Source organism: Geodermatophilus sp. SYSU D01186, assembly GCF_054050215.1.
Map to the genome: position 1 here is coordinate 1 of NZ_JBJGYW010000027.1, position 55,890 is coordinate 55,890.

56 protein-coding genes and 1 tRNA gene (1 of these 57 only partly in view) are annotated in these 55,890 nt (G+C 74.6%); 29 read left to right on the forward strand and 28 right to left on the reverse strand.

Annotated elements, in window-relative coordinates; translation table 11 throughout:
- Positions 1-58: 58 nt before the first annotated feature.
- The 4 genes from ACI784_RS18380 to ACI784_RS18395 are packed head-to-tail and all read right to left on the reverse strand — an operon-like array spanning position 59 to position 3,029.
- On the reverse strand, positions 59-814 hold the full coding sequence (locus ACI784_RS18380; protein ID WP_456924675.1) for an SCO1664 family protein: 756 nt from the start codon (positions 812-814) through the stop codon (positions 59-61).
- A 19-nt stretch (positions 815-833) separates the two neighbouring features.
- The gene (locus tag ACI784_RS18385) at positions 834-1,385 is read right to left on the reverse strand and encodes a DUF3090 family protein (RefSeq protein WP_456924676.1); all 552 of its coding nucleotides are present in this window, start codon (positions 1,383-1,385) and stop codon (positions 834-836) included.
- 51 nt (positions 1,386-1,436) lie between these two features.
- Positions 1,437-2,138, reverse strand: a complete 702-nt coding sequence (locus tag ACI784_RS18390) for a histidine phosphatase family protein (protein WP_457014439.1) — start codon at positions 2,136-2,138, stop codon at positions 1,437-1,439.
- A 57-nt stretch (positions 2,139-2,195) separates the two neighbouring features.
- Positions 2,196-3,029 carry an undecaprenyl-diphosphate phosphatase gene (locus ACI784_RS18395; RefSeq protein WP_457014440.1) on the reverse strand — a complete coding sequence of 278 codons (834 nt, stop codon included), beginning with the start codon at positions 3,027-3,029 and terminating at the stop codon, positions 2,196-2,198.
- Between the two features lie 202 nt (positions 3,030-3,231).
- Here ACI784_RS18395 and ACI784_RS18400 point away from each other — a divergent pair, with 202 nt between their 5' ends.
- Together ACI784_RS18400 and ACI784_RS18405 are read left to right on the forward strand one after the other, a co-directional pair.
- A complete protein-coding gene (locus ACI784_RS18400; RefSeq protein WP_457014441.1) occupies positions 3,232-4,203 on the forward strand; it encodes an aldo/keto reductase in 972 nt (323 codons plus the stop codon).
- On the forward strand, positions 4,200-6,146 hold the full coding sequence (locus tag ACI784_RS18405) for an AAA family ATPase (RefSeq protein WP_457014442.1): 1,947 nt from the start codon (positions 4,200-4,202) through the stop codon (positions 6,144-6,146). The genes ACI784_RS18400 and ACI784_RS18405 overlap by 4 nt, the downstream gene beginning before the upstream one ends.
- Before the next feature lie 58 nt (positions 6,147-6,204).
- On the opposite strand, the gene ACI784_RS18410 is transcribed toward ACI784_RS18405, so the two are convergent.
- Positions 6,205-6,987 (reverse strand): DUF2470 domain-containing protein, encoded by a 783-nt coding sequence (locus ACI784_RS18410; RefSeq protein ID WP_457014443.1) that lies wholly within the window; start codon positions 6,985-6,987, stop codon positions 6,205-6,207.
- Between the two features lie 206 nt (positions 6,988-7,193).
- Here ACI784_RS18410 and ACI784_RS18415 point away from each other — a divergent pair, with 206 nt between their 5' ends.
- On the forward strand, positions 7,194-8,819 hold the full coding sequence (locus ACI784_RS18415) for an alpha/beta hydrolase (protein ID WP_457014444.1): 1,626 nt from the start codon (positions 7,194-7,196) through the stop codon (positions 8,817-8,819).
- A gap of 19 nt (positions 8,820-8,838) precedes the next feature.
- Positions 8,839-10,479, forward strand: a complete 1,641-nt coding sequence (locus ACI784_RS18420) for an alpha/beta fold hydrolase (RefSeq protein ID WP_457014445.1) — start codon at positions 8,839-8,841, stop codon at positions 10,477-10,479.
- 24 nt (positions 10,480-10,503) lie between these two features.
- Here ACI784_RS18420 and ACI784_RS18425 read toward each other — a convergent pair whose 3' ends face one another.
- Entirely contained in the window at positions 10,504-10,770 is a 267-nt protein-coding gene (locus ACI784_RS18425; protein WP_456924684.1) for a hypothetical protein, read from the reverse strand.
- A 123-nt stretch (positions 10,771-10,893) separates the two neighbouring features.
- Between ACI784_RS18425 and ACI784_RS18430 the strand changes: the two genes are divergently transcribed.
- Positions 10,894-11,100: a DUF5703 family protein gene (locus ACI784_RS18430; protein WP_097206678.1), complete on the forward strand. Its 207-nt coding sequence runs from the start codon at positions 10,894-10,896 to the stop codon at positions 11,098-11,100.
- Positions 11,101-11,108: 8 nt separating this feature from the next.
- Here the strand turns inward: ACI784_RS18430 and ACI784_RS18435 are convergent, their stop codons facing one another.
- Positions 11,109-12,065: an NADPH:quinone oxidoreductase family protein gene (locus ACI784_RS18435; protein WP_457014446.1), complete on the reverse strand. Its 957-nt coding sequence runs from the start codon at positions 12,063-12,065 to the stop codon at positions 11,109-11,111.
- Between the two features lie 126 nt (positions 12,066-12,191).
- Here ACI784_RS18435 and ACI784_RS18440 point away from each other — a divergent pair, with 126 nt between their 5' ends.
- The gene (locus ACI784_RS18440; RefSeq protein WP_456924686.1) at positions 12,192-12,770 is read left to right on the forward strand and encodes a class I SAM-dependent methyltransferase; all 579 of its coding nucleotides are present in this window, start codon (positions 12,192-12,194) and stop codon (positions 12,768-12,770) included.
- A 1-nt stretch (position 12,771) separates the two neighbouring features.
- Here the strand turns inward: ACI784_RS18440 and ACI784_RS18445 are convergent, their stop codons facing one another.
- Both ACI784_RS18445 and ACI784_RS18450 read right to left on the reverse strand, forming a co-directional pair.
- The gene (locus tag ACI784_RS18445) at positions 12,772-13,575 is read right to left on the reverse strand and encodes an SDR family oxidoreductase (RefSeq protein WP_457014447.1); all 804 of its coding nucleotides are present in this window, start codon (positions 13,573-13,575) and stop codon (positions 12,772-12,774) included.
- Between the two features lie 90 nt (positions 13,576-13,665).
- A complete protein-coding gene (locus ACI784_RS18450) occupies positions 13,666-14,994 on the reverse strand; it encodes a M20/M25/M40 family metallo-hydrolase (RefSeq protein WP_456924688.1) in 1,329 nt (442 codons plus the stop codon).
- Positions 14,995-15,116: 122 nt separating this feature from the next.
- On the opposite strand from ACI784_RS18450, the gene ACI784_RS18455 reads away from it, so the two are divergent.
- Positions 15,117-15,201 (forward strand) — tRNA-Leu (locus ACI784_RS18455).
- Between the two features lie 512 nt (positions 15,202-15,713).
- Here the strand turns inward: ACI784_RS18455 and ACI784_RS18460 are convergent.
- The 3 genes from ACI784_RS18460 to ACI784_RS18470 form a co-directional block, all read right to left on the reverse strand.
- Positions 15,714-16,181, reverse strand: coding sequence for a hypothetical protein (locus ACI784_RS18460; protein ID WP_457014448.1), 468 nt, complete (start codon positions 16,179-16,181; stop codon positions 15,714-15,716).
- A gap of 103 nt (positions 16,182-16,284) precedes the next feature.
- Positions 16,285-17,760: a sugar porter family MFS transporter gene (locus tag ACI784_RS18465; RefSeq protein ID WP_456924690.1), complete on the reverse strand. Its 1,476-nt coding sequence runs from the start codon at positions 17,758-17,760 to the stop codon at positions 16,285-16,287.
- 92 nt (positions 17,761-17,852) lie between these two features.
- Positions 17,853-18,797, reverse strand: a complete 945-nt coding sequence (locus ACI784_RS18470) for an ROK family glucokinase (RefSeq protein WP_457014449.1) — start codon at positions 18,795-18,797, stop codon at positions 17,853-17,855.
- Between the two features lie 337 nt (positions 18,798-19,134).
- Here ACI784_RS18470 and glgC point away from each other — a divergent pair, with 337 nt between their 5' ends.
- Positions 19,135-20,373: a glucose-1-phosphate adenylyltransferase gene (gene glgC / locus ACI784_RS18475; RefSeq protein ID WP_456924692.1), complete on the forward strand. Its 1,239-nt coding sequence runs from the start codon at positions 19,135-19,137 to the stop codon at positions 20,371-20,373.
- Between the two features lie 333 nt (positions 20,374-20,706).
- Here the strand turns inward: glgC and ACI784_RS18480 are convergent, their stop codons facing one another.
- A complete protein-coding gene (locus ACI784_RS18480) occupies positions 20,707-23,040 on the reverse strand; it encodes a glycoside hydrolase family 65 protein (RefSeq protein ID WP_457014450.1) in 2,334 nt (777 codons plus the stop codon).
- Between the two features lie 287 nt (positions 23,041-23,327).
- Here ACI784_RS18480 and ACI784_RS18485 point away from each other — a divergent pair, with 287 nt between their 5' ends.
- Positions 23,328-24,287, forward strand: a complete 960-nt coding sequence (locus ACI784_RS18485; protein WP_457014451.1) for a radical SAM protein — start codon at positions 23,328-23,330, stop codon at positions 24,285-24,287.
- A 158-nt stretch (positions 24,288-24,445) separates the two neighbouring features.
- On the opposite strand, the gene ACI784_RS18490 is transcribed toward ACI784_RS18485, so the two are convergent.
- Positions 24,446-25,102, reverse strand: a complete 657-nt coding sequence (locus tag ACI784_RS18490; RefSeq protein ID WP_457014452.1) for a response regulator — start codon at positions 25,100-25,102, stop codon at positions 24,446-24,448.
- Positions 25,099-27,048, reverse strand: coding sequence for a sensor histidine kinase (locus ACI784_RS18495; protein WP_457014453.1), 1,950 nt, complete (start codon positions 27,046-27,048; stop codon positions 25,099-25,101). The genes ACI784_RS18490 and ACI784_RS18495 overlap by 4 nt, the downstream gene beginning before the upstream one ends.
- A gap of 268 nt (positions 27,049-27,316) precedes the next feature.
- On the opposite strand from ACI784_RS18495, the gene ACI784_RS18500 reads away from it, so the two are divergent.
- Complete coding sequence (locus ACI784_RS18500; RefSeq protein ID WP_457014454.1) at positions 27,317-28,075, forward strand: hypothetical protein; 759 nt, start codon at positions 27,317-27,319, stop codon at positions 28,073-28,075.
- Positions 28,076-28,319: 244 nt separating this feature from the next.
- On the opposite strand, the gene ACI784_RS18505 is transcribed toward ACI784_RS18500, so the two are convergent.
- On the reverse strand, positions 28,320-28,673 hold the full coding sequence (locus tag ACI784_RS18505) for a nuclear transport factor 2 family protein (protein WP_456924700.1): 354 nt from the start codon (positions 28,671-28,673) through the stop codon (positions 28,320-28,322).
- Between the two features lie 78 nt (positions 28,674-28,751).
- Here ACI784_RS18505 and ACI784_RS18510 point away from each other — a divergent pair, with 78 nt between their 5' ends.
- On the forward strand, positions 28,752-29,549 hold the full coding sequence (locus ACI784_RS18510) for a MerR family transcriptional regulator (RefSeq protein ID WP_457014455.1): 798 nt from the start codon (positions 28,752-28,754) through the stop codon (positions 29,547-29,549).
- Positions 29,550-29,625: 76 nt separating this feature from the next.
- Here ACI784_RS18510 and ppk2 read toward each other — a convergent pair whose 3' ends face one another.
- Positions 29,626-30,462 (reverse strand): polyphosphate kinase 2, encoded by an 837-nt coding sequence (ppk2, locus tag ACI784_RS18515; protein ID WP_457014456.1) that lies wholly within the window; start codon positions 30,460-30,462, stop codon positions 29,626-29,628.
- 154 nt (positions 30,463-30,616) lie between these two features.
- Between ppk2 and ACI784_RS18520 the strand changes: the two genes are divergently transcribed.
- The 4 genes from ACI784_RS18520 (at position 30,617) to katG (ending at position 35,437) form a co-directional block, all read left to right on the forward strand.
- Positions 30,617-31,441 (forward strand): MOSC domain-containing protein, encoded by an 825-nt coding sequence (locus tag ACI784_RS18520; RefSeq protein ID WP_457014457.1) that lies wholly within the window; start codon positions 30,617-30,619, stop codon positions 31,439-31,441.
- 644 nt (positions 31,442-32,085) lie between these two features.
- The gene (locus ACI784_RS18525; protein WP_457014458.1) at positions 32,086-32,625 is read left to right on the forward strand and encodes a hypothetical protein; all 540 of its coding nucleotides are present in this window, start codon (positions 32,086-32,088) and stop codon (positions 32,623-32,625) included.
- Between the two features lie 128 nt (positions 32,626-32,753).
- Positions 32,754-33,221, forward strand: coding sequence for a Fur family transcriptional regulator (locus tag ACI784_RS18530; protein ID WP_456924707.1), 468 nt, complete (start codon positions 32,754-32,756; stop codon positions 33,219-33,221).
- Positions 33,218-35,437 (forward strand): catalase/peroxidase HPI, encoded by a 2,220-nt coding sequence (gene katG / locus ACI784_RS18535; RefSeq protein ID WP_457014459.1) that lies wholly within the window; start codon positions 33,218-33,220, stop codon positions 35,435-35,437. Before ACI784_RS18530 ends, katG begins: the two co-directional genes overlap by 4 nt.
- Positions 35,438-35,557: 120 nt before the next feature.
- On the opposite strand, the gene ACI784_RS18540 is transcribed toward katG, so the two are convergent.
- Entirely contained in the window at positions 35,558-35,974 is a 417-nt protein-coding gene (locus ACI784_RS18540) for a PIN domain-containing protein (protein WP_457014460.1), read from the reverse strand.
- Positions 35,971-36,177 (reverse strand): DUF2191 domain-containing protein, encoded by a 207-nt coding sequence (locus tag ACI784_RS18545; RefSeq protein WP_457014461.1) that lies wholly within the window; start codon positions 36,175-36,177, stop codon positions 35,971-35,973. The genes ACI784_RS18540 and ACI784_RS18545 overlap by 4 nt, the downstream gene beginning before the upstream one ends.
- A gap of 152 nt (positions 36,178-36,329) precedes the next feature.
- Between ACI784_RS18545 and ACI784_RS18550 the strand changes: the two genes are divergently transcribed.
- The 11 genes from ACI784_RS18550 (at position 36,330) to ACI784_RS18600 (ending at position 46,670) form a co-directional block, all read left to right on the forward strand.
- Entirely contained in the window at positions 36,330-36,473 is a 144-nt protein-coding gene (locus tag ACI784_RS18550) for a hypothetical protein (protein ID WP_456924711.1), read from the forward strand.
- 278 nt (positions 36,474-36,751) lie between these two features.
- Entirely contained in the window at positions 36,752-37,513 is a 762-nt protein-coding gene (locus ACI784_RS18555; protein ID WP_457014462.1) for a class I SAM-dependent methyltransferase, read from the forward strand.
- Positions 37,510-38,391: a hypothetical protein gene (locus ACI784_RS18560; protein WP_457014463.1), complete on the forward strand. Its 882-nt coding sequence runs from the start codon at positions 37,510-37,512 to the stop codon at positions 38,389-38,391. The genes ACI784_RS18555 and ACI784_RS18560 overlap by 4 nt, the downstream gene beginning before the upstream one ends.
- Positions 38,392-38,451: 60 nt before the next feature.
- Positions 38,452-40,788: a CDP-alcohol phosphatidyltransferase family protein gene (locus ACI784_RS18565; protein WP_457014464.1), complete on the forward strand. Its 2,337-nt coding sequence runs from the start codon at positions 38,452-38,454 to the stop codon at positions 40,786-40,788.
- The gene (locus ACI784_RS18570; RefSeq protein WP_457014465.1) at positions 40,785-41,792 is read left to right on the forward strand and encodes a zinc-dependent alcohol dehydrogenase; all 1,008 of its coding nucleotides are present in this window, start codon (positions 40,785-40,787) and stop codon (positions 41,790-41,792) included. Before ACI784_RS18565 ends, ACI784_RS18570 begins: the two co-directional genes overlap by 4 nt.
- Positions 41,770-42,168, forward strand: a complete 399-nt coding sequence (locus ACI784_RS18575) for a 6-pyruvoyl trahydropterin synthase family protein (protein ID WP_457014466.1) — start codon at positions 41,770-41,772, stop codon at positions 42,166-42,168. Before ACI784_RS18570 ends, ACI784_RS18575 begins: the two co-directional genes overlap by 23 nt.
- On the forward strand, positions 42,165-43,274 hold the full coding sequence (locus ACI784_RS18580; protein ID WP_457014467.1) for a glycosyltransferase family 4 protein: 1,110 nt from the start codon (positions 42,165-42,167) through the stop codon (positions 43,272-43,274). Before ACI784_RS18575 ends, ACI784_RS18580 begins: the two co-directional genes overlap by 4 nt.
- A 20-nt stretch (positions 43,275-43,294) precedes the next feature.
- Positions 43,295-44,296 (forward strand): lysylphosphatidylglycerol synthase transmembrane domain-containing protein, encoded by a 1,002-nt coding sequence (locus ACI784_RS18585; protein ID WP_457014468.1) that lies wholly within the window; start codon positions 43,295-43,297, stop codon positions 44,294-44,296.
- On the forward strand, positions 44,289-45,005 hold the full coding sequence (locus ACI784_RS18590) for a RibD family protein (protein ID WP_456924725.1): 717 nt from the start codon (positions 44,289-44,291) through the stop codon (positions 45,003-45,005). The genes ACI784_RS18585 and ACI784_RS18590 overlap by 8 nt, the downstream gene beginning before the upstream one ends.
- On the forward strand, positions 45,005-45,661 hold the full coding sequence (locus tag ACI784_RS18595; protein ID WP_457014469.1) for a GTP cyclohydrolase II: 657 nt from the start codon (positions 45,005-45,007) through the stop codon (positions 45,659-45,661). The genes ACI784_RS18590 and ACI784_RS18595 overlap by 1 nt, the downstream gene beginning before the upstream one ends.
- Positions 45,662-45,695: 34 nt before the next feature.
- Positions 45,696-46,670: a zinc-binding dehydrogenase gene (locus ACI784_RS18600; RefSeq protein ID WP_457014470.1), complete on the forward strand. Its 975-nt coding sequence runs from the start codon at positions 45,696-45,698 to the stop codon at positions 46,668-46,670.
- A 40-nt stretch (positions 46,671-46,710) separates the two neighbouring features.
- Here ACI784_RS18600 and ACI784_RS18605 read toward each other — a convergent pair whose 3' ends face one another.
- From ACI784_RS18605 to ACI784_RS18615, 3 genes are all read right to left on the reverse strand, one after another.
- Positions 46,711-47,538, reverse strand: coding sequence for a DUF5602 domain-containing protein (locus tag ACI784_RS18605; protein WP_457014471.1), 828 nt, complete (start codon positions 47,536-47,538; stop codon positions 46,711-46,713).
- A gap of 454 nt (positions 47,539-47,992) precedes the next feature.
- Positions 47,993-48,316 (reverse strand): STAS domain-containing protein, encoded by a 324-nt coding sequence (locus tag ACI784_RS18610; protein WP_457014472.1) that lies wholly within the window; start codon positions 48,314-48,316, stop codon positions 47,993-47,995.
- Positions 48,317-48,516: 200 nt separating this feature from the next.
- Positions 48,517-49,161: a response regulator gene (locus ACI784_RS18615; RefSeq protein ID WP_457014473.1), complete on the reverse strand. Its 645-nt coding sequence runs from the start codon at positions 49,159-49,161 to the stop codon at positions 48,517-48,519.
- 501 nt (positions 49,162-49,662) lie between these two features.
- Between ACI784_RS18615 and ACI784_RS18620 the strand changes: the two genes are divergently transcribed.
- Positions 49,663-51,051 (forward strand): MFS transporter, encoded by a 1,389-nt coding sequence (locus tag ACI784_RS18620; RefSeq protein WP_456924734.1) that lies wholly within the window; start codon positions 49,663-49,665, stop codon positions 51,049-51,051.
- Between the two features lie 76 nt (positions 51,052-51,127).
- Here the strand turns inward: ACI784_RS18620 and ACI784_RS18625 are convergent, their stop codons facing one another.
- The 3 genes from ACI784_RS18625 to ACI784_RS18635 form a co-directional block, all read right to left on the reverse strand.
- Entirely contained in the window at positions 51,128-51,649 is a 522-nt protein-coding gene (locus ACI784_RS18625) for an OsmC family protein (protein WP_457014474.1), read from the reverse strand.
- Between the two features lie 328 nt (positions 51,650-51,977).
- A complete protein-coding gene (locus tag ACI784_RS18630; RefSeq protein WP_457014475.1) occupies positions 51,978-52,214 on the reverse strand; it encodes a hypothetical protein in 237 nt (78 codons plus the stop codon).
- A gap of 226 nt (positions 52,215-52,440) precedes the next feature.
- Positions 52,441-53,187, reverse strand: coding sequence for an SDR family oxidoreductase (locus ACI784_RS18635; RefSeq protein ID WP_457014476.1), 747 nt, complete (start codon positions 53,185-53,187; stop codon positions 52,441-52,443).
- A gap of 52 nt (positions 53,188-53,239) precedes the next feature.
- On the opposite strand from ACI784_RS18635, the gene ACI784_RS18640 reads away from it, so the two are divergent.
- Both ACI784_RS18640 and ACI784_RS18645 read left to right on the forward strand, forming a co-directional pair.
- On the forward strand, positions 53,240-53,593 hold the full coding sequence (locus ACI784_RS18640) for a VOC family protein (protein ID WP_457014477.1): 354 nt from the start codon (positions 53,240-53,242) through the stop codon (positions 53,591-53,593).
- Between the two features lie 67 nt (positions 53,594-53,660).
- On the forward strand, positions 53,661-54,173 hold the full coding sequence (locus tag ACI784_RS18645) for a hypothetical protein (RefSeq protein ID WP_457014478.1): 513 nt from the start codon (positions 53,661-53,663) through the stop codon (positions 54,171-54,173).
- Between the two features lie 11 nt (positions 54,174-54,184).
- Here the strand turns inward: ACI784_RS18645 and ACI784_RS18650 are convergent, their stop codons facing one another.
- The 3 genes in view from ACI784_RS18650 to ACI784_RS18660 are tightly spaced (at most 25 nt apart) and all read right to left on the reverse strand, a layout consistent with a single transcriptional unit that may run on beyond the window.
- Positions 54,185-54,457, reverse strand: coding sequence for a hypothetical protein (locus ACI784_RS18650; protein WP_456924743.1), 273 nt, complete (start codon positions 54,455-54,457; stop codon positions 54,185-54,187).
- 25 nt (positions 54,458-54,482) lie between these two features.
- Positions 54,483-55,556, reverse strand: coding sequence for a PD-(D/E)XK nuclease family protein (locus tag ACI784_RS18655; RefSeq protein WP_456924745.1), 1,074 nt, complete (start codon positions 55,554-55,556; stop codon positions 54,483-54,485).
- A protein-coding gene (locus ACI784_RS18660; RefSeq protein ID WP_457014479.1) for a hypothetical protein crosses the window boundary here: on the reverse strand, positions 55,553-55,890 show its 3' portion. The gene runs 1,123 nt beyond the window's last position; 338 of the gene's 1,461 nt are visible here — the last part of the coding sequence; its start codon lies off the right edge, out of view — the gene reads right to left on this strand; its stop codon occupies positions 55,553-55,555. The genes ACI784_RS18655 and ACI784_RS18660 overlap by 4 nt, the downstream gene beginning before the upstream one ends.

The window sequence follows — 55,890 nt, forward strand, 5'->3', positions numbered from 1 at the left end:
GTGGTGGCCATCTGGCGCTGATGGCCACCACGTCGCCGATCTCGCGGAGGCAATCGGCTCAGAAGGGCGGCCAGGGCAGCGCCGGCCAGTCGCCGCTGGGCTGCGGGTGCCGGCCGGTGCGCAGCAGCTCGGCGACGCGCTGCTGGGTGCGGCGCACCTCGCGGCGGGTGAGGTGCTCGTGCAGCTGCTCGCCCAGGTCGCCGAGCAGGTCGGCGGAGAGCCGCTCCAGCACCTCGACCGCCTCGGCCGGCAGCGGCTGGCCGGCCCAGCGCCACAGCAGGGTGCGCAGCTTGGGGTCGACGGAGAAGCAGATGCCGTGGTCGACGCCGTACACGTGGCCGTCGAGCGTGGGGATGATGTGCCCGCCCTTGCGGTCGGCGTTGTTGACGACGGCGTCGAACACCGCCATCCGCCGCAGCCCGGGGTGGTCGGAGCGGACGAACGCGGCGAGGTCGACGTCGGGGTCGCCGTCGATCCACAGCTGGACCATGCCCGGGCCGAACGGGCCGTCGCGGAGCACCGTGGGGGGCACGACGCGCCAGCCGGTGGCCTCGGAGACCAGCGCGGCGGCGATCTCCCGGCCGGCGAGGGTGCCGTCGGGGAAGTCCCACAGCGGGCGCTCGCCGGCGATCGGCTTGTACACGCACTCGGCCTCGAGCTCGCCGGTGCGGATGGCGCCGACCAGGGTCACGTTGCTGGCGTCGAGCATCCGGCCCTCGAGGTCGATCTCGCCGTCGAGGAGCAGCGCGCGGGCCTCGTCGTCCCCGGCCGGGGCGCGCAGGTCCGACGCCGGGTCGGCGGGGCGTTCGGTCATGGGGTGGGGCGGCCGGGGCTCAGCGGCGGTAGCCGTTCTGCCGCGGGCACACGTGCCCGCTGGGGTCCAGCGGCAGGGAGCACAGCGGGCAGGACGGGCGGCCCGCGGCGATCACCCGGCGGGCGCGGACGACGAACGCGCGGGCGGCGGCGGGGGTGATGGTGACCCGCAGCGCGTCGGGCCCCTCCTCGCTGTCGGAGAGGATGGCGTCCTCGTCGACCGGCTCCTCGCCGGCGGCCACGGCCTCGACGACGACGGCCTGCGCCTCGCCGTCCCAGGCCAGGCCCATGGCGGCGACGCGGAACTCCTCGTCGACCGGCGCGGTGAGCGGCTCGAGGTCGTCGACCTCGGCATCGGGCGGGACGACGGTGCCCGGACGGGTGGCGACCTCGTCGAGCAGCTCGTTCATCCGGTCGGCGAGCACCTGCACCTGGGTCTTCTCCAGCGCGACGCTGACGACGCGGCCGGCGGAGTCCGCGGCCTGCAGGTAGAAGGTGCGGTCGCCGGGCTGCCCGACCGTGCCCGCGACGAACCGGGAGGGGCGGTCGAAGAGATGGACCTGGCGCGGCACGGGCCCCAGGTTACGCGGACGGGCGTCCGGGGCGAGCCCGAGACACCCAGGTCACACGGTCGCGCCGGCCCCGCCGCCGACGACGGCGTCGGAGTCGGCCTTCTTCCGGCGCCGTCCCTTCCTCTTCGGCGGGACGAGCGCGGCGACGTCCCCACCGGTGTCGTTCATGCGGACGACGAACGGTCGGGTCTCGGTGTAGGTGACCACCGAGATCGAGGCGGGGTCGACGACGATCCGCTGGAACTGGTCCAGGTGCAGGCCGAGAGCGTCGGCGAGGACGGCCTTGATGACGTCGCCGTGGCTGCAGGCCAGCCAGACCGCGTCCGGCCCGAGGGTGGCGTTCCAGGCCCGGACGGCGGCGACGGCGCGGGCCTGGGTCTGCGCCAGCCCCTCCCCCTCGGGACCGGGGAACACCGCGGCGGAGGGGTGCTGCTGCACGACCTTCCACATGGGTTCCTTGACCAGGTCCTTGAGCTGGCGGCCGGTCCAGTCGCCGTAGCGGGCCTCGCCGAGCCGGTCGTCGGTCTGCAGCTCCAGGTCGCGGCCGTCGAGGACGGCGGCGGCGGTCTGCCGGCAGCGCTCCAGGGGGCTGCTGACCACGGCGGCCAGCGGCACGGGGGCCAGCCGCTCCCCCACCGCGCGGGCCTGCGCCTGCCCCGTCTCGTCGAGCTGCACGCCGGGGGTCCAGCCGGCGAGCACGCCACCGGTGTTGGCCGTCGACCGGCCGTGGCGCAGGAGGAGGACCGTGGTCACGACGCCGCAGCCTAGGGGGCCGGTCCGCCGCGCTCCCCCCGTCGACCGCTGCGGGCGTCAGGAGGCGGCGAGGACCCCCGTGCCGAGCAGGACCAGCAGCAGCCCGCCCAGCAGCACCCGGTAGACGACGAACGGCGTGAAGCTGCCGCGGTCCAGGTAGCGCAGCAGCCAGGCGATGACGGTCCAGCCCACCCCGAAGGCGAGCACGGTGGCGAGGATCGTCGGGCCCCACGACACCGTCTCGCCCTCGACGTCGCCGGTCAGCGCCTCGTATGCCTGGAAGAAGCCGGACCCGAGGACGGCGGGCACGGCCAGCAGGAACGAGTAGCGGGCCGCGGCCGAGCGCGAGTAGCCGAGGAACAGCCCCATCGTGATCGTGCCGCCGGAGCGGGAGACGCCGGGGACCAGCGCCATCGCCTGGGCGAACCCGAAGGCGATGCCGTGCCCGACGGTGAGCTTGTCCAGCTCCCGCTTCTTCGAGCCCACCCGGTCGGCCCAGAACAGGATCAGGGAGAAGGCGATCAGCGCGACGGCGACGATCCACAGGCTGCGGAAGGTGGTCTCGATGTCGTCCTGGAACAGCAGCCCGAGGACGACGATCGGCAGGCTGCCCACGATGATCAGCCAGCCCATGCGGGCGTCGGGGTCGCGGCGCATCGACCGGTCGCCCAGCGAGCGCACCCAGGCGGCGATGATCCGGCCGATGTCGCGGCGGAAGTAGAGCAGCACCGCGGCCTCGGTGCCGATCTGGGTGATGGCGGTGAACGCCGCGCCGGGGTCGCCCCAGCCGAAGGCCTCCCCCACCACGCGCAGGTGCGCGCTGGAGGAGATCGGCAGGAACTCGGTGAGGCCCTGCACCAGGCCGAGGACGACGGCTTCGATCCAGCTCATCGGGCGCTCATCCCCCGGCGGGCGGCGGGGCTGCGGCGGCGGGCGGGGGCGGTTCTGCGGAGCACGGGAGGCCAGCCTAGGCGCGGCGCGTGCCGGTGCCCGGGCGCCGCTCCGGTGTGGCGCCGTCCACAGCCCGGCGCGCCGTCCACCGACCCGGCCGGTCCCCGGCTTCTGGCCCGGGGCGCCGGTAGGTTGGCCCCCCGTGGAACAACGCGCGCTGGGGCGCAGCGGCCTGGTCGTCTCCCGCCTGGCGCTGGGCACCATGACCTGGGGCCGGGACACCGACGAGGACGAGGCCGCCATGCAGCTGACGGCGTTCGTCGACGCCGGCGGCACCCTGGTCGACACCGCCGACGTCTACTGCGACGGCGAGAGCGAGCGCACCCTGGGCCGGCTGCTGGCCGACGTCGTCCCCCGCTCGGACGTGCTGGTCGCCACCAAGGCCGTGGGGCGCACCGCGCCCGGGCCGATGGGGCGCGGCGCCTCCCGGGGGCACCTGCTCGCCGCCCTCGACGCCTCCCTGGACCGGCTGGGCCTGGACCACGTGGACCTGTGGCAGCTGCACGCCTGGGACGAGACGACGCCGGTCGAGGAGACCCTGGCCGCCTGCGACACCGCCGTCTCCTCCGGGCGGGTGCGCTACGTCGGGATCAGCAACTTCACCGGCTGGCAGACCGCCCAGGCCGCGACCTGGCAGCGGGCCTGGCCGGGCCGGGTGCCGGTGGTGAGCACCCAGGTGGAGTACTCGCTGCTGCAGCGCGGGGTGGAGCGCGAGGTGGTGCCGGCCGCCGAGGCGCTGGGCCTGGGCGTGCTGGCCTGGTCGCCGCTGGGCCGGGGGCTGCTCACCGGCAAGTACCGGCACACCACGCCGCCGGAGTCCCGGGGCGCCTCCCCGCAGTGGCAGGGCTTCATCGACGGGCTGCGCAGCGCCACCGCCGACCGCATCGTCGAGGCCGTGATCACCGCCGCCGACGGGCTGGGCACCAGCCCGCTGGCCGTCGCGCTGGCCTGGGTGCGGGACCGGCCCGGCGTCACCGCGCCGGTGGTCGGGGCGCGCACCGCCCAGCAGCTGCAGGCCTCGCTGGACGCCGAGGCGGTGCGGCTGCCGGCCGCGATCCGCACCGCGCTGGAGGACGTCTCCGCGCCCTACTTCGGCTACCCGGAGCGGCGATGACCCCGCCGGCCGTGGCCACCGACCCCGTCTTCGCCGCGTTCTGCGCGGCCGGGCTGTGGCCGGGCCTGGGCAAACGGGCCGCGGCCGAGCTCCCCGCCGCGGGCATCACCTCCCCCGACGACGTCACCGCCGACCGGCTGCTCAAGCTGCCCCGCGTCGGGCGGCAGCGCGCCGAGCGGCTGTTCTCCGGCTTCCTGTCCGCGCAGCCCACCTACGAGGTGGTGGCGCTGCTGGTCGGCGCGGGCCTGGAGGCGAGGCTGGCCGCCACCGCCGCCGACGCCCTGGGCACCGACGCCGCCCGCCGGCTGCGCGACGATCCGTGGGCGCTGCTGAGCCTGCCCGGGGTCACCCTCACCGACGCCGACCGGCTGGCGATCGCCGTCCTGCCCGGCGCGGACCGGCAGGACACCCGCCGCGGCCGGGCGATCGTGGCGATGACCCTGCGGACGGCGACCCGCGACGGGCACACCGTGCTGCCCGCCGACCTGGTGGTCGCGGCGCTGCGCGCCGAGCAGGTCGCCGACCCGGCGGCGGCGATCGTCGCCGCCGTGGAGTCGGGCGACGTGCTGGAGCACGAACCCCCGGAGCCGGACGTCGACGAGGACGCCGATCCCGACGAGCTGCCCGAGCCCGATCCGGCGCTGCGCACCCTGTCGCTGGCCCGCTACGGCATGGCCGAGGAGGCGGTCGCGGAGAACGTCGCCCGGCTGGCCGCCACCGCGGAGCGGATCGCCGACCCCGCCGCCGTCAGGTCGGTGGCCAAGGGGCTGGACGAGGCGCAGAAGAAGGCCGTCGCCCAGGTGCTCGGCGCCGGCGTCTCGCTGCTCACCGGCGGGCCCGGCACCGGCAAGAGCCGCACCGTCGCGGCGGTGGTGTCCCTGCTGCGGGCCAAGGGCAGCGAGGTCGCGCTGGCCGCCCCCACCGGGCGCGCGGCCAAGCGGCTGGAGGAGCTCACCGACCACCCGGCGGTCACCGTGCACCGGCTGCTCGGCGCCCAGGGCACCTCCGGCGGGTTCGCCCGCAACGAGGAGTGGCCGCTGGACGCCGACGTCGTCGTGGTCGACGAGGCCTCGATGCTGGACGTCGAGCTGACCGCGGCGCTGCTGGAGGCCTGCCAGGACGGCACCCACCTGCTGCTGGTCGGCGACCCCGCGCAGCTGCCCTCGATCGGGCCCGGCCACGTGCTGGGCGACCTGATCGACTCCGGCGTCGTCCCGGTCGTCGAGCTGACCACCCTCTACCGGCAGGCCGAGGGCGGCGCGATCGCCCGGCTGGCCAACGCCGTCCGGGCCGGGGAGCTGCCGCCGGTGGACTCACCCGACCGCGAGGTCGTCGTCGTCCCGGCGACCGGCAGCGCGGAGGCGGCCAGGCGGGTGGTGCAGCTGGTCACCGACTCGATCCCCCGGGCGCTGGGCATCGACCCGGCGACGGTGCAGGTTGTCACCCCGGTGCACCGCGGGCCGGCCGGCACCATCGAGCTGAACAAGGCGCTCAAGGCGAAGCTGAACCCCGGCGACGGCACGGTGTGGGGCTTCGACGTCGGCGACCGGGTGGTGGCCACCGCCAACCACCTGGACCTCGAGCCGATCGGGTTCGCCAACGGCGAGGTCGGCGTGGTCACCGGCACCGGCGACGGCACGCTGGACGTCGACTTCGCCTCCGGGCCGGTCACGGTCAGCGGCTCGGCGATGAGCGACCTGCGGCACGGCTGGGCGATCACCGTGCACCGCGCGCAGGGGTCGGAGTGGGCCGGCGTGGTCGTCGTCCTGCCGCCGGAGGCCGGGGGGATGCTCTCGCGGCCGCTGGTCTACACCGCGCTGACCCGCGCCCAGCGGCACCTGTCGATCGTGCACGCCAGCGGCGCGGCCCTGGCCCGGGCGGTGAGCCAGGTCGACGTCCGGCCGCGGCGCACGCGGCTGGCGGCGCTGCTGGCCGAGAACTAGGAGGACCTCCCTGCCCCCCACCGCGCGCACGCTCGCGGCGGGCCCTGCAGGGAGGCCGTCAGTCGCGGCCGGCGAGCGCGGCGCGGACCGCGCACAGCAGCTGCCGGGTGGCCGCGTGCAGCTGGCCGGCGCAGGTCAGCGGCCGGGTGAACGGGATCCGCAGGTCGCGGGTGCTGGTGAGCCGCTCGATGCGCAGCCGGTAGCCGAAGCGGTCGACACCCAGCGGCCGGACCACGTCGCGCGGGCCCAGCTCGCCGGCCGGGATGCGGCTGCGCAGCAGCCGCATCACCTCGGGGTGGTCGCGGTCCAGGTGGCGCAACATGGCCGCCTCGACGCCGGCCAGCGGGTCGGGGCGGGCGGTGGCGTAGTCGGGCGGCCCGATCTCGGCGCAGCCGGCGCCCTCGCGCAGCACCACCTCGGCGAGGTCCAGGCGCAGCAGGGTGGCGTCGCCGCCGACGTCGAGCAGCGCCCCCACCGGGCGGACGTCGGCGAAGGCCATCGCGGCGTCACGCTGGTCGGCCGGGCCGATCGGGGTGAGCCAGCCGGAGAGCCACAGCTGGGCGCGCAGCGAGTCGCGCAGCGGGACCGGCGCCCGGTCGCTGACCATCAGCACCGCGGTGATGTCGGGCTCCCCGGCGAGGGCGGCGGCGACCTCACCCGCGCTGGGCACGAGCACGAGCACCCGCCCGTCGCGGGTGGTGGCGTGGGCCAGCGGACGGCCGGGCGCCAGGCCGCGGACGCAGAGCGCGGCGGCCGGGCGGGAGGCGACCGTGCGGGCCCGTTCGGCCGGGTCGGCCAGCGCGGCGGGCGGCGCGGGGCTCCGGCCGGGGCTGGTCGTCATGGACGCTCCCTCGAGATCTGCGACACAGGACTTAGGCGAGCCTAACCACAGTTGCGGCGGAAGGGGAACCTCCGGACCGGCCGGTCTCAGAAAGACACGCCGCGACGCCCCGGCGGACCGTTGCCCCCGGCCGACCGACGGGTGTCCCATGGGCACAGTCCGGGGCCCGCCCGCGGCGCCTGGACCACCTGGGGGCTGCCGTGCTCGTGAGCGCCTGCCGTCGCACCGCCGTCCTCGGCGTCGTCACCGCCCTCGCCCTCGGCACCGGCGGCACCGTCGCCGCCGCCGAGGAGCTCCCGCCACTGGCCACCGAGCCGGTGGTCCCCACCCTCACCTGGGCCGCCTGCGGCACCGCCGAGGCTGGGACGGCGGCCGGTGTCCAGTGCGCCACCGCGCCGCTGCCGCTGGACTACGACGCCCCCGCCGGGGAGCAGGTGCAGATCGCCGTCGCCCGCGTGCCGGCCACCGACCCGGCCAACCGCATCGGCTCGCTGTTCTTCGACTTCGGCGGGCCCGGTGCCGCGTCGGTCGACTACCTGCAGGCCAACGGCGCCGGCGTCTTCGCGGACCTTAACCGGCGCTTCGACGTCGTCGGCTTCGACCCCCGCGGCGTCGGCCAGAGCACCCCGGCGATCGACTGCCACGTCGACCAGGTCACCGAGGGACTCTGGGCGCACCCGTTCCTGTCGCCCATCGAGCTGGACCCCCAGGCCCTGCTCGACCGGGCCCGGCGGTACGTCGACGCGTGCACCGCGGCCAACGGCGCGATCCTCGAGCACGTGTCGACGGCCAACGTCGCCCGCGACATGGACGTGCTGCGCGCCGCCCTCGGCGAGGAGCAGCTGACCTACCTCGGCTTCTCCTACGGCACCTTCCTCGGCGCCACCTACGCCACGCTGTTCCCCGACCGGTACCGCGCCCTCGTCCTCGACGGCGCGATCGACCCCACCGCCTACATCCACGACCCGGTGGGGTCGGCCACCGCGCAGGAGGCCGCGCTGGAGCGGGCCCTCGACCGCTTCACCTCGGCCTGCGCCGCCGACCAGGTGGCCTGCTCCGGCTTCGGCGGCAGCGACCCGCTGGCCGCGTACGACGCGCTGCTGGCCACGGCCGCGGCCACGCCCATCCCGGCTCCTCGCTACACGGCGAACCCCGAGCCGGTCTCCGCGGACGTCATCCGCGACGTCACCCAGACCCTGCTGTACGCCAAGCGGCTCTGGGGCCTGCTGGGCGCGGCCCTCGCCCAGGCCGCCGCGGGCGACGCGTCGACGATGCGGCTGATCTTCGACGTCGCCGTCTACCCGGAGGCCGAGGACGGCTCGGACGACCCCGGCCCGGACCGCTTCGTCGCCATCTCCGCCAGTGAGCAGCGGTGGCCGCGCGACGTCGACGCCTACCTCCGCCGCGGCGCGCAGGAGTGGGTGGCCTTCCCGCACTTCTGGGCGTCGTTCGGCTACGCCCAGGTCGGCTTCGCCCTGTGGCCCCACTCGGACGCCGACGCCTTCGGCGGGCCGTTCACCGCCTCCCCCACCGCCCCGAGCGCACTCGTCATCGGCACCACCTACGACATGGCCACCCCGTACGCGGCCGCGGCGCAGCTGACCGACCAGCTCGGCAACGCGCGGCTGCTCACGATGGACGGGGACGGGCACACCGCCTACGGCGGCAAGTCCTCCTGCATCGACGCGGCCACCGAGGCCTACCTGGTCGGCCTCACCCTGCCCCCCGAGGGCACGGTCTGCCCCCAGGAGGTGCCGTTCACCGCCCCGGCCCCGGTGGCCGTCCAGACGACGCTGGCGACCGAGCTCGTCCCGCTCCGGACGATCCGCTGACACCGACCAGGGAGCTGCCGTGACCGGACCCGCCTGCCGCCGCACCGCCGTCCTCGGGGTCGTCACGGCCCTCGCCCTGGGAACCGGCGGCACCGTCGCCGACGCGCAGGGGCTCCCCGCGCCGGCCGCCGAGCCGGTCGCCCCCACCCTCACCTGGACCGACTGCGGCACCACCGACGCCGGGCGGGCGGCCGGTGTCCAGTGCGCCACCGCGCCGCTGCCGCTGGACCACGACGACCCCGCCGGCGAGCAGGTGCAGATCGCCGTCGCCCGGGTGCCGGCCACCGACCCGGCCAACCGCATCGGCTCCCTGTTCTTCAACTTCGGCGGGCCGGGCGGCACGAGCGTGGACGTCCTGCAGGCGGTGGGCGCGGCGTTCCTGCCCGGGCTGACCGCGCGGTTCGACGTCGTCGGGTTCGACCCGCGCGGCGTCGGCCAGAGCACCCCGTCGATCGACTGCCACGTCGACCAGGAGACCCAGGGCATCTACTCGATGCCGGTGCCCACCCCGCTCGACATCGACGTCGACGCCTACGTCGCCAAGGCGCAGGGCTACGTGGACGCCTGCCTGGCCAACGGCGCGATCCTCGAGCACGTGTCGACGGCCAACGTCGCCCGCGACATGGACGTGCTGCGCGCCGCCGTCGGCGACGAGCGGCTCACCTACCTCGGCTTCTCCTACGGCACCTTCCTCGGCGCCACCTACGCCGCGCTGTTCCCCGACCGGTACCGCGCTCTCGTGCTGGACGGCGCGGTCGACGCCGAGGAGTACGTCTCCGACCCGCTGAGCAACATCGCCGAGCAGACCGCGGGCTTCGAGCAGTCCCTGGCCCGCTTCACCGAGGCGTGCGCGGTGGACCAGGTGGCGTGCTCCGGCTTCGGCGGCACCGACCCGTACCTGGCCTACGACCGGCTCGTCGAGGCGGCCAACGCCACCCCCATCCCCGCCGACGGGTACGCCGCCGACCCGCGGGCGGTCAGCGGGGACGACATCCTCGTCGCCACGATGGGCCAGCTGTACTCCAAGCGGCGCTGGGGCGCGCTGGGGCAGGCGCTGGCCGCCGCGGCGGCCGGGGACGGCTCGGCGGTCCGGGCGCTGGTGGCCGACTACTACGGGCGGCGGGAGGACGGCACGTACGAGCCCACCCTCGACCGCTACTTCACCATCGGCGCCACCGAGCAGCAGTACCCGCAGGGCGACCTGGCGGTCTACCTGGACCGCGGCGCGGAGTCGTGGGCGTCCTTCCCGCACTTCTGGGTCAACAGCGGGTACGCCGAGATCAGCTACGGGTTGTGGCCGGTCCACGACGAGGACGCGTTCGACGGCCCGTTCGCCGTCCCGGCGTCCTCGCCGCCGGTGCTGGTGATCGGCACCACCTACGACCCGGCCACGCCGTACGCGTGGGCGCAGCGGCTGACCGCGCAGCTGGGCAACGCCCGGCTGCTGACCATGGAGGGCGACAACCACACCGCCTACCTGCGCAACTCCGCGTGCATCACCGGCGCCGCCGACACCTACCTGCTCGAGGTGGTCCTCCCGGCCGAGGGCACCGTGTGCCAGCAGGAGGTGCCGTTCGTGGCGCCGGCGCCGGTCCCGACGGTGGAGCGCACGTCGGCGCGGACCGACGTGCTGACCACGCTGCTCACCGGGGGCCGCTGACCGCGACCCGCGCCCCGGGAGGCGTCAGGTCAGGTCGGGGTCCTCCTCCGCGGGCACGTCGGCCTCCTGCTCCAGGACGTCGGCGTCGTCGGCCTCCCGATCGCCGACGGGCCGCAGCGGCGCCCCGGTCCCCCGCGGCCGGGCCACGATCTGCTGGTCGAGCGCATCGGCCTCGGGCACGTCCCCCGCGGGCGGCGTGGCGTCGGCGGCGAGGGACACCTCGGGCGGATCGACCAGGTCCTGCTGCTCGGCGCGGTCGGCGTCGGTCGCGTCGGTGCCGGGGTCGGTCACGTCGTCCTCGCTCTCGTCGTGCGGTCGCCGGTGCCGCCCATCCTGCCGCCCGCCCGGGCGACCGGCAGTCCGGGAGACGACGAACACGTGCCCTGCAGGCGTTCGGCGGGCACAATCGGGCCGATGGAGGCGGTTGCCGGGGATTACGAGTTCGCGCCGCTGCGGATCCCACCGGGTACGTCCCGTTCCGCAGCGGCGACCATGCTGAGCCTGCAGTCGGACGTCGGAGGCTGGGAGCTCGCCCGGCTCCAGCTGCACGCCGACGGCACGCGGAAGGCCATCCTGCGCCGGCGGGCGCGGTTGTCCTACCTGCCCAAGCCGCACATCTAGCGCCCCGCTCAGGGGACGAGCACGACCTTGCCGACGGTGCCGCGGTCGGCCAGCCGGGCCAGCGCCTGCGGGGCCTGGTCCAGCGGCAGCACGTCGCCGAGCAGCGGGTCGACCTGACCGCTCTGGACCAGCTCGGTCAGCGCCTGGTGGGTGCTGGCGATCAGCGACGGCTCCTGGGTGCGGTAGAGCCCCCAGTGCAGGCCGACGACGCTGTAGTTCTTCACCAGCGCGTGGTTGGCGGGGGCCTCCGGGATCCGGCCACTGGTGAAGCCCACCACCACCAGCCGCCCCTCGAAGGCGATGCACTTCCGGGAGCGGTCGAAGACGTCGCCGCCGACCGGGTCGTAGACGACGTCGGCGCCGTGGCCGCCGGTGACCTCCTTGACCACGGCCACGAAGTCCTCGCCGGTGTAGTCCACGACGTGGTCGGCGCCGAGCTCGCGGCAGACCTCGACCTTGCGCGCTCCGCCGGCGGTGGCGATGACCTTCGCGCCGGCCGCCTTGCCGAGCTGGATGGCGGCCGACCCGACGCCGCCGGCGCCGGCGTGCACCAGCAGCCACTCCCCCGGCTGCAGGTGCGCCCGGCGGTGCAGGCCCACGTGCCCGGTCTGGTAGGTCAGGTAGAGCGCGGCGGCCTTCTCGTCGGACATCCCCTCGGGCACGGGCCACACGCCGTCGGCGTCCATGAGGGCGTACTCGGCGAACGCGCCGGGGCCGCCCGAGGGGCCACCGATCACCCGCTGACCGGTGTCCACGACCTCCCCGCACAGCTCGACGCCGGGGGTGAACGGCAGCGGGGGCCGCTCCTGGTACTTCCCCTGGACCATGAGGATGTCGGGGAAGTTCAGCGCCGCCGCCCGCACCCGCACCAGCACCTGGCCGTCGCCGGGGGTGGGCTGCTCGACGTCCTCGAGCCGCAGCACCGACGAGGGACTCCCGAGTTCGCGGACCCGCCATGCACGCATGCCCGCGACCCTGCCAGACGCGCCGGGGACCCGCGTTCCGGGCGGCCCGGTTCGCCGCCGCGGCGCGGCCGTGACAGGGTGCGGACCGTCGGTCGCCGTTTCCCCGGGCGGCCGGGAAGGACGTCGATGATCTCCCACCTGAATGACCGGCTGCGCTTCCTGCAGGCCTTCGTCACCAACCCCCGCCAGGTCGGGGCGATCCTGCCGACGTCGCGCTGGGCGGTGCGCGACATGCTGGACCTGGCCGACCTGCCCGGGGCGCGGCTGGTCGTGGAGCTCGGCGCCGGCACGGGCTCGCAGACCGGCGAGATCCTCGCGCGGCTGGGGCCGGACGCGCGGCTGATCGCCCTGGAGATCGACCCGCGGCTGGCCGAGCTGCTCGGCGAGCGCCACCGCGACCCCCGGCTGACCGTGGTCCGCGACTCCGCCGAGTTCCTCGACGCCCACCTGGACGGCTCCCTGGCCGACGTCGTGGTCTCGGCGCTGCCCTACACCTCGCTGGAGCCGGGCCTGCGCCGCCGCATCCTCGACGTGCTGCCCAAGGCGATGACCCCGCAGGGCGTGACGCTGGTCATCCAGTACTCGCCGCTGATGGAGCGCGAGCTGCGCCGGCGCTTCGCCTCCGTGCGGCGCCGGGTCTCCCCGTGGAACGTGCCGCCGGCGTTCCTGTTCGCCTGCTCCGGCCCCACCGGCCCGGCGCAGTAGGTCAGCGCATCGACGGCGGGCGCAGCGCCTCCGGGACGACGGCGGTCTCCCCGGTCGCGGTCTTCGCGCTGGGCACGCCCTTGAACCGGTACGGGACGGCGCCGACGCCCGGCTGGACGATGTAGGCCGCACCGGGCTCCCCCGACGCCCAGGCCGCGACCATCGCGTCGGCCACCTCCTCGGCGGTGAGCACCGGGAAGCCGGCCTTCTCGAACTCCTCGCGGATCGGGTCGATGATCGCGGTGTCGGCGAAGCCCGGGCAGACGGCGGTCATGGTGATGCCCTCGGCGGTCAGCCGCGGCGCCATCGAGCGGACGAACGCCACCGCCCCGCCCTTGGCCACGCTGTACCCGGGGTCGGTGGCCATCGGCGAGAGCCCCGCCAGCGACGCCGTCACGACGATCGCGCCGCCGCCGGCCCGCTGCAGCGCCGGCAGCGCGGCCGCGGTGCCGTAGACGACGCCGAACAGGTCGACGTCGACCACCCGCAGGAAGCCGTCGACGTCCAGCAGCTCCGTCGAGTCGAACCCGGCGATGCCGGCGTTGAGGAACACCGCGTCCAGCCGGCCGTGCTCGGCCTCCACCTGCTCGACGACGGCCCGGTTGGCCCCGCGGTCGGTGACGTCGAGGACGGCGAACCCGCAGCCGAGCTCGGCGGCCGTGGCCCGCGCCCGCTCCCCGTCGAGGTCGGCGAGGACGACGGTGACGCCGCCCGCGCTCAGCTTGGCGGCCAGGGCCCGGCCGAAGCCGCCGGTGCCCCCGGTGATCAGCGCGACGGAGCCGGGACCGGGTGTGTGCTGGGTCACGTGGCTCTCCTCGCCGGCGCTCGTCGAACCACGCGCCCTGGGTGCTCCGTCGATTCGTGACCTCGCGAGCTCGGTCACGTGCTCATCACATCACGCCGCGCGCAGGAAGCGGTCCAGCACGCGGATGCCGAACCGCAGCGACTCGACCGGCACCCGTTCGTCGATGCCGTGGAACAGCGAGGCGAAGTCGAGGTCCGGCGGGAGCCGCAGTGGGGAGAACCCGAAGCAGCGCATCCCGAGGCGCTCGAAGCTCTTGGCGTCGGTGCCGCCGCTCATCGTGAACGGCACCGGCCGCGCACCGTCGTCCTCGGCCTGGAGGGCGGCCACCATCTGCTCGACCAGCGGGCCGTCGAACGTCGTCTCCACGGCCTGGTCGTGGACGATCCACTCGCGCTGCACGCCCTCGCCGAGCAGGCTCGCCAGCTGCCGCTCGAACTCCTCCTCCTGCCCGTAGAGGAAGCGGCCGTCGACGGTGGCGCTGGCCGTGCCCGGGATGACGTTGGCCTTGTAGCCGGCCTGCACCATCGTCGGGTTGACCGTGTTGCGCAGCGCCGCGCCGATCATGCGACTGATGCTGCCGAGGCGGGCGAGGGCCTCCTCCGGCTGGTCGGGGTCGATCTCGATGCCGTAGGCGTCCTCGACGGCGGCCAGGAACTGGCGCATCGGCGGCGTCAGCACGGTGGGCAGCCGGTGCGAGCCGAGCCGCGCCACGGCCTGGCACAGCCGGGTGACGGCGTTGTCGTCGTGCACGAAGGAGCCGTGACCGGGCTTGCCGCCGGCGGTCAGCCGCATCCAGGCCAGGCCCTTCTCGGCGGTCTGCACGAGGTAGAGGCGCAGGTCGTCGCGGACGGTGATGGAGAAGCCGCCGACCTCGCTGATCGCCTCGGTGCAGCCCTCGAACAGGTCGGGGTGCTCGTCGACGAGGAAGCGGGCGCCCAGCCGGCCGCCGGCCTCCTCGTCGGCGACGTAGGCCAGCACGACGTCGCGCGGCGGCTGCACGCCGGTGCGGGCCCAGTCGCGGACCAGCGCGAGAACCATCGCGTCCATGTCCTTCATGTCGACCGCGCCCCGGCCCCAGACGTAGCCGTCGCGCTCCTCCCCGGAGAAGGGGTGCACGCTCCACTCGGCCGGGTCGGCGGGGACGACGTCCAGGTGGCCGTGCACCAGCAGGGCGGGGCGGCTGCGGTCGGCGCCCGGGATGCGGGCGACCAGGCTGGCCCGGCCCCGCTCCGACTCGTGGATCACGCTGCCGATGCCGACCTCGTCGAGCTTGCCGGCGACCCACTCGGCCGCGGCGCGCTCGCCCTTGCCGGTGGCGGTGTCGCCGGTGTTGGTCGTGTCGATGCGGATGAGGTCACTGAGCAGTTCCGCGACCTCGGCCTGGGCGGAGGCGAGCGGGGCGGGCGAGGTCTCGGACATGCGCCGATCGTGCCACCGGTCCGCCGGGTCCCCCGGAGGGGCGGGGCGGCCCGACACCCGCGGACGGCGGGAGGGGGTGCGTGATCGTCGTCCGGACGTCCGGTAGTCTCTGTCTCGCACTCGTCCGGGTGGCGGAATGGCAGACGCGCTAGCTTGAGGTGCTAGTGCCCTTTATCGGGCGTGGGGGTTCAAGTCCCCCCTCGGACACAGCCTCACCCCGGTGTTCCTGCAGGTCAGGAGCCCGGGGTGTTCTGCTGTCGGGGCCTGTGAGGCCCTCGTGATACCCCCGTGATATAGTCGAACGGCTCCGGGCAAGGGCTCATGGTCGGCCTGATTGCGACGTCGTCCGCCGCCGTGCGGTGGCGTCCAGGCATGAGACGCGCCACTCCGCACGCCGTGCGCTTGACCAACGCGGCGAAGACGGTCGAGGACGACGCGCTCACGGTCGACCGGCAGAACACCGGACCAAGGGAGATGGCCACGGCGACAACGGCCTTGGTGAACTCTTCCGCGTAGCTGCGGCCCGCCTGGCCACCTCGGGATGGGTGCCGGACACAGGGGTCACCGATGGCAGGAAGGCAGCGTGCGCGGCAAAGACGCCGGCGACGGCGGGAACGCCCCCGGATCCGGTCGCGGCCGCCCGCATGTGACCAGCGCCCGGCATCGGACAGGACGTCGTCCGACAGTGGTGATGTGCTGCCCGCACCAGCGTCTGCCGGTCAGGCTCGACTGACCACCGTGGTGACCGGCAGACCGAAGCGGCGCTCGACCTGGTGCGGGACGTCCGAACCGAGCCAGCGCGAGACCCGCTTGGGCAGGGTCGCCACGATGACCTCGTCGAACTCGTGGTCGCTGAGCGCCTCCTCGACGGCCGCCAGCGGCTGAGGGCTGCCCAGATGCCCCTCGGCCTCGACTCCTGACTCGGCGAGGTCGGCCAGCATCTGAGACAGTCGCTCCCGGGCCTCCTCGGTCGCCTCCTCGTCGGTCTCGGGCCCGCCGTAGCTCGTGGCCATGCTCGGCATGGGGACGACGCCGCCGGCCGCAGGCACCACGTGGTAGTGGGCGGCGCGGGTGTTGGGCACGAGCACGTAGAACGAGGACTCACCCGCCACCGCCCGCCTGCGGATCTCCTCCCGGAGCTCCCGCCCACCGAGCGTCTGGTTCGCGACGACGAGATACCTGCGCATGTGATCGACCTCCGCCTGTCGACCTCCGGGAGGAGTCTAGGAACCGGCCCGCCGCCGGGCCAGGGACCCGCCCGCCGTGCGGGGACGAGCGTGAGAACCGTCGTCAGCCGGAGTGACCAGCACCGCCACGGACCGCCCCGGCGTCGTCGCGCATCTCCTCCAGCTCGACGCCCTTGGTCTCCCGAACCCAGCGCAGCACGAAGAAGAAGGACAGCACCGCGCACACGGTGTAGAAGCCGTAGGCCAGGCCGAGGGACGCGTCGCTCAGCACCGGGAAGCTGACCGTGATCAGCCAGTTGGCCACCCACTGACCGCCGGCGGCGAAGGCCAGCGCCGCGGCGCGGATCCGGTTGGGGAACTTCTCGCCGAGCAGGACCCACACCACCGGCCCCCAGGACATGCCGAACGCGACGACGAACAGGTTCGCCGCGATCAGCGCGATCGGGCCGGTCGCACCCGAGAGCACCGGGTTGCCCTCGGCGTTCAGCGGTGCGGTCCCGAAGATGAACGTCAGGGTGCCGAGCGTGACGGCCATGCCGACCGAGCCGATGAGCAGCAGGGGCTTGCGGCCGAAGCGGTCGACCGTGGCGATCGCGATCAGGGTGGTCGCGATGTTCACCACGGAGGTGATCACGGTGATGACGAAGGCGTCGGCCTCGCTGAAGCCGACGGCCTCCCACAGGACGTTCGAGTAGTAGAAGATCACGTTGATCCCGACGAACTGCTGGAAGACCGACAGGCCCAGGCCCACCCACACGATCGGCAGCAGCCCGCTCCGTGGCGCGCGCAGGTCGGCCCAGGAGGGCGGCTTCTCGCGCTCCATCGTCTGCCGGATCCGATTGATCTTGATGTCGAGACCGCGCTCGCCCAGCAGGGCGCTGAGGATCCGCCGCGCCTCGGGGATCCGGTGCGTGGCGATGAGGTAGCGCGGCGACTCGGGGATGGTCAGGGTGAGCAGACCGTAGGCCACAGCCGGGACGGCCATGGCGAGGAACATCCACCGCCACGCCTCGAGACCGAACCAGAACGGCTCCCGCGAGCCCCCGGCCGCGGCCGCGAAGGCGAAATCGACCAGCAGGGAGAGGAAGATGCCGCTGACGATGGCCAGCTGCTGCAGCGAGCCGAGTCGGCCCCGGATCCGCGCCGGCGCGACCTCCGCGATGTAGGCCGGGGCGATGACCGAGGCCACGCCGACGCCGACGCCGCCGACGATGCGACCGATGATCAGGACGATCAGGTTGGGCGCGAACCCGGTGACCAGCGCGCTGACGAAGAACAGCACCGCGGCCACCTTCATGGTGAACAGCCGGCCGAAGCGGTCGGCGAACCTCCCGGCGGTCAGGGCGCCGGCCGCGGCGCCGAGCAGGGCCGAGGCCACGGCGAAGCCGAGGGGGCCGGGGGCCGCGTTGAACCGGTCCTCGACGGCGGCGACGGCACCGTTGATGACCGCGCTGTCGTAGCCGAAGAGGAATCCGCCGAGCGCGGCCACGGAGGCGATCCGCACCGCGCTGCGACCGCTGCCGGTGTCCGTCTCGTCGTAGATGGACGCGTGCTGATCAAACGAACCGTGCTCGCTCACCGGATCCCCCTCCGCTGTCCCGCGCGCCACACCCCTGTGCCGCCTGGCCGTGCCGTCTCACACCCCCGCGAGTCCCCTCCCCCCGTCCTGCCTCACCGGAGTCGTGCCAGGTCGGCCGCGCCGACGATCCCGGCCTCGGGGCCGAACTCGGCGAGCCGTACGTCCGGTACCTGCCGGTACGCGCGCACCGTGATCCGCTCGTGCAGCGACCGCTCTGCGGGCTCGCGCAGCAGCTCCCCGGCAGCGGAGACCCCACCGCCGAGGACGAACACCTCCGGGTCCAGGACCGCGGTGAGGGCGGCCATGCCCTGACCGAGCCAGGTGCCGATCACCCGGAACGCCTCGAGCGCGGCCTCGTCCCCATCCTGGGCGGCGCGCGTGACGTGCAGCCCGGTGATCGCCTCCGGCCGGCCACCGGCCAGTTCCAGCAATCGACCGGCGATGGCCGGCGAGACCGTGGCGAGCTCCTGAGCTTCGAGGATGAGCGCCCGGCCGCTGGCGTAGCGCTCCCAGCAACCACGGCCACCGCAGCCGCACCGCCGTCCGCCGGGTTCCACCGTCACGTGCCCGAACTCCGCGGCGATCCCCTGCCGCCCCCGGTACAGCTCCCCGCCGATGACCAGCCCGCCGCCGAGGCCGGTCCCGACGGTGAGGACGACGAGGTACTGCTGCCCCCGCCCTGCACCGAAGCGGGCCTCGGCCCAGGCCGCCGCGTTGGCGTCGTTCTCGACGACGACCGGCAGCCCGCACCGCTTCTCGACGTTCAGGCGAAGCGGCTCGTCGCGCCAGGCCAGGTTGGGCGCGAAGACCACCGTGGACCGGGCGGCGTCGACGAACCCGGCCGCCCCGATGCCGACGGCCTCGACCTCGTGGGATGCCTGCAGCTCCCCGACGACGCCGGCGATGATCTCCTCGATCATGGCCGGGTCGTGCGACGGTGTGTCACGCCGGGCGCTGGCGACGATGCCGCCCTGCTCGTCGACCAGGCCGGCGGCGACCTTGGTGCCGCCGATGTCCACGCCGATCGCGAGTGCCATGGTCGCCCCCCGGTCCGTGGGTGCGGTGTGATCCAGAGCACTGTGGACTCTGCCCCCTCCCCGCACCCGGTGCCACCGGAAGCCGGTCGGGGAGACCGGCGGCGCAGCGTGTCCCTCCGGCTGCCGGTCGCCGTCCGGTGGTCCAACCGGAGCCCTGGAACGGCGGCCTCGTCACCCCGACCGGTGTCCCCGGCTCCGGTTTCGATCGCGGGCCCCTACGAGCATGATGTGACCCGGCTCACCAGGAGGCCACGCTCGAGGCCCGGGGGTCACACGGTCATCCACCACGGGACGACAGGTCGTCGAGGCCCCTCGCGGGCGGCTCAGGAGGTGTGGGATGGCGCAGCCGAGGATCCTCGGGATCGTGCTGGCCGGTGGTGCGGGCACACGGCTCGCGCCGTTGACCGAGGACCGGGCAAAGCCCGCCGTACCGTTCGGCGGCCTCTATCGGCTGATCGACTTCGCCCTGTCCAACCTCGTCAACGCCGGCATCCTCAAGATCGCTGTGCTCACGCAGTACAAGAGCCACAGCCTCGACCGGCACATCACGACGACGTGGCGACTGTCGAACCTGCTCGGCAACTACGTCACCACGGTGCCGGCGCAACAGCGCCTCGGCCCGCGCTGGTACACCGGCTCGGCCGACGCGATCCTCCAGTCGCTGAACCTCATCAACGACGAGCGCCCCGACCTCGTCGTCGTCTTCGGTGCCGACCACGTGTACCGCATGGACCCGGGGCAGATGTGGCGCCAGCACCTCGACGGGGGCGCCGGCGTGACGGTTGCCGGCATCCCCGTGCCCCGCCAGGAGGCCACTGCCTTCGGCGTCATCCAGACCGCGGACGACGGGCAGCGGATCGAGGCGTTCCTGGAGAAGCCCGCCGATCCGCCCGCGCTGCCCGGCCGCCCCGAGGAGACCTTCGCGTCCATGGGCAACTACGTCTTCAGCACCGAGGCGTTGCTCGACGTCCTGCGTACGGACGCCGGCGACGAGGACAGCAAGCACGACATGGGCGGCAACATCGTCCCGCTGCTGGTCGGGCAGGGTGCGGCGCAGGTGTACGACTTCAACACCAACGACGTCCCCGGGGAGAAGGCCGGCACCGAGCGCTACTGGCGGGACGTCGGCACGCTGGACTCCTACTTCGACGCCCACATGGACCTCTGCGCGACGATGCCGGCGTTCGACCTCTACAACGAGCGCTGGCCCATCCTGACCCACATCCCGTCCCGGCCGCCGGCGAAGTTCGTGCACGACGACGGCGACCGGGTCGGCCGGGCGATCAGCAGCATCGTGTCCAACGGCGTCATCGTCTCCGGCGGCTGTGTCCATGAGTCGGTGCTCTCCCCCGGCGTGGTCGTGCACAGCTGGGCGTCCGTCGAGCGGTCCGTGATCCTGGACGGCACGCACGTCGGCCGCCGGGCCGTGGTGCGCGACGCGATCGTCGACAAGAACGTCCGCATCGGCGAGGGCGTCGAGATCGGCGTCGACAAGGACGACGACCGCGCCCGTGGTCTCGTCGTCTCCGAGGCGGGCATCACCGTGGTCGGCAAGGGACGGGAGATCATGAAGTGACCGCGGACGCCGGTGACCGGCCGGGACAGCGCCCATGCGATCGTTGCCAAGGAGTAGGACCGTCGCTGAGCGTCACCGCTCTCGGAGGGTCGAGCCACACTTCTCACGGTCCCGCCGCGCAAGCCGCACGTGAGCTCCGAGCTCGAGATGCCTGTCGCAGCGGGCAGATGTCCCACCGCGCCGCACGCCTGCTCCAGCCTCTACGGGATCTCGCGTTCGACGTCGGGCCTCGATCCGCGCCGGGTCGCGGCCCGGCCGACGGTGCGGGGTGGACCGGCAGCCGTCTGCGTGGCGGGTCGTCGCGCAGCCGGCACCGGCGGTCGACGCACACCCTCACGTGCGCGGTTCCCGCCCGACCGGCTGCCTCGGCTCGTCGAGCAACGGGGAGGGCGCACGCAGCGGCACGCAGACGGGTGCGGCCGCCGTCACCGACAGACGGGCGCCGTCCACGACGACGGTCACCGGCTCCTCGCCGCGGACCAGCGTGACCGTGGTGCCCTCCTGGGTCGTCTCGACGCGCAGCAGCCGCCCGCGCCAGGTGACGCGGTAGGCGGTGCGCGAGAGCGAGGCCGGCAGCAGCGGCGCCAGCTCGAGGTCCTCGTGGTCCTCGCGCAGTCCGCCCAGGCCGGCGACGAACGCCAGCCAGCTGCCGGCCACGGAGGCCATGTGGAGCCCGTCGGCGGTCCCGCCGGTGATGTTGCGCAGGTCCACGAGGGCGGCCTCGCGCAGGTAGCGCAGGGCGAGGTCGGGGTGCTGCGCCTGGGCGCACACGACCGCCTGGACGGCGGCCGAGAGCGAGGAGTCCCGGACGGTGCGGGCCTCGTAGTAGTCGAGGTCGCGCGCCACCTCCTCGGCGGTGAACTCGTCCCGGCACCACCACAGCGCCTGCACGAGGTCGGCCTGCTTGAGCACCTGCCGCCGGTAGAACGTGGCGTAGTGCTGGTGCTCCTGGACCGGGTAGGCGTCGCGCTGGTCCTCGAACGGCCACTCCCGGTAGGTGGTGAAGTTCGCGTTCGACGGGTGCACTCGCAGGCCCTCGTCCCACGGGACGTGCACGGCGTCCGCCGCGGCCCGCCAGGCGGAGGTCTCGGTGGAGTCCACCCCGAGCTCCGCGGCGCGCTCCTGGTGTCGCCGGCACGCGTCGGCGGCGCGCCGGAGGTTGGCCCGGGCCATGAGGTTGGTGAAGACGTTGTCGTCGACCACCCCGGTGTACTCGTCCGGCCCCGTCATGCCGAACAGGTGCCAGCCGCCGGCCGCGTCCTCGTGGCCGATCGACATCCACAACCGGGCCGTCTCGACGAGCACCGCCAGCCCTCCCACGGAGGCGAGGTCCCGGCCCGTGACGTTCTGGTAGAGCCAGAAGGCGCGGGAGATGTCGGCGTTGACGTGCATCGCCGCCGTGCTCGCGGGCCAGTACGCGGAGACCTCGGGGCCGCTGATGGTGCGCCACGCGAAGGCAGCCCCCGTCAGTCCCAGCGTCGCGGCGCGCTCCCGGGCGGAGTCGAGCGTGCCGGAGCGCCACCGCAGGAGGCGGGCCGCCGCGTCCGGGCGGAGCAGCGTCAGAGCGGGCAGGACGAACCCCTCGACGTCCCAGAAGGTGTGGCCGCTGTAGCCCATACCGGTCAGGCCCTTGGCGCCGATGGGGGCCTGCGAGATGCAGGCGGCGGAGCAGAACAGCTGGAAGACGGCGTAGCGCAGCGCCTGCTGGAGCTCGGGATCGCCGTCGACCTCCACGTCCGCCGTCGTCCACAGCTCGTCGAGCGCGGCGCGCTGGGCGGCGAGCAGGCCGTCCCACCCCAGGTCGAGGGCGGAGCTCACGGCTGCCGAGGCCTCCGCGAGGACGGAGTCGGACCCGGCGTCGTAGGACCAGCTGTACCCGAGGGCCTTGACGATCGTGAGGCTCTGCCCGGGGAGCAGGTCGGCCGCGGCCGTGACGACGACGTGCTGTTCGTCGACGGAGGAGGTGACCCGCCCGCCGTCGACCTCGTGGCCGACCGCGGTGGCGATCGTGATGCCCGATCGACGCGTCCGCTCCACCAGGGCGCCACCGTGCTCGGAGCGGATCTGGGCGCGCGGCTCGAAGGCCTCGTCCAGGCACTCCGCGACGCGCGGGTCGTCGTTCTCCACGCCCGTGGGGGTCACCTCCCCCGCGGCGAGCTCGGACCGCACGACGACGTGCGCGGGCCCGTCCACCGCGCGGACCTCGTACCGCACCGCGCACACCGACCGCTCGACGAGGGAGACGAGCCGCTGCGAGGACACCTCCATCGTCGTGCCCGACAGCGCGGTCCAGCGCACGCGGCGGTCGAGCGTGCCGGCGCGCAGGTCGAGGGTGCGCTGGTGGACCTGCGGCCGGACCTCGCGCACGTCGAGCGGGAGACCGTCGACCAGCAGGCGCAGCGGCGTGCCGTCGGCGACGGTCAGCAGCGCCTGCCCCTCCTGGGGGTGCCCGTAGCCGCCCTCTGGATAGGACAGCGGATGGGTCTCGTGGACCCCGGACAGGTAGGTGCCGCGCATGCCGCTGGGCTCGACCTCGTCGAGCGTTCCCCGGATCCCGACGTAGCCGTTGCAGAGGCTGAAGAGGGACTCGGTGACGGCGAGCGTCCCGGGATCCACGTGCGGCTCGCGGATCAGCCACGGAGCGGTGTCCAGTCTCGGGGCGGTCACGTGGGCCCTCGCTTCGTCGGAGATGGGTCAGGCCGCCCGCGGCGTCCCGCTCCCCGTCCTACCGGTCGGGACGCCGCGGCGCGATCCGTGAGGGTGCCCCCAGCCGTGTGCGCACGTGTCGTGTGCCAGTGGTGGGACGTGAGCTCCGTTCACACAGCGCCCGGGGAGAGGCAGCGGTAGCTTCGACCGCCGAGTCGACGGTCTCGTGGCGAGAAAGGCGCTCAGACATGCCCAGCGCCCCCCGGTCCCTCAGTTCGCCTCCTCTGCCGCGTCACCTGCAGTTGGAGGTGACCTCGGCGTGCAACCTGTCGTGCGCCATGTGCCTGGTCAGCTACCGACCGGCGGTCAACCGGGCCGAGGGCGCGATGCCCATCGAACTGTTCCGGCGACTGGTGGACGGCACCCCCGGGCTGGCGCGACTGACCCTGCAGGGGCTCGGTGAGCCGCTGCTGCAGCCCCACCTGCTGGCGATGGTCGCCCATGCCAAGGAGCGGGGCATCGAGGTCGGGTTCAACAGCAACGCGATGCTGCTGACGCGCGATCGAGCGGAACGCCTCGTCGCGCTCGGGCTGGACTGGCTGCACGTGTCCCTCGACGGCGCCACCGCCGAGACCCACGAGGACATCCGGGCCGGGGCGGAGTTCGACAGGGTCGCCCGGAACCTGCGCGGTCTGCAGGCGGCGAAGCGGGCGGCCGGGTCGGACGAGCCGTGGGTGCGGGTGGTGTTCGTGGCCATGCGACGCAACCTGCACGAACTGCCCGACCTCGTGCGGCTGCTCGCCGAGTGGGAGATCGACGAACTGCACGTGCAAGGTCTGTCGCACGACTTCGGGGACACCGATCCGGCAGGCGGCTACGCCGAGATCCGGGCGTTCGCCCGCGCCGAGTCCCTGGAGCACGTCGCTCCGGCCGACGTCGCAACCGTCTTCGCGGCGGCCCGGGAGCAGGCCGAGCGCTGCGGTGTGCGCCTGCGGCTACCCGCTCCGGACGGGCAGCCGCCGGTCCGGCAACCCGGCGAGCCCGGCTGCACCTGGCCGTGGGACGCGGCCTACATCACGAGCTCCGGCACGGTCCAGCCGTGCTGCATGGTCATGGGTGATGACCGGATCTCGATGGGGAGCCTGGCCGATGCCGACCTCGCCGAGATCTGGACCGGCGAAGCGTATGCGGAGTTCCGCACTGCTCTGCTCACCGACGACCCACCCCCGGTGTGCGCCGGCTGCTCGTTGTACCGCGGCCGTTTCTGACCTCTGATCGACACGAGCGGGCGGCGCGGCTGCACCTCCAGCTGCAGCTGCCGTGGAGGCAGTCGTCATCTGGTGTCTGCGCTGTCGCTCCACCGCCCGTCCAGGCCGGCCGCGGGACCGGTCACGCGACCTGGCGAGGCTCCCGCCGGGTCACGCCCTCAGGGCAGCTCCGCCCCGCCCAGCCCCGCGTCGCGCGCCATCGCGATCGCCTGCGGGCGGGACTCCGCGGGCAACTTGGTGAGCACCGTCGACACGACGTTGCGAACGGTCTTCTCCGACAGGTACAGGCGGCGGGCGATCTCTCCGTTGCTCAGGCCGCGGGCGACCAGGTCGAGCACCTCGTTCTCGCGCTCGGTCAGCTGCGGGAACGGCGTCAACCGCGCGGTGCGGGTCATGAGCCGGGTGAGCACGGCCGGACCGACCGCCGCGCCGAGGATGACCTCGCCGTGCCCGACGGCCTCGAGGGCGCGCGTGATCTCCTGCCGGCTCGCCCCCTTGAGCAGGTATCCGCGCGCGCCCGCGCGGAGCGCCGCCGCGACCGTGTCGTCGTTCTCCACCATCGTGAGCACCAGGCAGGCCGCCGAGGGGAGCTCGGCTGCCAGGGTCCGGATCGCGTCGAGCCCGTTGGTGCCCGGCATGTGCAGATCCATGAGGACGACGTCGGGCCGCTCGGCGACGGCCAGCGCGACCGCCTCGTCACCGTCCGCCGCCTGGGCGACGACGCGTGCCCACGGCAGCGCGTCGACGAGCGCGGCGATGCCTTCCCGGAACATCGGATGGTCGTCCGCGACGAGGACCGACAGTTGCCTCGTCACGTCGCCACGTCCGCGAGCCGCTCCGGGGACGGCTGCGCCGGCAGGTCCGCCGGCAGGGTCGCCACGACCGTCGTCCCGTCGCTGCTGCCGGTGACCGTGCACGTCCCGCCCAGCTCGGTGGCGCGTTGGTGCATCGAGGTGAGACCCACCCCCGCCGTCGCCTGCACGGGCAGCCCGACGCCGTCGTCGGCCACCCGCACGGTGACCGTGCCATCGTCGGAACCGACTCGGACGTCGACGCGCCGCGCCCCGGAGTGCTTCGCCACGTTGGCCAGCGCCTCCGCGGTGATCCGGTAAGCCGCCACCTCGGCCGCCGCCGACAGCCCGGTCAGCCGGCCTTGTTCGGTGACGGTCACGGCGATGCCGCCGGTGCGCAGCCGCTCCGCCAGCTCCTCCACCGCCGAGAGCAGGCCGAGGTCGTCGAGGGCCGCCGGCCGCAGGTCGTCCACGATGCGCCGGACGTCGGCGACGCTGTCCCGCAGGTACTCCGCAGCGGCCTCCAGGACCGCCGCGGCTCGATCGGGATCGGTGTGCACGAGGTCGGCGGCCACGTCCAGCTGCATCGCCGTGGCGGCCAGGCCGGGCCCCAGGTCGTCGTGCAGGTCGTGCCGTAGCCGCCGGCGTTCCTCCTCCCGCGACGTCACGATGTGCTCCCGGGAGCGGTGCAGCTCCGCCTGCAGCCGTGTGGCGTGCGCCGCCACCGCGGTGTGGCGGGCCAGCTCCTCCAGCAGCCGGAGCCCGCGCTCGCCGAGCCCGCCCGCCGGCACGGCGACGACGAGCTCGCCGACCGAACGCCCCGAGTAGACGAGCGGCACGGTCAGGGTCTCCGCCTGCGGGTCGCGCCGTCCGTGCACCACCGCACCGTGCTGGGCGACGCGCAGCTCGGCATACGGGAGGAGCAGCGTGCGCGCGACCACCTCCACGACGGTCGGCAGGACCGTGCTGGGCGAGGTCGCCGTCGCCAGTCGCTCGCCCAGCCGCGTCAGCCCCGCGTACGGCTCGTCGGCCTGGCCGTACAGCAGCCGGTTCACCGCCCGCTGCACGCGGTCCTTCAGCGGCTGCACCGCCATCGCCGCGAGGACGAACAACAGCAGGTCCCAGTCATCGGTCACCCGCTGCGCCGCTCCGGTCAGCACCGCCAGCAGCCCGCCGTACGCCGCCAGGGTCAGCACGGTCAACGCCCCGTACACGAGAGCACGGTTCACCACGACGTCGACGTCCCACAGCCGGCGGCGCACCATCGCGTAGGTGACGGCGGCGGGCAGCGGCACCATCGCCGCGGCGACGAACGCAGCCGACGCGACCGGCAGGACCCACCCCGCGACGAGCAGCGCCAGGGTCGCGAGCGCGCCGGCGGCCACGAGGAGGACGTGGTCCCGCTCCCGCTCCGAGCTGCGCCGCAGGCGGACCGCGAGCGACGCGACGCCGAGCAGCGCACCGAGCACCACGACCGGCAGGGTCGCGCTCACCACGGTCCACGCGCCGTCGACGCCCACCGGGTTCTCGATCGGCCCGTAGGACGCCGGCGGCGCGATGTCCCGCTGCCCGTACGGCGTCACGGCCCAGGCCGTCGTGGCCGTCACCGTGGCCACCACGGCGACCCGGGCCACCCAGCGCCATCGCGGGGACGGCAGCGCCCCGGACGGCAGGAACAGCAGGAGCACCGAAGGGACGAGCGTGTACCCGGGCACCCACGTGAACGTGGCGATCCAGTACAGCGCCGCCCCCACCTCGTGACCGGGAGCCCCGGTGAGCAGCAGGTGCGCCAGCGACCCGCTGAACGACGAGACCGCGTTGCTCAGACCGACGCCGATCATCAGCCAGCCGACGGGCGTGCGCGGCACCCGCGCCGCGACCACAGCACCGAGCGTGCCGTACGCGATGCCGGCGATCACGCCGCGCAACGCGCCACCCGCGGAGTACTCCGGCCCGTCCGACGGAACCACCTGGAGCAGCAGGGTGGCGAGGGCCAGCCCGACGCACGCTGCGCCACCGGCCGTCGCCGGCCAGCGCGACCGACGTCCACGGTGACCGCCGTTCGGGGAGCCCGGGTGCATGACCGGATGTTCTCAGCAGACGGCGTCCCGGGCGGCAGGGACGACGGTCCTGCCACCCGATCGGGACCGGCGTCCGATGACGGCAGGACGTCGCCGCCGTGAGTCTTCGGTCGGCTCCCGCGGCACCCCCGCCGCCGAGACGACGCGGAGGACTCCCATGACGCAGCACACCAGCACGCCTGCCCCCACGACCGAGATCCGGATGAGCTCCGACTTCACCGCACCCGACCACGCGGTCCTCACCGGTGACGGGGCGGCCGCCGACGCCACGACCGCCGGACGCGCACACCGGGCCCCGAGGTGGCGGCGAGGCGCCCTCGCCGGCGCCGCTCTCGTGTCCCCCGTCGCGCTGGCCCTGCAGTACGCGCTCAACAGCGCCGGCCTGCCGCGCCAGGACGCCGCGGTGTACCTGACGGCCGTCGCATCCGACAGCGGCGCGATGATGGCGTCGACGGTGTCCTACAGCGTCGCGATGACGTCGATGGTGGCGATCGGGGCGCTCGCTGCGGTCACGCTCCGGCGGACCGCGCCGATCGTCTCGGCGGTGTCCGCGGCACTGCTCACGCTGGGTGCGATCGGCGGAGGCGTGTTCGTGGGCCTGCGGCTGGCCGCGCTCGCTCTGGTCGAGGACGGCACGGTCCTGCCCGGCGGTGTCGCCGCCTTCATCCGCCTGCAGGAGGCGATCATCAACCCGGTCGGGCTGCTGCTCGTGTGCGCCATCCTCGGCACCGTCGCGCTCGCCGTGGCCATGCACCGCTCGCGCCGAGAGATCGGCTGGTGGCCTTCGGTCGTGACCGTCGTCGGCTTCGTGCTCGCCAGCGGCGAGTTCCCGAACGCCGTGAGCGTCGTCGGGGCGCTCGTGCAGGGTGTGGCCCTGATCCCGCTCGCCCGGCTGGCGCTGACCGCCCGCAGCTGACCTGGACCGCAGATACGAGGGACGGGACCCGCGGCGCTCGCCGCGGGTCCCACCTCGTCGGTCCCCCATCGGCTGCCGGTCAGCTGGGGGCATGTGGGCAGCACCGTCGCCGTTGCCTCGAGCGCGGGCATCCTGGCTCCGGGACCGGGTGCGGGGCCCGTCCCGCCCGATGGCGTCTCGCGACGGGGCGGGCCCCGGTCCGACGCCGCAGCCGGGAGACTGCGGCGCGCGGGAGGCCTCCCGCTCAGGGGGCGATGACCAGCTCGGCGATGAGGCCGCCGTCCAGCGCGAAGCGGTACTGCAGCTCCGCGACGCCGCCGGGGAAGTCCCCTTCCAGGCGGTTGACGGCCACCCACCGTGTCCCGTCGACGCGCTGTGCGCCGACGAGTTCGGTCGTGTACGTGAACTCGGCTCCGGCGTTGCGCAGGAAGTCGAGGACCTCGCCGCTCCCCCGGAAGGTCTGACCCTGGTCGACGACCACGGCCGCAGGGGTGAAGGCGCGGATGGCGGCGTCGACGTCGCGGGCCGCGTGGGCGTCGAGGAAGTCGCGGAGCGTGGCAGGGAGCTCGCTGGGCTGGATGCTGGTCGGTGTGGTCATGTCCCGACGGTGCGGCCTCCCGCACCGGGAGGGTCAAGCACTGGACCCTCCCCCGGGGAGAGGGTGCACAGTGCTCGCGTGCTGGCGATCGGCGAGTTCTCCCGGCTGACCCATCTGAGCGTGCGCACGCTCCGCCGCTACCACGACGCCGGGCTGCTCGAGCCCGCGACCGTGGACCCCGCGAGCGGTTACCGCTACTACAGCGCGGACCAGATCCCGACCGCCCAGGTCATCCACCGCCTGCGCACGCTCGACGTCCCGCTGCCCGACGTCCAGCGTTTCCTCCGCCTCCCCGACCCGAGCGCCCGCGGCGCGCTCGTGGCCGAGCACCTGGCGCGCCTCGAGTCGGAGCTGGACCGGACCCGCGCCGCCGTGGCGTCCCTGCGCCGACTGCTGCAGCCGGAACCCCCTCCCCTGGACGTCGAGCTCCGCGCGGTGCCGGCGAGCACGGTGGCCGCCGTCGAGGACGACGTCGACCACGAGGACGTGCTCGCCTGGTACTCCGGCGCCATGGCCGAGCTCGATGCGGCGGTCGGCGGACCGACCGGCGTCCCGGGCGGCCTGTACGACAACGCGCTGTTCGAGGCCGGCCGGGGACACCTGCTCCTGTACCTGCCGACGCCGGAGCCGCCGCGCAGCGGGCGGGTCCACCCCGTGACCCTGCCGGCCGTCGAGTTGGCCGTCACCACCCACGTCGGGCAGCACGACGACATCGACGTCACCTACGGGGAACTCGGCGCCTGGGTGGTGGCCAACGCACTCGCCGTCGCGGGGCCGGTGCGCGAGACCTACCTGGTCGGTCCCCGCGACACGACCGACCCGGCCGCCTGGCGCACCGAGATCGGCTGGCCCGTCTTCCGGGTGGCCCCGCGGTGAGCCGCCGGCAGCACGGGCGGGAGCGCTCGGTCGACGGTCAGCCGCCGAGCCAGTGCTGCCGGCGGCGGGCGGTCGATCAGCCGGGGACGACGTCGGGCACGAAGTGCTGGCTCTCCTTGGGCGGCCGGACGTAGTCCGAGCGCACCGGTGGCCGGGGCGGCAGCCGGGGCGGCTCGGGGGTGAGGTCCTCGTACGGCACCTGCGCGAGCAGGTGGTTGATCACGTTGAGGCGGGCACGCTTCTTGACCTCGGCCTCCACCACCCACCACGGCGCCTCGGGGATGTCCGTGGCGGCCAGCATCGCGTCCTTCGCGCGGGAGAAGTCCACCCAGCGGTTGCGCGCCTCGAGGTCCATCGGACTGAGCTTCCAGCGCTTCGTCGGGTCGGTCAGGCGCTGCTGGAAACGCCGCTCCTGCTCGGAGTCGCTGACCGAGAACCAGTACTTGACCAGCTGGATGCCGCTGCGGACCAGCATCCGCTCGAACTCCGGACAGGAACGCAGGAACTCCCAGTACTCCTCGTCGGTGCAGAAGCCCATGACCCGCTCCACGCCGGCGCGGTTGTACCAGGAGCGGTCGAACAGGACCATCTCACCGCGGGCCGGCAGGTGGGGCACGTAGCGCTGGAAGTACCACTGCCCCCGCTCGCGGTCGGTCGGCGCGGGGAGGGCGACCACCCGGGCGTAGCGGGGGTTGAGCGGCTCGGTGATGCGCTGGATCGCCCCTCCCTTGCCGGCGGCGTCGCGGCCTTCGAAGAGCAGGACCACCCGCAGGCCCTCGGCCCGGATGAACTCCTGCTGCTTGACCAGCTCCACCTGCAGCCGGACCAGCTCGCGCTCGTAGTACTTGGTGCTCACTCGGGCGGTCGACCGCGGAGCCTCCTCGACCGACGCCTTCTCCTTGGCAGTCGTCATGGCTGGAGCGTCCTCCCCGCGGGTCGGCGCATCAACGCCTCCGGCCCGGGTGCGGTCCTCCGCGTGCCCGGCGCCGCTGGGGACCGGGGCGTCGCGCGGCTCCACTCCCCGCTCCTTACGCTCGGTGCCGCCACGCCCGACCGGATGGAGACCCATGCCCGTCGTCTCGCGCTTCTCGACGACCCCCGTCAAGGGCACCGCCCTGCACCACCCGACCAGCCTGGTGTTCACCGGGAACGGCGTCGAGGACAACCGGCGCTTCCACCTCGTCGACGCCCGGGGCCGGCTGTTCAACGGCAAGCACCACGGACCGTTGGTCCGGCTCACCGCTCAGTACGACGACCAGCGCCGGGAGCTGTCCCTGCAGATCCCCGGGCGTGAGCCGGTGCGGGGGACGACCGAGCTGGGCGAGGCGGTCGTCACCGACTTCTACGGGCGCGACGTCGCCGGTCGCCTGGTGACCGGCCCGTGGTCGTCGGCGCTGACCGAGTTCGTCGGCGCGCCGGTCCACCTGGTGGCCGCCGACACCCCCGGTGCCGCGGTCGACGTGCACCCGGTGACCCTGGTCTCCTCGGCCACCATCGAGCACCTGCGCAGCGTGGCCCCCGGCGGCGAGCGCCTGGACCACCGGCGGTTCCGCATGCTGGTCGAGGTCGACGGGTGCGGGGTGCACGAGGAGGACACCTGGGCCGGCCGACGTGTCCGGCTGGGAGGCGCCACGGTGCGGGTGGTCGGCCCCGTCCCCCGCTGCGTGGTCACCAACGAGAACCCCGACAGCGGAGTGGTGGACTTCAGCACCCTCAAGGCCATCGCGCGCTACCGCGGCGAGCTGGCCGCAGACCTCACCACGCCGGTCGCCCACCTCCCGGACGGCGGCAAGGTCGTCTTCGGCGTGTACGCCACGATCGAGCAGCCGGGGCCGGTTCGCGTCGGTGACCCCGTCGAGCTGCTCGCGGCGGAGGCGTCCGTCGGCACCTGATCGATCGCCCGGACGCCTCCCGCCTCGCGATCGCGAAGCCCTCTCCCGCGGGCGATCGACCTCCTGCCCACGCAGGGGACCGGCCACGACCGCGGCCGTCCGCCCCACGGGGAGTGCCGACGTCGGGCGCCCGCGTCGGCGGCACCGACCTCAGGCGACGATCAGGTCCCGGTCCGGACGGAGAGGACGGCGACCCCCCATCACGCACTCCTCCCGGACGCCCGGGGCTCCCGCGCCGCGCCGGACGAGCCCGGCACCCCAGGGCCTGCAGGGTGGCGATCGCCGGACGGGGCACAGCACCCGGTGAGGACGAGCGGCTCTCTCGAGCCCACGACGGCGGATCCGTGGAACGACCGGCTCACCCGGGACCCCGGCCGTGCGGCAGCTCCCGTCGGCCGTCCGAGCGGCCACGGTCGGGACTCATCCGGCGCGGGGGACGTGCGACCGGACGCACCGGGGAAGGCTGTGCACGCCGGCATCCCGACACATCGGGGCCGCGCCGCGGCTCCGGACGTGCGGTCGTCCTCACGACCTGACCTGGTGGTGGTCCGATGACGAGAAGGACGGATCGCCCCGTCGTACCCGACGGGCTCCCTCAGCTCCAGGCGGGGTGTCACCTGTCACCGGAGGACGGCGCCTGTCTCATGGAGTACGTCTCCGTCCTCGCCGGGACGGCCTTCGGCGACCACCCGCGCTGCACCGACCCCACGCTGGCCGCACTGGCCCGGCTGGTGAACGACGCCACCAGCGACGACGGCCGGCCGCTGCTCGCGGCCTTCGCCCCGGCCCTGGCTGCGACAGGCCCCTCCGCCGACGCCCGCCGGACCGCCGCCGTCGTCCGCGCCACCGTGCGGGCTGCCCGGGCGGCAGCGGCGGACCCGGGGGCCCTGGACCGGCACCTCGACCGCGCCGAGCAGCGGTGCGCCCGCGTCACCGGCAGCGGAGCGCGCGCCGGGCTGGCCCGGCTGCTGGATCCCCTGTACCGGCTGGGGACCGGCCGCCGTCGCCTGGAGGTGTCGGTCGGCGCGTTGGCAGGGCTCGCCGGGCCACGGCGTGACGCCGCGCTCAGGGGCACGCTGGCCGCAGCGATCGGTGCCGTCGTCCCGCCGGATCCTCCGGAGTGCCGGACCGTCCCGCCCACCGGGCGTGGTGACACAGCCGCGGCACGCACCCGCGGGTCCTGACCGGCGGTCCTCGCCCGCGGGCGGCGCCGGAGGCACCGGAGCACCGCGGAGCGATGGCGGGGCCACACGGCCGACCACGGCGGCGTCGTTTCTTGACTCGGTCAAGGAAGAGGCACCAAGATGGCCTCGTGCCGGACACCGCAGACCTCGAGCGCACTCTGCGCGCGGCCGGTCTGCGGGTGACCCGACCGCGCCTCGCCGTGCTGGACGCCGTCCACGCGCAGCCGCACCTCGACACCAAGTCGCTGATCACCGCGGCGCGTGCCCGCCTCGGTGCGGTGTCGCACCAGGCGGTGTACGACGTGCTGCAGGCGCTCGTGGGCACCGGCCTCGTGCGGCGCATCCAGCCGGAGGGCTCCGATGCCCGCTACGAGGCCCGTGTCGGCGACAACCACCACCACCTCGTCTGCCGCGAGTGCGGCGCGATCGTCGACGTCGACTGCGCGATCGGCGCCGCACCCTGCCTGACCCCCTCCGCCGACGCCGGCTTCGTCATCGACGAGGCTGAGGTCGTGTTCTGGGGACGCTGCGCGTCCTGTGCAGCCGGCCCTGCTCCCGCCCCCTCACCCCGCACCACACAGAGAGGTACGTCGTGACCAACGAGATCGACAAGAACCAGAGCGAGAGCACCAGCGAGAGCGAGAACCCGGCGATCCCCTCGCCGACCCAGGTCACCAACCGGCGGCCGCAGAGCAACCGGGACTGGTGGCCGAACCAGGTCGACCTGTCGGTGCTGAACAAGCCCTCCAAGGACTCCGACCCGCTCGGCGCGGACTTCGACTACCGGACCGAGGTCGCCACGCTCGACGTCGAGGCGGTCAAGCGCGACATCGTCGAGGTCATGCGCACCTCGCAGGACTGGTGGCCGGCCGACTGGGGCCACTACGGCCCGCTGTTCATCCGCATGTCGTGGCACGCCGCCGGCACCTACCGCATCGCCGACGGCCGCGGCGGGGGCGGCGAGGGCGGGCAGCGCTTCGCCCCGCTCAACAGCTGGCCGGACAACGCGAACCTGGACAAGGCCCGCCGCCTGCTGCTGCCGGTCAAGCAGAAGTACGGCCGCAAGCTGTCCTGGGCCGACCTGCTCCTCCTCGCCGGCAACGTCGCGCACGACGACATGGGCCTGCCGACCTTCGGCTTCGCCTTCGGCCGCCAGGACAACTGGCAGCCCGGCGAGATCTTCTGGGGTCCGGAGGACACCTGGCTCGGTGACGAGCGCTACGCCGGCGACGAGCCGCTCGACCTGGACGAGGGCCCCCTGGCGAACGTGACCATGGGGCTGATCTACGTCAACCCCGAGGGCCCGAAGGGCCAGCCCGACCCGCTCGCCTCGGCCCACGACATCAAGGTGACCTTCCGCCGGATGGGCATGACCGACGAGGAGACCGTCGCCCTCATCGGCGGTGGCCACACCTTCGGCAAGACCCACGGCGCCGGCAACCCCGAGCTCGTCGGCCCCGAGCCGGAGGGCTGCCCGGTCCACGGCAACGGGCTCGGCTGGATCAGCCAGCACGGCACCGGCAAGGGCGCCGACACCATCACCAGCGGCCTCGAGGGCGCCTGGACCCCGACGCCCACCACGTGGGACAACTCCTACTGGGAGACCCTGTTCGGCTACGACTGGGAGCTCGTCGAGAGCCCGGCCGGCGCCAAGCAGTGGCAGCCGTCCAACCCCGAGGCGCAGGAGCTCGTCCCCGACGCGCACATCGAGGGCAAGAAGAACCCGCCGATGATGTCCACGGCGGACATGGCGCTCAAGGTCGACCCGGAGCTGCGCGCGTACGCCGAGCGCTTCCGCAACGACCCGGAGTACTTCGCCGACCAGTACGCCCGCGCCTGGTTCAAGCTGCTGCACCGCGACATGGGCCCGAAGGTCCGCTACCTCGGCCCGGACGTGCCGGCCGAGGACCTCATCTGGCAGGACCCGGTCCCGGCCGTCGACCACGAGCTCGTGGGCGAGGCGGAGATCGCCGACCTCAAGCAGCGGCTGCTCGCCTCCGGGCTGACCGTCTCGCAGCTGGTGCACACGGCCTGGTCCGCCGCCGCCTCCTACCGCGGCACGGACAAGCGCGGCGGCGCCAACGGCGCCCGGCTGCGCCTGGAGCCGCAGATCGGCTGGGCGGCCAACGAGGGCGTCCGGGACGTGCTGCCGGTCCTCGAGCGGGTCAAGGGCGAGTTCGAGCAGCAGACCGGCAAGAAGGTCTCGCTGGCCGACCTCATCGTGCTCGGGGGCAGTGCGGCGGTGGAGAAGGCCGCCGCGGACGCCGGCGTGACGGTGACCGTGCCCTTCACCCCGGGTCGCACCGACGCCTCGCAGGAGCAGACCGACGTCGACAACTTCCGCTGGCTCGAGCCGCGGGCCGACGGCTTCCGCAACTGGATCGCGCCCGGGAGCAAGCTCCAGCCGGAGACGCTCCTGATCGACCGGGCGTACATGCTGGAGCTCACCGCCAAGGAGATGACGCTCCTCGTCGGTGGCCTGCGCGTCCTCGGCGCCAACACCGGCGGCGTGCAGCACGGCGTCTTCACCGACCGCCCGGGCGTGCTGTCGCAGGACTTCTTCCGCAACCTGCTGGACCTGGGCATCTCCTGGCGGACCGCGGTCGAGGCCGAGGGGGTCTACGAGGGGCTGGACGCCGACGGCAACGTCGTGCGCACGGCCACCGCGGCCGACCTGGTGTTCAACTCCAACTCGATCCTGCGCGGCATCGTCGAGGTCTACTCGGCCGACGACGCGAAGGAGAAGTTCGTGCAGGACTTCGTCTCGGCGTGGGTCAAGGTCATGGAGCTCGACCGCTTCGACGTGAAGTAGTCCCCCCGCTCGGACGCCCCGGCCCGCACCCGCGGGCCGGGGCGTTCGCGCGTCCGGGGGACCGGGTACCCGCGGACGGGGCCGGCACGGAACGCCACACACGCCGCGGGTGTCGCGCGGCTACAGGCTCCCCCGCGGCAGGACCCACCGGTGGGCGAAGTCCAGCACGTCGGCGGCGATCTCGAAGTCCGCGTCGTAGTGCAGGACGGTCATCCCGTGCTCGGCCGCGAGGACGGCGGTCAGCAGGTCGGCGATGCCCACCGCCCGGTGTCGTCCGGTGCGGGCCAGCTCCCGTTGCGCGTCGAACGCGCGCTGCCAGTGCTCGTCGTCGGTGGGCAGGTACTCGTAGGCGGCGCGGCGGTCGGCGCGGATCTCCTCGTACTCCCCCGGGCTGCGGGCACTGAAGAGCGCCTCGGCGTCCAGGGGCGCGCAGGTGGCCACCAGGCCGCCGGTGATGAGTGGCTCCAACCGCTCCGCGACGACGGGCAGCCGCATCCGGGCCGCCGCGCTGGTGTCGATCAGGAAGCGGGCGATCACCGCCACACGTCTGCCCGCTGAGCGGGATCGGCCATCTCCTCCAGGCCGCCCTCCCGCAGCCAGCGCACCTGCCGGGCCCGTGCGGCCGCGCTCGCGGCCTGCTGCAACGCTGCCCGGACCGTGTCCGAGATGCCGCTGGTGTGCAGTTCGCGCTGCGCCCGGGCCAGCAACTCGTCGTCGAGGTCGATCAACCGCTTCGTCACCGCGCTGCCCCCGATCGGGTATATACCTGTTCGTCTCGAAGTATAGGCACCGGTCTCGCATCGGAGTCGAACGGGACGCGGCGGACCCTGGCGCGTCGCGACGATGAGCGGTAGGGAGGAGCGGTCCCGGCCGTCGACGAGGGAGCACTCCCATGGCCGACAAGTCGCCCCACGACAACCACGCCGCGAAGAAGTCGGGCAAGGCCGTCAAGGCCAAGCGCAGGGAACGCAGGAACGAGCAGCGGGCCGCCACGGAGATGGAGCGGCTGATGCACCCCCGGCGCGGCACGGCCTGACGGCCCCCGCGGGCGAGGACGCACCGCACCCGCGCCGCCCGGGGCCCGCTCGCCGTCGCTGCGGCCGGCCCTCGAGGTCCGCGGGTGCCGCGGTGGGGTGCGCGCGGAGCCGCACGGCGACGTCCCCGCGCTGAACCACCCGGCCGGCCGGTCCGTGACATGGGCGAGGGAGTTCCGGAGGCGCACATGGCAGACCCGTCCCGCCCGGCCCGCCGGCCGGCGTCCGCACGAGGCCCGTGCACGCACACCCGCCGCGGGACGACCGTGAGCCCCGGGCGGTGAGGCAGGACCAGCGTGCCCCCTTCGTCGCGGGGCTGCAGCAGGCACGGGAGGCCGCCTACCCCGCGGGCGAGTACGTCGGCCAGGAGAGCTTCATGCGGGCCGCCGAGATCCGCCGGCTGGCCTGCCGGGCCGGCATCGGCCCCGGCGTCTCCGTCCTCGACCTGTGCTGCGGGGTGGCCGGCCCGGGCCGGCTGATCGTGGCCGAGCTCGGCTGTCACTACCTGGGGCTGGACTCCTCTGCGAGCGCCGTGGAGATCGCCCGCGGCCTGGCCGGGGACCTGCCGTGCGCCTTCGCGTGCGCGCAGGTCCCGCCGCTGCCGGACGGCCCCTTCGACGTCGTCCTCCTCCTGGAGACGATGCTGGCCTTCCCCGACAAGCGCGCCGTGCTGGCCGAGGTGTCCTCCGTCCTGGAGCCCGGCGGCCGGTTCGCCTTCACCCTCGAGGAGGGCGCGCCGCTCACGGCGGACGAACGCGTCCGCATGCCCGACGCCGACACCGTCTGGCTCCTCGAGATCGCGGAGATGACCGCCCTGCTGGACGAGGCCGGGCTGGCGGTGACCTGGCAGGAGGAGTGCAGCGCCGCGCACTCCGCGACGGCGGCGTCCCTGCTGCGGGAGTTCCGCGCCCGGTCGAGCGTCATCGCCCCGCAGGTCGGGGGGCAGGCCCTGACCGAGCTGATCGCGGCCCACGAGCTGTGGCGCGACTGGCTGGGCCGCGGGCGGGTGCGCAAGTTCGCGGTGGTGGCCGAGAAGCGATGACCTACGCCTACAGCCGCTACCTGGCGGCGAAGAAGAGCGTCGACGACCGGGCCCTCAACCGCTCCGTGCTGGACGAGCTGCGCCGCCTGGTCCCGCCCGGCCGCCTCCGGGTGCTGGAGATCGGCGCCGGCCTGGGGACGATGGTGGCCCGGCTGCTGGAGTGGCGGGTCGTCACCGCCGGCGAGTACACCCTGCTGGACGTCGACCGCCGGCTGCTGCAGGACTCCCGCGCGTGGCTCTGCGGCTGGGCGGGCACCCGCGGCCTCGACGCCGAACCGCTGCCGGACGGCGTGCGCCTGGGCGACCTCCGGGTGCGCCTCGTCGAGGCCGAGCTCGGCCGCCACCTGGAGAGCGGGAACGGGGCACCGGCGGACCTGCTGATCGCCAACGCCTTCCTGGACCTGGTGGACGTGCCGGCCGTCCTGCCCGGACTGCTGCGGCTGCTGCTCCCGGGCGGCACCTACTGGTTCACGGTGAACTTCGACGGCGAGAGCGTCTTCCAGCCCGAGCACCCCGCCGACGACGAGGTCATCGGCGCCTACCACCGCACCATGGACCACCGCGTCCGCTACGGCCGGTCGGCCGGGGAGAGCCGCACGGGCCGCCACCTGTTCGGCCATCTCCGGGCCGCCGGCGCGCCCCCGCTGTCGGCGGGCTCCTCCGACTGGGTCGTGCTGGCCGGCCCGGACGGCACCTACCCCGGTGACGAGGCCTACTTCGTCGAGGCGATCCTCCAGACGGTGCAGGACGCCCTGGAGGGGCCGGCGGCGCCGTCGGGCCTCGCGGACTGGCTCGCCGTCCGCCGCCGCCAGCTCGCCGACGGGGAGCTGGTCTACCTGGCCCACCAGCTGGACGTCGCAGGCCGGTCCCCCGGCTGAACCGTTCCGCCGGCAGGTCCGTGCTCCAGGGTGACGGCAGCGGATCGTCACGGAGGTGCCGTGCGCTCGGTTCGGGTGGAGACGGCGTCCGGCACGCTCGCCACGCCCGCGCTGCTCGGCGTCCTCTCCCTGACCACGGGCCTCGGTCCGGCCGGATGGGGCGTCGGCCTGGCGTCCGGCTGGACGGCGACCGCGCTGCTGGCGGCCGGCCGCACCCGCAGGGAGCAGCCGATCCTCCCGCCGGACCGGGTCACCCTGACCCGGGCGCTGCTCAGCGCGGGGGTCGCGGGGCTGGTCGCCGACTCCGTCGGCCGTCCGCTGCCGGTCCCCGCGCTGGTCGTCCTCTCCTGCGTCGCGCTCGTGCTCGACAGCGTGGACGGGCGGGTGGCGCGCCGCACCGGGACCGTGACGCCGTTCGGGGCCCGCTTCGACGGTGAGGTCGACGCCTTCCTCATCCTGGCGCTGAGCGTCGCGGCGTCCCGGGAGCTCGGCGGCTGGGTGCTGGCCATCGGCGCCGCCCGGTACGTGCTGCTGGTCGCGGGGTGGCTGGTCCCGTGGCTGGCCGCACCGCTGCCCCCCCGGTTCTGGGGCAAGGTGGTCGCCGCCGTCCAGGGCATCGTGCTCACCGCCGCGGTCTCCGGGGTGCTGCCGCGGCCGGTCGCCGCGCTCGCCGTGGGCGTCGCGCTGGTGCTGCTGGCCGAGTCCTTCGGCCGCAGCGTCGTCTGGCTGTACCGGACCGGCGCGGGCCCGCGCTCCCGCCGGGCGCTGCGGTCGGCCACCACGCTGGTCGCGGGCGCGGTCGTCTGGGCCGTCCTCGTCGCGCCGCCCCGCCTCGACCAGCTCACCCCCGCCGCCTTCGCCCGCATCCCCCTGGAGGGCCTGGCGCTGGTCGCGGTCGCACTGGTGCTCCCGGCCCGGGCCCGACGGGTCGTGGCGGCCGCGGCGGGGGTCGCGCTCGGCCTGCTCACGCTCGTCAAGCTCCTCGACGCCGGCTTCACCGCGCAGCTCAACCGGCCGTTCAACCCCGTCCTCGACGGGGGCACCTTCGCGCCGGCGATCGGGGTGCTGCGCGACTCGATCGGGACGGCGGCCACCGTCGTCGCCGTCGTCCTCGCCGGTCTCGCCGTCGTGCTGCTGGTCGCCGTCGTCGTCGCCTCGACCGTCCGGCTCAGCAGCGGCACCGCCCGCCACCGGCGCCGCTCCGCCTCCGGGGTCGCCGTCCTGGGCCTGGTGTGGGTGGTGTCCGCCGCGCTGTCGCTGCAACTGGCGCCGGCCGGTCCCGTCGCCTCGGCCGGCACCGCCGCGCTGGCCGTGGCGCACGGCCGCGACGTCGGCGCCGCCGTCCGGGACCAGCAACGCTTCGAGGCGGCCACCCGGGCCGCCGACCCGTCCGCCGGCCTCCCCGGGGCGGACCTGCTGGCCGGCCTGCGCGGCAAGGACGTCGTCGTGGCCTTCGTCGAGAGCTACGGACGGGTCGCCGTCCAGGGCTCCCCGATGGCGCCGGGCGTCACCGCCGTCCTGCGCGACGGCACCAGCCGGCTGGCCCGGGCCGGGATCGAGGCGCGCAGCGCCTTCCTGGACTCCCCGACCTTCGGCGGGCAGAGCTGGCTGGCCCACGCGACCCTGCAGTCGGGGCTGTGGATCGACAGCCAGGCGCGCTACGAACAACTGCTCGCCAGCGACCGGCGGACGCTGGCCAGCGCCTTCGGCCGGGCGGGGTGGCGCACCGTCAGCGTCAACCCCGCCAACGACCAGCCGTGGCCGGAGGGCACGGCCTTCTACCACTACGACCAGGTCTACGGCCGGTACGACCTCGGCTACCAGGGCCCGGGGTTCAGCTGGGTCACGATGCCCGACCAGTACACCCTGGCCGCCTTCCAGCGGCTCGAGCTCGCCCCGGGGGGTCCCCCCGTGATGGCCGAGATCGACCTCATCTCCTCGCACCAGCCGTGGACCCCGCTGCCGACCATGGTGCCCTGGGACCAGGTCGGCGACGGCTCCGTCTTCGACCCCATGCCCGCCCGGGGCCCGTCGCCGGACGAGGCCTGGCGCGACCCGGACACCGTCCGCCGGCTGTACGGGCAGTCCATCGAGTACTCCCTGCAGGCGGTCGTCGAGTGGGTCGCCGCCCAGCCGGACGACGACCTCGTCCTCGTCCTGCTCGGTGACCACCAGCCGCTCACCGTGGTCACCGGACCCGACGCCACGCACGAGGTCCCCGTCTCCGTCGTGGCCTCGGACCCCGCGGTGCTCGACCGCCTCGCCGGCTGGGAGTGGCAGGAGGGGCTGCTGCCGGGCCCCGCCGCGCCGGTGTGGCCCATGGACGCCTTCCGCGACCGCTTCCTCGACGCGTTCACCGACGGCGTCGACCCGCAGGCGCTCGGGTCCCCGCGGTGACCGACGGAGCCCGCGCCTTCTGGCTGCGGGAACCCGGAGCCGGGGAGATCCGGCCGGTGCGGCTCCCCGAGCCGGGCCCGCTCGACGTCGTCGTGCGGGCGCTGCACTCGGGGATCAGCCGGGGGACCGAGACCCTCGTCTTCCGCGGCGAGGTGCCCGAGAGCCAGCGCGAGGTCATGCGTGCCCCCTTCCAGGCCGGCGACTTCCCGGGCCCGGTCGAGTACGGCTACCTCAATGTCGGGGTCGTGGAGCGCGGCCCCGCCGATCTCCTCGGCCGGACCGTCTTCTGCCTGTACCCGCACCAGACGGCCTACGTCGTGCCCGCGACCGCCGTCGTCCCCGTCCCGGACGGCGTCCCGGCCCGGCGCGCCGTGCTCGCCGGCACGGTCGAGACCGCGGTCAACGCGCTGTGGGACGCCCCGCCCCTGCTCGGTGACCGCGTCACCGTGGTCGGCGCCGGCATGGTCGGGTGCTGCGTCGCGCGGCTGCTGGCGCGGTTCCCGTGCGTCGACGTCGAACTGGTCGACGTCGACGCGAGCCGGGCCGAGGTGGCCGCCCGGCTCGGTGTGCCCCTCGTCGCGCCGGGGGACGCCGCGGGCGACCGCGACCTCGTGGTGCACGCCAGCGCGACCGCCGCGGGCCTGCAGCTGGCGCTCGGCCTGCTCCGGGCCGAGGGCACCGCGCTCGAGCTGAGCTGGTACGGCGACCGCGAGGTGACGGTGGCGCTCGGCGGCGCCTTCCACTCCCGCCGGCTGGACCTGCGGGCCAGCCAGGTCGGCACCGTGGCGCCGGCGCGCCGGAGCTCGCGGAGCCACCGGGACCGGCTGGCGCTCGCCCTCGACGTGCTGCGGGACCCGGCCTTCGACGCGCTGCTCACCGGGTCCTCGCCGTTCGACGACCTGCCCGACGTGATGGCGCGGCTGGCCGACGGCCGCCTGCCGGCCCTGTGCCACACGATCGCCTACGACCAGGAGGACGCCCGTGTTCAGCGTGACGGTCCGTGACCACATGATGATCGCGCACAGCTTCACGGGCGGGGTGTTCGGCCCGGCCCAGCAACTGCACGGCGCGACCTACGTCGTGGACGCCACGTTCCGCGGCGCCGAGCTGGACGCCGACGGGGTGGTCGTCGACATCGGCGCGGCCGCCGCCCTGCTGCACGAGGTGCTCGGGGCGCTGACCTACCGCAACCTCGACGACGACCCGGACCTCGCCGGCACGAACACCACGACCGAGGTCCTGGCGCGCGTGGTCGCCGACCGGATGGCGCTGCGGATCCGCGACGGCGCGCTGGGGCCCGGCGGGGTCAGGCTGGAGGGTCTCGCGGTCACCCTCCACGAGTCGCACGTCGCCTGGGCGAGCTACGACCGGCCCCTGTGAGCGCGGTCCACGTCGTCGTCCCGGCCGGCATCCACGACCCCGCGCGGATCAGTGGCGGCAACCGGTACGACCGCGAGGTCTGCGCCGCGCTGCGGAACGCCGGGTGGAGCGTCACCGAGATCGCCGCCGAGGGCTCGTGGCCACGACCCGACGCGCCGGCGCAGGCCGCCCTCGCGCGGTCGCTCGACGTCCTGCCGGACGACGCCCTCGTCCTCGTCGACGGGCTGGTCGCCTCCGCCGCCCGTGCGGTGCTCGTGCCCCGGGCGCGGCGGCTGCGGCTCGTGGTCCTGGTGCACATGCTCTTCGGCGGCGTGCACCTCGACGGTGGGGACCTCGACGGCGTGGCCGTCGCGGAGGACGACGAGTCGGCGGTGCTCGGCAGCGCGCGGGCCGTCGTCACGACCAGCGACTGGACCCGCCGACGGGTGCTCGAGCGGTACCGGCTGCCGGCGGGCCGGGTGCACGTCGCCCACCCGGGTACCGAGCCGGCGCCCGTGAGCCCCCGGACGACCGGCGGCGGGCGGCTGCTGTGCGTCGGCACCCTGTCGCGGCTCAAGGGCCAGGACCTGCTGCTGGAGGCACTGGGGACCCTGACCGGCCTCCCCTGGCGCTGCAGCCTGGTGGGCCCGCTCGACCGGCACCCCGACTTCGTCTCGGCGCTGGCGCGCGCAGCGACGGCCACCGGCATCGCCGACCGCGTCCGGATGCCGGGGACCCGCACCGGGGCGGCGCTGCGCCGCGAGTACGGGGACGCCGACCTGCTCGTCCTCCCCTCGCGGGCGGAGACGTTCGGCATGGTGGTCCCCGAGGCCCTGGCCGCCGGCGTGCCCGTGCTCGCGACCGCCGTGGGCGGCGTCCGGGAGGCCGTGGGCACCACCGCGGCGGGCCGGCCCGGCCTCCTCGTCCCCCCGGAGGACCCCGGTGCGCTCGCGGCCGCCCTCGCCCGCTGGCTCACCGACGCCGCGCTGCGCGACCGCCTCCGGGACGCCGCACTGCGCCGCAGGGAGTGCCTGCCGGCCTGGCGGTGCACCGGCGAGCGCGTCCGCGGCGTCCTGTCCGCGGTCGGGGGTGAACCGGATGCGCCACGGATCCGTGCAGTCCAGTGACAGGGACGGAGACCGATGGCGTGAGACGACGCGCGTGGGCCGGGGCACGCCTCCTGGGGGGTGTCCTGATCCTCGCCGTCCTGGTCCGGTGGCTGGGCGCGGAACCCTTCGTCGACGGCCTGCGCGGCCTCGGCCCCGGCACGCTGCTCACCGCGCTCGCCATCGGCGCCGCGACCACGGTCTGCTCCGCCTGGCGCTGGCGGGTCGTGGCCGCGGCGCTCGGCGTCGGCCTGCCGCTGCCGGCCGCGACCGCCGCCTACTACCGGTCGCAGTTCCTCAACAGCGCGCTGCCCGGCGGTGTGCTCGGCGACGTCCACCGGGGGCTGCGGCACGGCCTCGACGCCGGCGATCTCGGCCGCGGGCTGCGCGCCGTCGTCTGGGAGCGCGTCGCGGGCCAGGCGGTCCAGGCGGCGGTGGCGGTCGCGGTGCTGCTGACCCTCCCCTCACCGGTGCCCGCGGCGGTGCCCGCGGTCGCCACCGCGGTCGCGGTGGCCGGAGGCGTCCTCCTGCTCACGGGCCGCGGCGTGGCGCGGCACGGTGCGTCCCGGCCTGCCGGGGCCCTCCGCACGGCCGGGGCCGAGGCCCGCGGCGTCCTGCTGCAGCCGGCCACCGCGCGACCGGTCCTGCTCGCGTCCCTCCTCGTGGTCGGCGGGCACCTGGGCACGTTCCTGCTCGCCGCCCGCGCCGCCGGGGTGGACGGCCCCGCGCTGGAGTTGCTGCCGCTGGCGCTGGTCGTGCTGCTGGCCGCCGCGATCCCGCTCAACGTCGGCGGGTGGGGGCCCCGTGAGGGGGTGGCCGCGTGGGTCTTCGCGGCCACCCCGTGGGGGGCGGCCGCGGGTGCATCGGTCGCCACCGCCTTCGGCGTGCTGACCCTGGTGGCGGTGCTCCCCGGCGCCGTCGTGCTGCTCGCGGCCCGGCGGCAGCCGGGGCCGCGGGGTCCCCGGCTCCCGGCCCCCCGACGGGCCGCGGAGGCCGGCTGCCTGCAGAGCGCGACCCGAGAGGACGGTGCGGCACATGGCTGATCGGCCCTACACCCTGCTCAGCTGCGGCATGTCGATCGACGGCTACCTGGACAGCACGGACGCCGCCCGGCTGCAGCTGTCCAACGCCGCCGACTTCGACCGGGTCGACGCCGAGCGGGCCCGCTGCGACGCGATCCTCGTCGGTGCCGCCACCGTGCGGAACGACAACCCGCGCCTGCTGGTCCGTTCCCCGGCCCGGCGCGCCGAGCGGCTGTCGCGCGGGTTCCCCGCCTCACCGGTCAAGGTCACGCTCACCCGGCGGGGCGACCTGGCCGCGACGGCGGCCTTCTTCACCACCGGCGACTCCGACAAGATCGTCTTCTGCCCCAACCGGGTCGTCGACGACGTCCGGGCCCGGCTGGGTGCGGTCGCGACCGTCGTCGACACCGGCCCGGCGCGGGACGTCGACGTGGGCGAGGTCCTGGAGCACCTGTCGGCCCGGGGGGTCGACCGGGTGATGGTGGAGGGCGGCGGGAACGTCCTCACCCAGTTCCTCAGTGCCGACCTCGTGGACGAACTGCACCTCGTGGTGGCGCCGCTGTTCGTGGGCGACTCCCGCGCACCCCGGCTCGTCGGCGACGGCCGGTTCCCCTGGAACGCCCACCGCCGGGCGACCCTGGCCGGCGTCCGGCAGATCGGTGACGTCGTGCTGCTCCGGTACGCGCTGTCCGAGAGGTTCTGCGCCGACGACGCCGCCGGAGAGGGCTGATGGCACCCCGCCCGGCCGACGCGGCGATCCGCACCCAGGTGCGGATCCCCTTGCGCTTCCCCGACGGCTACACCACCACGGCCCTCGTCACCAGCTTCCGCGGCCTCGTCGACGGCCGGGAGCACCTGGCGTTCGCGCTCGGCACCCCGGCGGCCCTCCCGCTGGTCCGCCCGCACAGCGAGTGCCTGACCGGGGACGTCTTCGGCAGCCAGCGCTGCGACTGCGGCCCGCAGCTGCGGGAAGCGGCCGAGCGGATCACCGTCGCCGGCGGCTACCTGCTCTACCTCCGGCAGGAGGGGCGCGGCATCGGTCTCTACGACAAGCTCGACGCCTACGCGCTGCAGGACACCGGCCTGGACACCTACGAGGCCAACGTCGCCCTCGGCCACGCCCCCGACGAGCGCGACTACACGGTCGCGGCCCAGATGCTGCGGGCACTCGGCGTGTCCTCGCTCGCCCTCCTCAGCAACAACCCGGACAAGGCCGCCCAGCTCGAGCGCCTCGGCGTGACCGTGGCGGCCCGGGTCCCCACCGGCGTGCACGCGTCGGAGGCGAACGCCGGGTACCTCTCCGCGAAGGCCCGCAACGGTCACCACGGCCTGGGCGCGATCCACCCGTCCGGCGTGGCCGCGCCGTCCCGGGCCGAGGCCCGCTGACGCGGCGGGCGACGACGGCAGGACGGAGAACCCCATGTGGGCACAGACGCTCAGCGGTCCCTTCCGTTTCGAGCAGGTCGAGGTCGCCGCCCCGGATCCCGCCGCCCTGGCGCCCGGGCACGTGCTGCTGGCCACCCGCGCCGGCGGCATCTGCGGCAGCGACCTGCCCAACTTCCGCGGCGCCGTGTGGCCGCACCCGGCGGCCGAGGACGGCTGGGGCGCCACGCGGGCGCCGGGTTTCCCGCTGCACGAGATCGTCGGTGAGGTCGTCGCCAGCCGGCACCCCGACCACTCCCCTGGCGACCTCGTCGTCGGCTGGGCGTCGATGTTCGACGGCATCGCCGAGCTCGTGGTCACCGACGGCGACGGGCTGACCCGCTACGACACCGGCCTGCCGCCCACCACGGCGGTCATGCTGCAGCCCCTGGCGTGCGTGCTCTACGCCGTGGAGCGGCTCGGCGACGTGTCCGGGCAGGCGGTGGCGGTGATCGGTCAGGGCCCGATCGGCCTGCTGTTCAGCCACGTCCTCAAGGCCCGCGGCGCGGCCCGGGTGACCGGCGTGGACCCGGTCGACCGCACCGACGTCGCGGCCGCCTTCGGCGTCGACGAGGTCGTCACCGCCCGGGCCGAGCGCTGGTCGGGCTCGCTGGCCGACGCCGACCGGCCGTCGGTGGTCGTGGAGGCGGTCGGCCACCAGATCTCGACGCTGCAGCCGGCGCTGGACGCCGTGGCACCCGGCGGTCAGGTCTTCTACTTCGGCGTCCCGGACGACCCCGTCTACCCGGTCGACATGATGACCCTGCTGCGCAAGAACCTGACCCTGCGCTCGGGCGTCACCTGGGAGCGGCAGCGGGTGCTGGCCGAGGCCGGCGCCCACCTGGCGGCCCACCCCGGCCTGCGGAGCTGCTACGTCAGCGACGTCCACCCCGTCGCCGACGTGCAGGCGGCCTTCAGCGCCGCGGCTGTGCCGCGGCCCGGCCAGCTGAAGGTCGCCGTCGACATGACCTGACCGCCGTCGTCTGGACGGCGGCGCCGGCCGCTCCCGGTGTCTACGACGAGGTGCGCATCGTCAGGTCGGTGAGCGCGACGACGTACTCCTCCGTCTGCTGGTCGACGTGGACGGCGTACGTGGTCGGGTAGTAGCCGCTCTCCTGATACGCGGCCGGCTGCTTGAGGGGCTTCTCGAGGCTGGGGCCGGTCAGGAGCCAGTCCCGGGTGATCATGGGCTCGATGAAGGTGTAACGGCCGTCCCAGACCCCGTTGATGATGATCTCGGTGAAGTCGTACTCGCCTGGGACGAGGGTGGTGTCGCTCGAGTCGATGAGGTGCACGCCCATGTTGGGCACCGCCTGCGCAGCAGCGGGCGCACCCGGGGGAACGGTGTAGTCCTGTGGCACGTACCGCGTCTCCGGCAGCCGTTCGGCCTTGGCCGCGTACTGCGGGTCGTTCGGCGTGATCGCTTCCATCGCGGCCATGTCGAGCATGGCGAAGTGGAAGTCGAAGTGCGGTCGGCCGAACAGTTCGGCGGGCTCGTGTCCCTGGGGATTCCAGTTCAGCATGAGGTGGTCGAACGCGGTAGCCTCCGCCTCGTCAGGCATGTCGATCATCAGGGTGGTGCCCGAGGTCGGCAGGCCGTCGAGAGCCGTCGGGCTCAACCGGGCGCCCACTTCCGTCGGTTGCCCCTCGTCGTCCAGCGTGACGTAGGTCGTGACGGTGCCGTTCCCCAGATCCTGGGAAGAGCTGGAGAACGTGCCGCTCTCGGCCGGCGCCGCGTCGCTCGACTCGGTGACGTCGTCCCCGCAGCCGGGGAGGAGGGCCACACCCGAACAGGCAGCCGCGAGGAGTACGGCGCCGCGGCGGGCGCTACCAGTGGTCATCGTCCTCACCTTCCGGGATGCCGCCTCGACACGTGGATCACCGCCAGGCTCTCGGCGGGAGGTCGAGACGGACGCGTCGGCTCGGCAGAGGCCGGAAGTCTGCGAGCACCGCCGCGACGACCGCGCAGTCCCGGACGGCCGATGGCGTCCTGGCTGCCGGGCGGCCGTGTTCGGTCGGCTGACATCGGAGTTCCGGCCATGCCGCCCCCTCCGGGAACGGCCTGGCGTCGGTGTGGGCCGAGGCGATGCGAGGTCTGGCACCGCGCCGCTCGAGTGGGCGGGCCACCGTCGGCTCGACCGGGACGTTCCGCGTGAGGCCGACACCGTCCTGCGCCCGGGCCGACAGGTCAAGAACCGCTCGGACCGCAGCGGACCGGGCCCGCCGGCCCCCTGTGCGTCGTCCGTCCGCGCTCACCGCCGATGACGCTGGGTACCCCCTGGATGGCCGCCCGCGTCACCCGCCGGGTTGCGGCGCCCGGTCCGGCGGCGAGGCACGTGGCGTCAGCTCGAACAACGGGGTGAGGCCGGAGAGCTCGAGCACCCGCCCGAACCGGTGCGTCGCACGTCGGATCTGCGCCGGGCGGCCGTCGGCCCGGGCGGTCTCCGCCCAGCGCACCAGGAAGGACAGCCCCGTGGAGTCGATGTAGCCCAGCTCGCCGACGTCGACGGCGAGGATCCGCAGCCGGTCCAGGGCGTTCTGGTGGGTGAACTGCTGCAGCACCGCGGCGTCCATGTCGCCGGTCACGTGCAGCACCTGGCCGCCGGTCTCGTCCTGCACCGTGATCCGTCCGGTCAGCTCGTCAGGCCGACCCCGATCCTGACCGCCCGCCCCGTGACCGGACGAGCGGCCGAGGGGCGGCGCGGACCGGCGCCCGGCGCCCGGCGCCGATCCAGGGTCTGCGGCCGAGGAGCGCTGGATCGGGAGGCGGCGCAGCGGGGTGCGGCCGCCCGGGGCGTCGGCCGCCTGCTGGTGCTCGCTCACGCGGCTGCGGACAGCAGCCCGAGCTCCTGGGCCTTGACGACCGCCTCGAGCTGGGAGCGGACACCGAGCTTGCTGTGCAGGGCCTTCACGTAGCCCCGGCAGGTCTCCACGGTGATGCCGAGGACCCGGGCGATCGACTTGACCTGCATGCCCCGGCCCAGGCAGTCGAGCACCTCCTGCTCCCGGCGGGTCAACTGCGGGGGAGGCTCCTCCAGTTGCGCCGGGCCGCTGCCGGCGGTCGGCGCGGCGGAGAACGTGGACGGGGCCACCAGCATCTGGCCGGCCCGCACCCGGCCGAGGACGTCGAGCATCTCCGCCAGCGAGCCGTCCTTCGGAATGAAGGCCGACGCCCCCGCCTGGGTCGCGCGCACCACCCACTCCGGGTCCCGGTGCGCGGTGACCACCGCGATGACCGCGCGGGGGGCGACCTGGCGCAGCCGCCGGGCCGCGGACAGCCCGTCCTCGCGCGGCATCTGGATGTCCATGACCACCACGTCGGGCTGCGTCTGCTCGGCCGACGAGACGGCCTGCGCGGCGGATGACGCCGTCCCCACCACGTCCATCCCGCCCGCCTGCAGTGCGAGGGCCAGCATCTCGGCGAAGGCGCGGTGGTCGTCGACCACCAACACCCGGAGAGGCACGGGAGCGAGCGGCGGGTGGTGTCGGTCGAGGGACCGGTCCTGGGCGGGCGGGTCGAGCTGGGCGAGTGACAACGGATCCCCCGTGCGGTCAGGCGCCCACTGTTTGAGCGCGCAACCATCAGACGTGGGCGCTGACGTGGCGGGAAAGGCTCTCCGCCCAACTGCTGACCAAAGTCCCTGCCGCCTCCCAGCGGGTCGCGACGCTGCGTGTCGGATGGGAACACTCCGTATCGGATCCGCAGCGTCCGAATCCGTCACCGGTCGCTCGACGTGCAGACAGCCTCCAGCGCCCCGGCGGGGACACGTGGAGATCGCCCGCGACACGACATGACGCGGTCGTCGGGACGGGCGGCGCGGGCCGCACACCCCGGCGAGCCGCGCCATGGACACGGTCCCATTGTCGCTGGCTGTGACCCACTCCACAGTCCTCCCGGACCGCCGTGCAGGGCGGTCTCCTCACGGACGCGCGTCGGGCGCGGTCCCCTGCGGGCAGGAGCCGGAGTGAGTGTGACGACCGGGGCGGCACGACCGTCCATCAAGATCGACGGAAAGCGGCGGTGGGTGTTCTACGCCGTCCTCTACACGAACTTCGTCGTGTGGCTGGACACCGCCAAGTTCAGCGTCCTGACGCCCTTCTGGGCGGCCGACCTCGGGGCCGATGCCACCCAGATCGCGAGCATCTCGGCGTCGTACCTGCTCGGCTACTTCCCGATGCTGTTCCTCGCCGGGGTGCTCGCCGACCGGATCGGGCCGCGGCTGATGCTGCTGATCTGCCTCACCGGCGTCACCGTGCTCGGCGGCAGCATGGCCTTCGTCACGACCGTCGACGAGATGTACTGGCGCAACATGCTGTTCGGCGTCTTCTTCGGCTTCCTGTGGGCGCCGTGCCAGCGGATGCTCGCCGTCTGGTTCGCGCCGATCGAGACGGCGAAGGTGACGGCGGCGTGGGTCGCCTCGCTGATGATCGTCTCGGTCGTCGCCCCCCTGATCGCCCTGCCCATCGCCTCGACCTGGGGGTGGGAGGAGGCGTTCCTCATCATCTCGGCGCTGGGCATCCCGGCGATCATCGCCATCGCGGTGTTCACCCGGAACCGGCCCGACCAGCTGCCCGGCATCAGCGCCGAGGAGCTCGCGCACATCAACGTCGGCCGCGACGAGGCCGCCCGCGCCAACGTCCCCCTGCGCGAGATCGCCAAGGTGTTCAAGTCGCGCAGCGTGCTGTTCATGGTCGTCGCTGGCGCCCTGGCCACCACGCCCACCTGGCTCATCGGGACGTGGAGCACCTACGGCCTGATCACCCTGCAGGGCATCGACCCCGACGTGGTGACCTACGTGGCCCCGCTGGCCGCCGTGCCGGTCATCCTCTACGCCTTCGGGCACGGCCGGGCCGTCGCCGGCCCGTTCCGGGGCCGGCTCCGCCCGCCGATGGTCCTCGGTGCCGCGCTGGGCGCGGTGGGGTTCCTGTCCGCCGGTCTGCTCGACCTGCCGTGGCTGGCCTGGCTGTTCGCCATCGGGATGCTCGGCTTCATGGTCGACCCGCTGTTCTGGGGCAGCCTGAACACCTACTGGCTGGGCGTGGCCAAGCCGGAGCTGACCGGCACCCTCAACGGTGTGGCGGCCGGCCTGCAGGTCGCGTTCGGGTACGTCCTGGTGAACGCGTCGGGGGGTTGGCTCGACACCTCCGAGGCCGGTCTCGGCCAGCTCGACACCCTCTGGATCGTCGGGGGCGTCGTCTTCCTCCTGTCGATCATCCCGGTGTTGCTGTCGAAGGACGTCCGCATCCACGCCGAGCCCGAGCCCGCACCGCCGCCACCGCTGCCCGGTGAGGCGACGTCCGCCCTCGATCTGCCCGTGGCACGCGAGCGGCCCCTCCCCGATCCCACCCCCTGATCCGCCGTCGTGCCGGCCGGCCCCTGGGCCGGCCGGCACGACCCGTCTTCGCCCCGGTGGTGCCCCGCCGGATCCGCTAGGCGCACTCGAGCTGGGTCACGACCCTGACCGGCCGCGAGATGATCGACCCCACGGGCGACGTCGCGACGACCGCGGAGTGCAACCGCCTGAGCTCCTCCTCGGCAGCACCGGGTGCCGTGAGCGTGATCAGGGCACGGACCTCCGTGTAGCCCGGGGAGACCTCCTCCGGCGGGAGCAGGCCGAAGAAGACACGAAGGTCGAGGTCGCCCGAGAGCTGGATGTCGACGCGTTCGAGATCGATGCCGAGCAAGCCGGCCTGTGCGACGAACCCGGTGGTCAGGCAGCAGCCGTACGCCCCGAGGACGACCTCGACCATGTTCGGCGCCGTGTCCGTGCCGCCCAGGTGCGTCGGCTCGTCCATGGCGATCGTGTGCGAGCGGATGACCGCCTCGCTCCGGAAGCCGTGCCGCCAGTGCGTCGTCGCGGTCCAGACGGTCTGGCCGACGGCGGCATCGTCACCGACGCGCTCGATGAACTCACTGAGCGCTTCCCTGTCGAACCCGAGATCCACGTTCATCGGTGTCCCCCTCATCTGTCCGCACCGGTCGGCTGCACGGAAAGCGCTCGGCCCACGGCTCCGGACGCGCGACCACGGCCGATCGTCCGGGCGGGTGCGGTCACCGGCCGCCAGGACGAGGGATCGGGATCGGGGACGCTGCTCCGCGCCGCACGGACGGTCCTCAGTGGCGGTCGCCGTCGGCCCGTGGCTGGTGCCCCGTCTCCCAGTCTGGGGATCGTCGATCCGCTCGCACGGTCGTCCGTCGCCCGCCACGCCGAGGGAGCGCGCTCCTGACGCGGCGTCGCGGGCCGACTGCCGAGCGCCCTGGCCGCGAGCGCCCGAGCGGTCACCAGGGTTGCTCGGCGAGCACCGCGTCGCCGCCTCCGACCACGACGAAGGCGCGCTGCCCGCGGTGGGCGAGCCACGCGTCCTGCCAGTTCTGACCCTCGGTGTCCCCGTGGTAGCCGCCGGGCGGTCCGTCGTGTGCGGACTCCACCGGCGCGGCCGCGGGCAGGAAGGCGAGGTCGAGGAACGTGCCGTCGCCCTCGGCGCTCCACAGCCGCACGCCGACCACGTCGGTCACCGCGCGGCCGTACTCCCGGATCTCCTCGAGCCGACGCCGGTGCCCCAGTCGCTGCCCGCGAGGAACCAGTCGGCGCTCCCCCATCCCGCGGCGGCCAGCGCCTATTCGAAGGGGAGCAGCCCGTCGGCCCCGCCCGGCCCCGCACCCGGTCACGAGCAGCACCACCGCCGTCCGCAGCGCCGGCCGCGCCCACCGTCGGGTCCGGGTGCCCCGCCTCCGTGCCGGCTCAGCCCCGGCCGAGGTACGGCATGCCGGTCGCCATGACCGTCGTGAACGGCACGGTGACGTCCAGCGGCAGCCGGGCGATGTGCACCACCGTGGCGGCGACGTGCGCGGGGTCGAAGGTCGGCTCCGGCCGGACCGAGCCGTCGGCCTGCCGGGCGCCGGTGGCGATGCCCGCGGTCATGTCGGTGGCCGCGTTGCCCACGTCGACCTGCCCCACCGCGATGCCGTGCGCACGGCCGTCGAGCGCCATGGCCCGGGTCAGCCCGGTGACCGCGTGCTTCGTGGCGGTGTAGGCGACGCTGCCCGGCCGCGGCACGTGCGCCGAGATCGAGCCGTTGTTGACGATCCGCCCGCCGGAGGGGTCCTGGGCCTTCATCAGCCGGACGGCGGCGCGGCTGCAGAGGAACATCCCGGTGAGGTTCACCTCCACGGTGGCCCGCCAGTCGGCGACCGCGATCTCGTCGACCTCCCCGGACGGGCCGAACGTGCCGGCGTTGTTGATGAGCAGGTCCACCCGGCCCCAGGCATCGCGCACCGCGGCGAAGGCCGCGTCGACCTGCGCCTCGTCGGTGACGTCGGTGGGCAGCACGAGCGTGCGCCCACCGTCGGCCCCCGTCGCCTCCAGCGCGGCTCGGGTGCGGCCCAGCAGCGCGACGGCCCACCCGTCGTCGGCCAGGGCCCGCGCGATGGCGCGGCCCAGCCCCGAGCCGGCACCGGTGACGACGGCGGCGCGGGTCTCCTCGGCCATGGCCGGAGCCTGCCACGGGGCGCACTCCCCGCGGGCGTGCCAGCCTGGGCGGATGCCGGTCCCGTGGGTGCACGCCTTCGTCGACGTCCCCGCAGGCTCCGTCGACGCCGCCCGGGCGTTCTGGTCGGCGGTGACGGGGTGGCCGCCCGGCGAGCCGTGGTCCGGGCACCCGGAGTTCGTCTCGCTCGACCCGCCGTCCGGGGCGCGTCACCTGCACGTCCAGCGGATCGGCGGGCCCCCGCGGGTGCACCTGGACCTGTCCGGCTCGCTCGCCGAGGACGTCCCCCGGCTGGCGGCGCTGGGCGCCGAGCCCGGCCCGCTGGGTGACGGGTGGCGGGCGATGACCTCCCCGGCCGGCCCGCCCTTCTGCGTGACCGCCAACCACCCCGACGGCGGCGCGGGCTGACCGCGGTCGCCTCGCCCACGGCGGGGCGGCCCGGGCTCGTCGTACCGGGGCTCTAGCGTTCCGTGGTGTGACCGATGGGTTCGACGCCGAGGACCCGCCCGGGATCGACGCCGAGCCGACCGGCGCCGACCTGTGGGAGCGCACCCAGCGGACCGGAGAGCAGGTCGCCGCGGCGTACGAGCAGCTGGTCGGCGCGAGGTCGCGGCAGGCGCGGGCCGCCGTCGCGCCGGAGTTCCTGCGGGGGGTGCGCCGGCTGCTGACGCTGCGGCTCGTCGCGGTCGCCGGGGACCGGCGGCGCGCCTTTCCGCAGCAGGTGCCCCCGGCCGGGCGGGGCGGCGCCGCGGCGCTGTGGGCGGAGGTGTTCTGGGCGGCGCGGGCCCGGACGCCGGACGACGACTGCGGCGTGCTGGAGGCGACCGACGTGTCGATCCGAGGGCTGCTGACCCTCCAGCCGTCGGACCTGACCGACCCGGACACGGTGCGGGCGGTGTGGGAGTGGCTGGAACTGGTCGAGGAGACCTTCGGCGGGCTTGAGATGGAGGCCCAGGCGACGGTGGAGCGGCTCCGCGAGACGTACTGACCGGGCCCCCCTCATGCCGGGACGCGCCCGGCGTCGGGCGCGCCCGTCCCGGGCCCGGCCACGATCCAGCCGGTGCGCCCGTGCAGGGGCGGGGTCTTGGTGCCGTCGGTGAACCACACGACGACCCCGCCGGAGGTCCGGCAGCGGGCGCGCACGACCCGGACCCGGCCGCCGCGCCCGGTCCGGACCGGCCGCACCAGCGGCAGGCCGAAGTCCGTACCGACGACGTCGCTGGTCAGCACCGACTCCCCGGCAGCCAGGGAGCTGGTCGAGACGGTGGTCATGGGGATGCCTCTCGCGAACGCGTGCTCAGTCGGTGCGCGTGCCGTTGCGCGTGACCCGGATGGTCTGCGGGCTGCGGACCCGCCGGGTGGGCACGACCTCACCGAGCTCGGCCAGCCGCTCCACCGCGGCGTCCTTGTCGACCTGCGTGCGCAGCCCGCCCCCGGACCACTCGCAGTGCAGGTCGTCCGCCGGCCCGGACCGGCCCCGCAGCCGTTCCCGCGCGTACTCCTTGTGCCGGCGGGCCTCGTTCTCGGCCGCCCGCCAGGCGTCGTAGTCGTGCACCGCCTCGACGTAGTCCCGGTCGGTGACGGTCAGCCGGGACTGCCGGGAGACGTCGCCCTCGGTCTCCGGCTCCACCGGCGGCCCCCAGCACAGGTCCAGGAACGGGCACCAGTCGCACATGGTGTCCACGCCGGGCCCGAACCCGTCGCGGGGGACGGCGTCGACGCCGTCGTCCTCCACGGTGGCGTAGACGTCGGTGAGCCACAGGAGCGCCTCGGCGGCCAGCGCCGGGTCGGAGTCGGCCTCGAAGACGACGTCCTCGCCGGTGTCGCGGGAGAGGTACCGCAGGCGCAGCCCCTCGACCTCCTGGCCCACGCCGGCCGGCAGCCGCCGGTCGGAGGTGCGGCCGGTGCGCAGCAGCCAGGCGTAGACGGCGACCTGGAACCAGTGCTTGGCCGGCACCCCGCGGGTGAGCACGCGCTCGAAGCCGAACCGGGACGTGGTCTTGAGGTCCTCGACGACCGGGGCGTGCCACCAGTCGCAGCGGCCCTTGACCTGCTCGCCGAGGAGCCGCACCTCGGTCAGCCCGCCGTACTGGCGGCGGAGGGTGCGCAGCACCCCCCGGTGCAGCTCGGTACCGAGGAAGGCCTGCAGCCCGGTGCGGGAGTTGGTGGGCCGGCGCCGGGCGACCCGGTAGGCCGCCCGGCGCCGGCACTCGCCGAGCTCGGAGGCGCCGATCATCCGCTGCCGGGAGCGGGCCCGGCGGCGGTCGAGGTCCCGGACCGCCGCGGCCAGGCTCGGAGCGGCCCGCCGCTCGGCCGCGGTCGGCCGGGCGGGCAGGACCTCCGACGTGCTCCTGGGCAGGACCGCCGTCACGCGACGATCTCCTGCTGCCCCGCCGGCACGCCGGCCCGCTGGCTGGCGATGGTCTCGCGGACCAGCGCGGTCAGCCGCTTGGTCGCCACCTGCTCGACCGGCCGGCCGAACCGCTCGGCGATCAGCTCGTCGGTCACCCCGAGGTCCTCCAGGCTGGCGAGCACGCCCTTGCGGGCGGCGGTGAGCCGGCGGTCCCGCGGGTCGTCCGGGGTCGGCGAGGCCTCCAGCAGGGGGTTCGCCGGCGCGGCCTGGGCCTGGGCCTGGGCCTGGGGAGCCGGGGCGGAGGCCGCGGCGGCGGCCCGGGCGGCCTCGACCACGGCGGCGGGCGTCATGG

Excerpts from the sequence above, each read along its gene's own strand:
- ACI784_RS18380 (WP_456924675.1), bottom strand. The coding sequence starts at position 814 with ATGACCGAACGCCCCGCCGACCCGGCGTCGGACCTGCGCGCCCCGGCC.
- ACI784_RS18395 (WP_457014440.1), bottom strand. The coding sequence starts at position 3,029 with ATGAGCTGGATCGAAGCCGTCGTCCTCGGCCTGGTGCAGGGCCTCACC.
- ACI784_RS18405 (WP_457014442.1), top strand. The coding sequence starts at position 4,200 with ATGACCCCGCCGGCCGTGGCCACCGACCCCGTCTTCGCCGCGTTCTGC.
- ACI784_RS18410 (WP_457014443.1), bottom strand. The coding sequence starts at position 6,987 with ATGACGACCAGCCCCGGCCGGAGCCCCGCGCCGCCCGCCGCGCTGGCC.
- ACI784_RS18430 (WP_097206678.1), top strand. The coding sequence starts at position 10,894 with ATGGAGGCGGTTGCCGGGGATTACGAGTTCGCGCCGCTGCGGATCCCA.
- ACI784_RS18435 (WP_457014446.1), bottom strand. The coding sequence starts at position 12,065 with ATGCGTGCATGGCGGGTCCGCGAACTCGGGAGTCCCTCGTCGGTGCTG.
- ACI784_RS18440 (WP_456924686.1), top strand. The coding sequence starts at position 12,192 with ATGATCTCCCACCTGAATGACCGGCTGCGCTTCCTGCAGGCCTTCGTC.
- ACI784_RS18450 (WP_456924688.1), bottom strand. The coding sequence starts at position 14,994 with ATGTCCGAGACCTCGCCCGCCCCGCTCGCCTCCGCCCAGGCCGAGGTC.
- ACI784_RS18460 (WP_457014448.1), bottom strand. The coding sequence starts at position 16,181 with ATGCGCAGGTATCTCGTCGTCGCGAACCAGACGCTCGGTGGGCGGGAG.
- ACI784_RS18470 (WP_457014449.1), bottom strand. The coding sequence starts at position 18,797 with ATGGCACTCGCGATCGGCGTGGACATCGGCGGCACCAAGGTCGCCGCC.
- glgC (WP_456924692.1), top strand. The coding sequence starts at position 19,135 with ATGGCGCAGCCGAGGATCCTCGGGATCGTGCTGGCCGGTGGTGCGGGC.
- ACI784_RS18500 (WP_457014454.1), top strand. The coding sequence starts at position 27,317 with ATGACGCAGCACACCAGCACGCCTGCCCCCACGACCGAGATCCGGATG.
- ACI784_RS18505 (WP_456924700.1), bottom strand. The coding sequence starts at position 28,673 with ATGACCACACCGACCAGCATCCAGCCCAGCGAGCTCCCTGCCACGCTC.
- ppk2 (WP_457014456.1), bottom strand. The coding sequence starts at position 30,462 with ATGACGACTGCCAAGGAGAAGGCGTCGGTCGAGGAGGCTCCGCGGTCG.
- ACI784_RS18520 (WP_457014457.1), top strand. The coding sequence starts at position 30,617 with ATGCCCGTCGTCTCGCGCTTCTCGACGACCCCCGTCAAGGGCACCGCC.
- ACI784_RS18525 (WP_457014458.1), top strand. The coding sequence starts at position 32,086 with ATGGAGTACGTCTCCGTCCTCGCCGGGACGGCCTTCGGCGACCACCCG.
- ACI784_RS18550 (WP_456924711.1), top strand. The coding sequence starts at position 36,330 with ATGGCCGACAAGTCGCCCCACGACAACCACGCCGCGAAGAAGTCGGGC.
- ACI784_RS18560 (WP_457014463.1), top strand. The coding sequence starts at position 37,510 with ATGACCTACGCCTACAGCCGCTACCTGGCGGCGAAGAAGAGCGTCGAC.
- ACI784_RS18590 (WP_456924725.1), top strand. The coding sequence starts at position 44,289 with ATGGCTGATCGGCCCTACACCCTGCTCAGCTGCGGCATGTCGATCGAC.
- ACI784_RS18595 (WP_457014469.1), top strand. The coding sequence starts at position 45,005 with ATGGCACCCCGCCCGGCCGACGCGGCGATCCGCACCCAGGTGCGGATC.
- ACI784_RS18600 (WP_457014470.1), top strand. The coding sequence starts at position 45,696 with ATGTGGGCACAGACGCTCAGCGGTCCCTTCCGTTTCGAGCAGGTCGAG.
- ACI784_RS18605 (WP_457014471.1), bottom strand. The coding sequence starts at position 47,538 with ATGACCACTGGTAGCGCCCGCCGCGGCGCCGTACTCCTCGCGGCTGCC.
- ACI784_RS18625 (WP_457014474.1), bottom strand. The coding sequence starts at position 51,649 with ATGAACGTGGATCTCGGGTTCGACAGGGAAGCGCTCAGTGAGTTCATC.
- ACI784_RS18635 (WP_457014476.1), bottom strand. The coding sequence starts at position 53,187 with ATGGCCGAGGAGACCCGCGCCGCCGTCGTCACCGGTGCCGGCTCGGGG.
- ACI784_RS18640 (WP_457014477.1), top strand. The coding sequence starts at position 53,240 with ATGCCGGTCCCGTGGGTGCACGCCTTCGTCGACGTCCCCGCAGGCTCC.
- ACI784_RS18650 (WP_456924743.1), bottom strand. The coding sequence starts at position 54,457 with ATGACCACCGTCTCGACCAGCTCCCTGGCTGCCGGGGAGTCGGTGCTG.